The organism is Aurantimonas marianensis, assembly GCF_024195285.1.
In the GTDB taxonomy this organism is placed as follows: Bacteria; Pseudomonadota; Alphaproteobacteria; order Rhizobiales; family Rhizobiaceae; genus Aurantimonas; species Aurantimonas marianensis.
On record NZ_JALHBS010000018.1, the window covers coordinates 1 to 56,136 of the forward strand.

The following is a 56,136-nucleotide window of genomic DNA, read 5'->3' on the forward strand; positions in this document are numbered from 1 at the left end:
GGTGCCGGTCGAGGTCTTCCAGGGCAACCCCAAGCAGTTCGGCAAGCAGCTGCAATATGCCGACCGCCGCAACGCCCCCGTCGTGATCATTCAAGGTGCGGACGAAAAGGCGGCCGGAAAGGTCCAGATCAAGGATCTGATCGAGGGCAAGCGCATCGCCGAAACCATCGCGGACAATGCCGAATGGCGCGAGGCCCGCGCCGGCCAGGAGATGGTCGAGGAAGCCGACATGGTGGACGCCGTCCGCCGCATTCTCGCCCGCCACGCCGAGGAGCGTTCAGGCGGGCGCGCGTCCGGCGCCGGCGGGAGCTGAACCCGTGAGCGACACCGCGCCCGCTCCGTTCCAGACCGCGCTCGGCGCCCTGTTCGCGGCGCGCGGGGCGAACCGCGTCCATGCACCGATCATCCAGCCGGCCGACCCCTATCTCGACACCGCCGGCGAGGCGCTGCGTCGCCGCATCTTCCTGACGCGCGGCGAGGCCGGCGAGCATCTGTGCCTGCGGCCCGATTTCACGATCCCGGTGTGCCTTGCCCATGTCGGCGCCGGCGAGGCGCTGCCGCGCCGCTATTCCTATCTCGGCCTCGTCTTCCGCCAGCGCCCGAGCGGGCCGGGCGAGTTCTTCCAGGCCGGCATCGAGGATCTCGGCGAGGCCAACCGCGCCACCGCCGACGCAAGGGCGCTGGCCGACGCGCTGGCCGGATTGTCCGCTTGCGGCGTCGATCCGGCCGGCCTCGACATCGTCCTCGGCGATCAGGGTCTGTTCGAGGCGTTCCTGAAGGCGCTCGGCCTGCCCGACGGCTGGCAGCGCCGGCTGGTGCGTACCTTCGGCCATGACGGGCTGCTCGACGCGGCTCTGCAATCGCTCGCAACCGGCGGCGCCGGCACGCTGGAGCGGCTCGATCCGGAGCTTGCCGATCTCGCCCGCCGCCGCGAGGAGGGCGCGCTGACACGCACGATCCGGGCGCGCATGGAAGAGGCGGGCCTGCCGCCCCATGCCGGCCGCTCGCCCGGCGAGGTCGCGGTGCGGCTGATCGAAAAGCTCGCCGTCGCCGAAGCGCGGCTCGACGACGCGCCGCTGAACCTCTTGCGGCAGTTCCTTGCGATCGACTGCCCGCTCGGCGAGGCCGGCGACCGGCTGCGCGGTCTGGCGGAATCGGCCGATCTCGATCTCGGCCGCGCGGCACTGTTCTTCGAGACCCGCAATCTGGCGCTGCGCGCCGCCGGCGTCGATCTGGCGTCGGTGCGCTATCGCGCCGCCTTCGGCCGGCCGATCGACTATTATACCGGCCTGGTCTTCGAGGCGCGGTTGAAGGGTTCCGACGAGACGCTGGCCGGCGGCGGGCGCTACGACCGGCTGCTCACGATGCTGGGCGCTTCAGCGCCGATCCCGGCCGTCGGCTTCGCGCTCTGGCTCGACCGCATCGGCGCGGCGACCGGCCAGGCGGGAGGCATGTCATGACCGTGTCGCTGGCGATCCCGTCCAAGGGGCGGTTGAATGAACAGGCGATCGCGGCGCTGGCTGGGGCTGGCATCAGCGTCGCGCCGGCCGAGAACGCCCGCAGCTACCGCACCTTGGTCAGCGGCGCGCCGGGGCTGGAGGTGCTGCTTCTGTCGGCCTCCGAGATCGCGCGCGAGCTGCGCGACGGGGCGATCGACTTCGGCATCACCGGCGAGGATCTGATCCGCGAGACGGTTCCCGAACCCGACAGCGCCGTCGACATCGTCGCGCGGCTCGGCTTCGGCCATGCCGACGTGGTCGTGGCCGTCCCCGATGCCTGGGTCGATGTCGAGACGATGGAGGATCTGAGCGACGTCGCCGGCTCCTACCGCGCCCGGCATGGGCGACGGCTCAGGATCGCCACCAAATACTGGCGGCTGACCCAGAGCTTCTTCACCCGCCTGCATGGCATCCAGAGCTACCGGATCGTCGAGAGCCTGGGCGCCACCGAAGGCGCGCCGGCTGCCGGCTCGGCCGACATCATCGTCGACATCACCTCGACCGGATCGACGCTCACCGCCAACCATCTGAAGATCCTCACCGACGGGGTGATCCTGAAGTCGGAAGCCTGTCTGGTGCGCTCGAACAGGGTGGAACGGGACGCGGAGGACGCGGCGTTGATGGCCGAGCTGGCGGGGCGGTTCGGCTAGAAAGCGGCCCGTTGCCTGAAACGTAAGCGCCGCGTACCGTTCGGCCGGGGAAGACAGGTGCGTCGTTCGATGGAGGTCGAGACGCGCGCCGGGAGGAGAGGAGCGACCGCTTGAATCTGCAACATCTGCTTCGCCGCCGCCGTGAGGATGACCGGCCGGTCAAAGTCGCGCTGATCGGCGCCGGCAAGTTCGGCTCGATGTTCCTGTCGCAGGTGCCGACGATACCGGGGCTCCAAGTCGCGGTCATCGCCGATCTCGACACCGACAGGGCGCGCCAGACCTGCCGGGACGTCGGCTGGGACGAGGCGCGGATCGGCGCAACGCGCTTCGTCGAATCCGGTGTCGATGCCTGTTCGGCCGACGGCGTCGAGGTCGTGATCGAGGCGACGGGGATGCCGGAGGCCGGCGTCACCCACGCGCTGGCGTCAATCGCTGCGGGCAAGCATCTGGTGATGGTCAATGTCGAGACGGACGTTCTCTGCGGTCCGCTGCTGGCCAGGCGCGCCCGCGAGGCCGGTGTGGTCTATTCCATGGCCTATGGCGACCAGCCGGCGCTGGTCGCCGAGATGGTCGACTGGGGGCGCTCGGCCGGATTCACCATTGCCGCGGCCGGCAAGGGCACGAAATATCTGCCGGCCTATCACCAGGTGACGCCCGACGACGTTTGGACCCATTACGGCCTGTCGCCGGAGGAAGCGGCAGCGGCGGGCATGAACCCGCAAATGTTCAACTCCTTTCTCGACGGCACCAAATCGGCGATCGAAATGGCCGCCATCGCCAATGCCTGCGATCTTGCGGTGCCCGAGGACGGGCTCAAATTTCCGCCCTGCGGCGTCGACGATCTCGCCCACATCCTTCGCCCTCGGGAGGTCGGCGGGCAGCTCGACCGCGACGGCATGGTCGAGGTCGTCTCCTCGCTGGAGCGGGACGGCCGCCCCGTCTACCGGGATTTGCGCTGGGGCGTCTATGTCGTCCTGAAGGCGCCGAACGACTACGCCGCGGCCTGTTTCAAGCAATACGGATTGCCGACCGACGCCACCGGTCGCTATGCCGCCATGTACAAGCCGTTTCACCTGATCGGGCTGGAGCTGTCAATCTCGGTGCTCAACGCGGCGCTGCGCGGCGAGGCGACCGGCGTGTCGCAAACCTGGCGCGGCGACGCGGTGGCGGTCGCCAAGCGAGACCTCGCGGCGGGGGACATGCTCGACGGGGAAGGCGGCTTCACGGTCTATGGCAAGGCCATTCCCGCGGCCCGCAGCTTGGCGAACGGTGCGCTGCCGATCGGCCTTGCCCATCGCGTCAAGCTGACCCGGCCGGTCGAAGCGGGCTCGCCGGTGACCTACGCCGACATCGCGGCGCCCACCGGCTCCAGGGCCTATGATCTGCGCCGCGAAATGGAGCAGGCATTCGTGCCGGAGAGCGGAACGTAAGGCGGCCGGGTCACGCGGGGTGGGGCTTATCAGGAGGGCTCTCCGACACCGATGAGAATGCGGTCCGGCTCGATGGGCCGATTGACCCAGATTCGGACTTTGCTCGACAGTGTGCCCGTTGTCAGTCTCAGCAGCGAGGGATGCTCGACCGTCGAGACGCGTACACCACGATTGGGGGTTTTAAGGAAGCCGGTGAATGCTGGCGGCAGCTTCAGATCGAGTTCCGTCGATGGCGCCAGCGTCAACGTCGTCTTGCCGTCGACAAAGGCAAGACATCCGATCGAGATGCAGGATGGGGTCGACAGGATCAGGCGATCCGGAGCGAATTCCGGTCCTGCTCCGTCATCCTCGATGTCCGACAGAAAGAAGAGGGAGTTTGGAGGAGCGAGTTGAATGGAATCCGTCAATGCCGACCTCCTTCCTGCGGTGCCGATATCGTTCCTGGTAGCTATTCCTGTCTGAGGCTGACGCCGATCGACACGAATTCGGAGCATTTGTGGCCGTCTGTCCAGATTATCAGTCGGGTTCGCGCCGCAGGTACGGCAAATGACGTGATCTCGTCGATCTCAACACCCTCGATCCTGATCTTTCCGCTGGGGGTGTCCAGCCAATCGTCAAAGATTTTATGAGGCGAATGCCTGACCTCGTCGCTCTCCCTCGATGGAAGTCGCGCCTTCGGAATGCGGCAGACAACTCACGACGACGCACGTGTCGCTGCGCCAAAATGTACCGATCCCGTCGACGTCCGGGGTTGTCCACTCGCCGCCGTCGTGAATGAAGATGAGGCCGTTCGCGAGGATGTGGCGGAAGAATCGATTGCTCATCGGGTCGGCTATCGCTGATGCAGACAAGGGTGGAGGCTCTATCGTGCCTCATTGGCTGACGCCGATCGACACGAATTCGCTATCCTGATGGCCGTCCGTCCAGATCCGCAGGCGAGTCATGGTGCAGAGAACGGCCAGTTCGCCGATCGTCTCGATATGGACGGCGTCGAGCTTGATCCGCCTTGAGGGCGTGTTCAGCCAGCCGTCGAAGATCTGGTGCTCGGACTGCCGGACATCGGATGGGCCGCCGATTTCGATGATCGTGTCCGCGTCACAGCCGGGGCTGCAACTGACCGCGATGCATGTCGGCGTCGCCCAATGGCGCCCAATTCCATCGATCTCGGGAAGATCATAATTCCCGTCATCGTGGATGAAGATCAGGGAGTTCTGAATGGGATGACGGGCGGTCCAATGGATGATTTCAGTCATGTCGATGCACCCCGACGATAATGATCGAGGAAAGCGACGTTCCGTCCGTCCAGATCCGAACGCGCGTCGACGGCGTCCCTGTCGCGACGACCGCAAGGTCATGATCGTAGACAGATTCGACGGTCACGGATTTCGACGGCGTCTCGATCCGCCCATCGAAGGTTTCGTGCTCGGTTCGCGGAACGTCGGCGGCATCGCCGACGATGATCCGTGTCACGCCGTCGATGTCCGGCAGGCATCCAACCGCGACGCAGGTCTTGCTCGTCCACAGATGTCCGATGCCATCGATCGCCGGCACATCCCAGTCCCCGGTGTTCCGGACGTAGATGAGGGCGTTGTGGATCGGCAGGCTAATGTCGGCGAGGGGGCTCATCGTTTGGTCCTTCCGGAAACAAAACCGCCTTGCTGGCGGCTGCAGCGGATGCACTGTGGAAACAGCCTTTGCGCCCTTCCGCTTGGATTCAGTGCACTTGGCAGTTGATGATCCGGAACAAAATTTCCGCTGCGGGATCCTGGGTCTTTATCACCGCATGTATGGCATCCGCCGCGCCGCCCGATTTTATTGATCCCATCTCTTTCGGCTCGCGTGAAGTTAAAACCTGAATTACGCGCAGGCAATGAATCGGTCGAATAGCGACCCGGAAGCAAAGAGCGGGCTTGCAACTGGCGGAGGTGAACCATTGCGGCCTGCGCTTGCGCCTGTTGAGCCCGGATGGCTCCCTCGACTGTCTCGAAAAGCTGAGCGGGCGGCCTCCATTGCGGCTCGATCTTTTGAATTTCGCGGAAGGCGCGCTGGTAGGCATTCCGCGCGGCTTGATAACGGGTCTGTTGACCAGGAGTCGCTTCCAGAAACCGTGAGCCGATTCGAACCGGCAGCGTACCACTCGGTCCGCGCGCCTGCGCGACGCGTTCGCCGATGCTGGTCCACTGACCGCCGTCGGGATTGCCGGCCGGAACGCGCGGCTGGTTCGGATCGTAGCGGGTCTCGATCCGGAGCGCGAAGCGCGCGGCCGCCAGATGGAGGCGCAAGACCACGAATCCGCGGCGAAGCTCTCCCAGAGAATCCGAGCCGATCCTGTTTGCGTTTCCTTGCTCCATCCGCGCCGTTCCCCGTCTTGTGACAGGTTCAGGCTAAGCGAGCGTGGCGGTGCGGGGATAAATCATGCTGAAAAAAGACGGTGACGACCGTTCTGCACAAGGCGTCCGCTCAGCCGAGATACTTGATGCCGAGGAGGATGAAGGCGGCGAGGAAGACGGTCTCGGCGACGACGAGGAGGACGGCCTCGCGGCCGACGGCGAGGATGCTCTTCAGCGCGGTCTTCATCCCGACGGCGGCGATGCCGAACAAGAGCGCCCAGCCGGAGACGTCGGCGGTAATGTCGGCCGCCTGCCGGGGGATCAGGCCGAAGGAGTTGAGCGCGGCCAGCGCCAGAAAGCCGAGCACGAAGCCGGGGATCAGCGGCGGCCGCTTGCCGGCCTCGGCTTCGCTCTTGTGGGTTGCTCGGAACACCAGCGTGAACACCAGCACCACCGGCGCCAGCATGGTGACGCGGATCAACTTGACCAGGGTGGCGGTTTCGCCAGCTTCGTCGGAGACCGAAAAGCCGGCGCCGACGACCTGGGCGACGTCGTGGATGGTGCCGCCGAGAAACACCCCGATGGCCTGGTCCTTGAGCCCAAAGACCGGGATCAGCAGCGGATAGACGATCATCGCCACGGTGCTGAGCACGGTGACGCTGAGCACGGTGAAGATCAGATTGCGCTCGGAGTACTGGTTCTTCGGCAGAACGGCGGCGATCGCCATCGCGGCCGAGGCGCCGCAGATCGCCACCGAACCGCCGGTCAGCAGCGCCAGCCGCCAGCCGCGGCCGAGCAGCTTCGCCGCGACGAAGCCGAACAGGATGGTGGCGACGACGCCGGCGACCAGCAGCGCGATCAGGCCCGGGCCGAGGCCGATCAACAGGGCGACGGAGATGCGCACCCCGAGGAGCGCGACGCCGATGCGCAGGATCGTCCTGGCGGTGAAGTTGACACCGGCCACGCATTTGCCTTCCTCGGTGAGGAAGTTCAGGGCGATGCCCAGGAGCAGCGCCATCAGCATCGCCGGCGCGCCGTAATGCTCGGACAGGAACTGCGCCGCGACGGCGACCGTCGCCGCCACCAGCACCCCAGGCGCATAGTCCCGCAGCCGGCTCGCAAGCGTCGGCGCGGACTTTTCGGTGGCCTCCGGCGCGGTGTCCTCGCCTGCGGTCATGGCTGCCTTCCCCCTGCAACGCGACTCGGCTCCGTCCCTCTTGCAAAGCCGACCGGACGTTACACAAACCGGCCGCGATAGGAACCCGTTGGCCGCGTGCCTCTATCCCGGCGACGGGCCACGAAGCGACCGGATGACGGCACGGGCGGCCTCGCAAACCGGCGCCTCGGTCTCCTTCAGGATCGCCAGACGGTCGAAGCGGTCGGGGTCGCGGTCGACGGCCTCGCGCAGCGCCTTGCCGAAGGCCATGCGCAGTTCGGTGCCGATATTGAACTTGCAGATCTTCGACTCGCGCGACAAGCGGCTCCGCGTGGCCACCGGAACGCCCGAGCCGCCGTGGATGACCAGCGGCAGGTTCGTGACCACCTCGATGGCACGCAGCGCGTCCATGTCGATCTCGGCGGCCTTTTCCTGTTGCAGATGCACGTTGCCGATGGAAACCGCCATTGCGTCGACGCCGCTCTCGGCGGCGAAGCGCGCGGCCTCGTCCGGCGTGGTTCCGGCCGACGCCTCGCCTTCAGAATAGCCGACGAAGCCGATTTCGCCCTCGATCGAAACGCCGGCGGCGCGCGCAATTTCGGCAATGCGGGCCGTCGCCGCGATGTTCTCGTCGAGCGGCTTGCGAGAGCCGTCGAACATCACCGAGGTGAAGCCGCAGTCGATCGCCTCGCGGCACTCGTCTTCCGTGTAGCCGTGGTCGAGATGCGCCACGACCGGAACGCTGGCCCCCTCGGCCAGCGCCCGGAACATCGCGCCGAGAACCGTGAGCGGCGTATGCGCCCGGCAGCCGGGGCCGGCTTGCAGGATCACAGGCGCGTTTTCGGCCTCGGCCGCTTCCACATAGGCGCGGGCGTCCTCCCAGCCGAGGACGACGAGGCCGCCGACCGCGTAGCCGCCCTCAAGCGCCGGTTGCAGAACTTCGGAAAGCGTCGCCAGCGTCATTTGAACTTCGCGATCATGTCCTTGATGCCGGGAATAGTTTCGAGCTGATCGGCATGGCTCGGCTGGAAATACTGCACCAGGCTGCGCTGGCTGAGGCCGCCGAGGATGGTGAAATAATACATCTCGTAGCCCGGCAGCACCGCACAGGGATGGTAGCCCTTGTCGAGGCAGATCGTCGAGCCGTCGACGATATGGTAGGCGTCGCCCGGCTTGCCGTCCTCGCGCTGGAGCATCTGTACGCCGGTGCCGTGATTGGGGCGGAAGCGGAAATTGTAGGTCTCGTCGTGCCGCGTTTCGTCAGGCAGACGGTCGGTGTCGTGCTTGTGGCTGGGAAAGCCCGACCAGCCGCCCTTGCCGACGGTGTAGAGTTCGGAAACCAGCAACCGGCCGACCTTGTCATGCTGCTTCTGGCCGAGGATGTGCTTGATCTTGCGGTGGGTCTTGGTGTCGTCGGAGCCGTATTGCACCTTGTCCAATTCGTCGGCGCGCACCGCGAAGGGCGACAGCACCTTGTCGTATTTCGCTCCCGCGACGAAGACCTCGGCCGCGTCCGATACGCAGACCATCCGGGCGGTTGCGCCGGTCGGCACGTAGACACCCTCCGGCTCGCCGTCCCAGACATCGACGCCGCGCGTCCCGAGTGCGGCGAAGGCTTCGCCCTCGACACTCACGTCGACCGTGCCGGTGGCGGGCACGATGCAGGTCTCGTAGCCCGGCACGCTATACTCGAAGGCCTGGCCCCTGGTCAGCTTGACGATGTTGAAATAGTTCAGCGGAACCAGCGCGTCGTCGACATCGACGATCGGTTTGTTGCGGTTGTCATAGGGCGCGATATGCATCGGCTGGTCCTTTCAGGAATCGGTCGGGCCGGGATGGTCGGCGAGAAACGCCTCCAGCTCGGCCGTGGTGGGCATGGCGGGCGCGCAGCCGACCCGCGACACGACGATCGCGGCGGAGGCGGAGCCGCGCAGGACGCAGTCGCGCAACTCATGGCCATGGGCGAGCGAGGCGACGAAGCCGCCCATGAAGGCGTCGCCAGCGCCGGTCGGCTTCAGTGCCGTGACCGGGTAGATCCCGGTGCGGAATTCCTCGTCCGGCGTGATGGTGATCGCGCCGTGTTCGCCCATCTTGTAGACGACGATACTGGCGGTACTGCGTGCCAGATCGCGCGCCTTGGCGAGGCCCTTGTCCTTGCCGCCGGCCATAAAGCCGAACTCGTCGTCATTGCCGATGACGATGTCGCAGAGCCGGCCGGCGCGCGAATAGACGTCCGAGGCGATTTCGGGCGACGGCCAGGAATACGGGCGGTAGTCGATGTCGAAGATCAGCGGCAGCCCGGCCTTCCGGGCCAGGTCGAAGGCGTGGAACGCCGCGCCGCGCGACGGCTCGGCGGCGAAGACCGTGCCGGTCGTGATCAGCGCGCCATAGGCTTCGAAGTCCACCGCCGCGACGTCCTCCGTCGTCATCTGAAAATCCGCCGCGCCGTTGCGGTAGATCACCGACTGGTGGTTCTCGACCCGGCTTTCGACGACCGCCAGCGAGTTACGCGCCTCGCCGCCGACCGAGCGGACGTGGCGGGAATCGACCCCGTATTTCGCCAGTTCGTTGAGGCAGAACCGTCCGATCGCGTCGTCGGAAACCGAGATCACCAGCGCTGCACGGCCGCCATGCCGGGCGATCGCAACACCGATATTGGCCGAGGAGCCGCCGAGGCTGGCGACGAATTTTTCCGCCTCCTCGGTCTTCGTGCCCGGCGGGTCGGGATAGAAATCCATGCCCGCCCGCCCGACGATGACGAAGTCGTTTCGCGCGATGCGTGCGAGCTCAACCATCACACGCCCCTGCGCTGACGCGCGCGGCCGGCTTCCTGCTCGACATGCGCGGCCCGGACCCGCTCGTTGTCGGTGACATGGGGCGTGCCGACCTCCCACCAGGCATGGCCCTCGGCGGTCCAGCCGTCATGGGGATCGACTTGCATGACGATGACGGACGTCCGCGCGGCCGCCTTGGCGCGCTCGAACGCTTCCGCCAGTTCGGCCGGATTGGCGACGGTCTCGGCCTCGGCGCCCATGGCGCGGGCGTGCGCCTCGAAATCCACCGCGAACGGTTCGACCGCGATGTTGCAGTCGGCGATGAGGTTGTTGAACGAGGTGTTGCCGGTGTTGTTCTGCAGCTTGTCGATCACCGCGAAGCCACCATTGTCGAGCACCAGGATGATCAGCTTCTTGGCCGTCAGCACCGACGAATAGATGTCGGAGTTCATCAGGAGATACGCCCCGTCGCCGACGAAGACGATGGTGTCGGCCTCCGGCTCGGTCTCCGACTGGGCGATGCGCGCGCCCCAGCCGCCGGCGATCTCGTAGCCCATGCAGGAAAAGCCGAATTCGACATCCACTGTCCCGATGTCGAGGGTGCGCCAGTTCGCCGTTATCTCCGCAGGCAGGCCGCCGGCCGCGGTGACGATCCGGTCGCGCTTGTCGCAGAGATCGTTCACGACGCCGATCGCTTGCGCATAGGAATTCGGCCGGTTGCCGGGCCGCACATTGTCGGCGACATAGGCGTCCCAGGCGTGGCGCTCGGCCTTGGCCGTGTCGGTCCATGTGCCTGGCGCTTTATACTCCGCAAGCGCGGCGTCCAGTGCCGTCAGCGCGCGTTTCGCGTCGCCCACCACCGGCAGCGAGCGGTGTTTGCCGGCGTCATGACGCGCGGCGTTGATGGAGATGAGCCGGGCGCTCTTGTCGAAGGCCGTCCAGGAGCCGGTGGTGAAATCCTGCAGCCGCGTGCCGACGGCGAGGATCACGTCGGCCCTTTCGGCGATCGCGTTGGCGGAACTGGAGCCGGTCACTCCGATCGGGCCGATATTGAGCGGGTGCGCCGCCAGCATGTTGGCGCGCCCGGCGATGGTCTCGACCACGGGGATGGCGTGGGCCTCGGCGAAGGCGGTCAGTTCCGCGACCGCGCGGGAATATTGCACGCCGCCGCCGGCGATGATCACCGGGCGTTTCGCCGATTTCAGCAGCGCGGCGGCGTCGGCGATCTCGTTCGCGTCGGGGGCCTGCCGGCGGATGCGATGCAGCGTCCTTTCGAAGAATTCGACGGGATAGTCATAGGTCCAGCCCTGGACGTCCTGCGGCAGGGCGAAGAAGGCCGGGCCGCAATCGGCCGGATCGAGAATGGTGGCGATGGCGGCGGGGAGCGACTGGATGATCTGCGCCGGATGGGTGATGCGATCCCAATAGCGGCAGACCGCCTTGAAGGCGTCGTTGAGCCCCAGCGAAGGATTGCCGAAATGTTCGAGCTGCTGCAGCACCGGATCGGGCAGGCGGGTGAGGAAGGTATCGCCGCACAGCATCAGCATCGGCAGGCGGTTGGCGTGGGCGAGCGCGGCGGAGGTCAGGAGATTGGCGGTGCCCGGTCCGGCCGAGGCGGTGCAGAACATGAAGCGCCGGCGCAGTTTCTGCTTGGCGTATGCGGCGGCAGCGAAGCCCATGCTCTGCTCGTTCTGGCCGCGATAGACCGGCAATTCGTCGCGGTGGTCGTAGAGCGCCTCGCCGAGGCAGGTGACGTTGCCATGGCCGAAGATGGCGAAGCCACCGCCGCACAGACGTTTCTCGCTGCCGTCGATATCGATGTACTGGTTGGCCAGATAGCGGATGACGGCCTGCGCTGTCGTCAGACGGACCGTTTCGCTTCCTGCGCTCATGCTTTCCTCCGTTGGTGGGCCGGCGTAAATTTTCTTGCAAAGCCGATTGTCGAACGATCGGCCGCCCGCTATTGAGGTTACGGTTTTTGCAACCGGTTGCAAACCTATTTTTACGGCAGGATCACCCTTGACCCCAATTGGCATCGGTATCGTCGGCGGCGGTTATATGGGCAAGGCGCACGCGGTCGCCATGCAGGCGGTCGGCGCGGTGTTCGAGACCGACTTGCGGCCGCGACTGGAGATGGTCTGCGCGACGAGCCGCGAATCGGCGGAGCGTTACCGCGCGGCGTTCGGATTCGATCGCTGCACCGCCGACTGGCGCGAGTTGGTGACCGACCCGGCGGTGGAGGCGGTCGTCATCGCCTCGCCGCAGGAGACCCACCGGGAAATAGCGGAAGCGGCGTTCGCCTTGGGTAAGCCGGTATTCTGCGAAAAGCCGCTCGGCGCGTCACTGGAGGATAGCCGGGCCATGGTCGCGGCGGCCGAAGCCTGCGGCGCGGCGAACATGGTCGGCTTCAACTATATCCGCACGCCGGCCTCGCAATTCGCCCACAAGCTGATCAATGCCGGCGAGATCGGCGACATCACCTGGTTCCGGGGCGAGCACACGGAAGATTTCTATGCCGATCCGCAAGCTCCGGCGACCTGGCGCACGCGCGGAGCGGGCAATGGCACTATGGGCGATCTGGCGCCGCACATGATCAATGGCGCGCTGGTGCTGGCCGGTCCAATCCGCGAGTTGATCGCCGAGGTCGAGACGGTGCACGCCACCCGTCCGGGGGCTGAGGGCGACGAGGCCGTGACCAATGACGATCAGGCGCAACTCATGTGCCGGTTCGAGAACGGCGCGATGGGGCATCTGTTCTTCAGCCGCGTCGCGACCGGCCGCAAGATGGGCTACGCCTATGAGATCACCGGCACCAAGGGCGCGATCCGTTTCGATCAGGAGGACCAGAACGCGATCTGGCTCTATCGCATGGACGGCCCGGAGGAGCGGCGCGGGTTCACGAAGATTCTGACCGGTCCCGCGCATCCTAATTATGCGGGGTTCTGCCAGGGGCCGGGGCACGGCACCGGCTATCAGGACCAGATCATCATCGAGGCCAAGGATTTTCTCACCGCGATCGCGACCGGCGAACCGGTCTTTCCGACCTTTCGGGACGGCATGGACGTCAACCGCGTCGTCGCGGCGGCGATGGCGTCGGCCCAAGCGAAATCCTGGCAGTCGCTCGACAGTTTCTGAGTTTGGCAAAGGCTTATCCGACCATGACCATCCGTATCGGCAACGCCCCCTGTTCCTGGGGCGTCGAATTCGCCAACGATCCGCGCAATCCGGCCTGGGAGACGGTGCTCAGCCAATGCGCCGAGGCCGGCTACAAGGGCATCGAGCTCGGCCCGGTGGGCTTCATGCCGGAGGACCCGGCGATCCTGTCCGACGCGCTGGCGAAAAACGATCTGGAACTGATCGGCGGCGTCGTGTTCCGGGCGTTTCACGACCCCGACCAATGGGACGACGTGCGCGACGGCGCCGTGCGCACCTGCAGGGCGCTTACCGCCCACGGCGCACGCCATCTGGTGCTGATCGACTCGATTTCGCCGCGCCGGGCGCCGACCGCCGGCCGCGCGAGCGAGGCCGCGCAGATGGACGCCGCCGAGTGGAAGGCCTTCGTCGATCGAATCCGCACCGTCGCCAAAATGGGCGCGGAGGAATACGGCCTGACCGTCGGGATGCACGCCCATGCGGCGGGCTTCATCGACTTCGAGCCGGAACTGGAGTGTCTCCTGAACGAGGTGGACGAGGGCATCCTGAAGATCTGCTTCGACACCGGCCATCATTCCTATGCCGGCTTCGACCCTGTGGCCTTCATGCGGCGGCATATCGGCCGCATCTCCTACATGCATTTCAAGGATATCGACCCCAAGGTGAAGGCCGACGCGATCGCCAATCGCACCGGCTTCTACGACGCCTGCGGGCAGGGCATCTTCTGCAATCTCGGCGAGGGCGACGTGGATTTTCCCGCCGTGCGCCAGGTGCTCCTGGATGCCGGCTTCGAAGGCTGGTGCACGGTCGAGCAGGACTGCGACCCGGCGGGGGACCCCTCGCCGGTCGACGACGCGGCGGCCAACCGCGCCTATCTGGAATCCATTGGTTTCAACTGAGGACGGCAACGCCATGAGCAAGCTGAACTGGGGCATGGTCGGCGGCGGCGCGGGCAGTCAGATCGGGCCGGCACACCGGCTGGGGGCGGGGCTCGACGGTGCCTTCGCCTTTGCCGCCGGCGCGCTCGACCATGTGCCCGACGCCGGGCGCGCGTACGCGCAATCGCTCGGCGTCGCGCCCGACCGCGCCTATGGCGACTGGCGGGAGATGCTCGAAGGGGAGCGCGTCCGCGACGACCGGGTCGACCTCGTCACCGTGGCGACGCCCAACGCCACCCATTACGAGATCACCAAGGCCTTCCTCGAGGCCGGCTTTCATGTGCTTTGCGAAAAGCCGATGACGATGACGGTCGAGGAGGGGGAAGAGATCGTTCGGATCGCAAGCGCGACGGGACGGATCTGCGCGGTCAATTACGGCTACACCGGCTATTCGCTGGTGCGGCACATGCGGGCGATGGTGGCGCGCGGCGATCTCGGCCGGGTGCGCCTCGTCGTCGCCGAATTCGCGCACGGCCATCACGCGAACGCGGCGGACGCGGACAATCCGCGCGTGCGCTGGCGCTACGATCCGGCGCAGGCCGGGGTTTCGGCGCAGTTCGCCGATTGCGGCATCCATGCGCTGCACATGGCGAGCTTCGTCACCTGTCAGGAGGTCGCGTCGCTGTCGGCGGATTTCGCCTCCTGCGTCGAAAGCCGGACGCTCGAAGACGACGCCATGGTCAATTTTCGCATGGAGGGCGGCGCGGTCGGGCGGCTGTGGACCTCGTCGGTCGCCATCGGCCGCCAGCACGGGCTGACGTTGCAGGTGTTTGGCGAGGCCGGCGGCCTGCGCTGGACGCAGGAACAGCCCAACCAGCTCTACTGGACCCCGCTCGGCGGCCGCGTGCAGACGATCGAGCGCGGCGAGGCCGGATTGTCGCCGGAGGCCGACCGCGCGTCGCGCGTCACCATCGGCCATGCCGAGGGAATGCCGCTGGCCTTCGCCAATATCTACGCCGATCTGGCGGAGGTCATCAGGGCCGCAAAGGAAGGCCGGGTGCCCGATCCGGCCGCCGACCTCTACCCGCGAGCGGAGGACGGCCTGCGCTCCATGGCGGCCGTCCATGGCGCGGTCGCCTCGGCCGGCCGGCAAGGCGCCTGGGTCGACGCCCGCCCGCCTATGTTTCGGGCGCCCTAGATCACGATGAAATAGGATCGATTCGATCCCATTTCATAAACGTGATAGATTCCAGTGATTTTCGAGCGGGATGTGGACGGAAAACCGGTTCCCACTTTTCCTCATCCCGCTCTAACCGCAGGCGGTCTGAGCGTTCCCCGCTCGACGATCCGGCAGGGAAACAGCCGGGATTCGGGATAGCGATCCGGCTCCTCGAGCATCGCTACGATCAATTCGATCGACGAGGTGATGATCTGGCGGATCGGCTGGTGGATCGTGGTGAGGTTGATGTTCTCCCACCGCGCCATTTCCATGTCGTTGAGGCCGATGATGCCGATGTCGTCGGGCACGGACAGGCCGGCGGACTGGATCGCGCTCAAGGCGCCGATCGACAGGACGTCGTCGCCGCAGAAATAGGCTTCCGCCGGTGCTTCCCGGATCAGCCGCGTCATCTCCTGCCGCCCGGCGTCGAAGGAGTAGGCGGCGGCGTAGCTGTGGCTGACGGCAATGTCGGGGTGGGCCTGCATCGCCGCGATGAAGCCGGCAAAGCGATCCTGGGTCGAGGTGGCGGATTCCGGGCCGCCCATGAAGCCGATCCGACGGTATCCCCGGGCGACCAGCAAATCCGCCGCCATCTTGCCGCAGTAACGGTTGTCGATGCCGACGACATGCACCGCGGGCGCGCTCGAATAGCGGCCGAAGGAATGGACCACTGGCATACCGGCATGACGAAAGGCGTGGGCAAACGCCGGGGGCAGGGTGGACGAAGCGACGATCACGCCATCGACTGAGTATTGCCGCAGCATCCGGACGGAATTCTCCGGATCCGTCTCGTCCGTCAGATTGACGAGCAACGGGCGGAGACCACGATCCTGAAGCCCGCGGGTGAAGAGATCAAAGACCTGCAGGAAGATCGGGTTGTGGAAATTGTTGGAGACCAGCCCGATCAGCTTGGTGCGCCGGGTCGTCAGGCTGCTGGCGAACAAATTGGGGCTGTAGCCCAGTTCCGCCGCCGCCTTGGCGACCTTGCGGCGGGTCTTGACGGACACGGAGGCACCTTCCGTGAAGGCGCGCGAGACGGCCGAGCGTGAGACCCCGGCGCGTTCCGCCACTTCCTTGAGGGTTACTGCCATCCAGCGATTATTTCCGTTGTCGCGGGCGGGATCGTTCGGCCGGCCGGGGACCGGCTCAACACCGCCGCACCGACTCCCGCAAATGTCGATGGACGGGCTCTATATGGAACAGGCTGGCGCGGGTTACCATCATCCGGGCCGCCGGCGCGGGGCCGGGGGCACGCGGTCTTACACCGTCCCGCCCAGCGTTCCTTCCAGTTCGGCCAATTCCTGGCCGCCCGCCATCATGTCCTGCAGCTCTTCGGCCTTGATCTCGCCGCGCTTGGCGGTGCCGAGCGTCTTGCCGCGATTGAGCACGGTGAAGCGATCGCCGACCGCCATGGCGTGGCGGACATTGTGGGTGATGAAGACGACGCCGATCCCCGACTTGCGGACCCGGTCGACCGTCGCTAGGACATTGGAGGTCTGGCGCACGCCGAGCGCCGAGGTCGGCTCGTCGAGGATCAGGACCTCGGCGCCGAACTAGACCGCCCGCGCGATCGCCACGGTCTGGCGTTCGCCGCCGGAGAGCGTTCCGACCGCCTGGGTCGGCTCGCGCAAGTGGATGCCCATCTTCGCCATCTCCTGCATGGTGATGGCGTTGGCCTTGTCGAAGTCGAAGAATTTGAACGGCCCGAGCCGCTTCTCCGGCTCCTGGCCCATCCAGAAATTGCGGGTGACCGACATCAGCGGGATCATCGCCAGATCCTGATAGACGGTGGCGATGCCGGCGGCCATGGCGTCACGCGGGCTAGTGAAATGAACTTCCTTGCCGCCGACGAGGATCTTGCCGGCCGACGGTTTGTGGACGCCCGACATCGTCTTGATGAAGGTCGACTTGCCGGCGCCGTTGTCGCCCAAAAGGCAATGGCATTCGCCCGGCATGATCGACAGCGACACGCCGGCCAGCGCGATAACCGGGCCGAAGTGCTTTTCGATATCGACGAGTTCGATCAAGGGTGTCGTCATGGTCAGCGCTCCCCGGTGATCATGCGGCGGATGTAGGTGTTGAGGATCACGGCGATCAAAAGGATGCCGCCGAGGAAGACCCGGAACAGCGAACTCTCGACGCCGGCGAAGAACAGGCCCTGCTGCACCACGCCGAAGATCAGGGCGCCGAGTGCCGCGCCGACCACGGAGCCGTATCCGCCGGTCAGAAGCGCGCCGCCGATGACCACCGAGATGATCGCCTCGAATTCCTTCAACAGGCCACGGTCGGCGGCTGCCGATCCGAACTCGATCACCTGCAAGGTCGCGAAGACGGTGGCGCAGAAGGCCGAGAACATGAACATCAGGATCTTCACCCGGTTCACCGGCACGCCGACATAGCGTGCCGCCTGGGCGTCGCCGCCGGAGGCGAAGATCCAGTTGCCGAACTTGGTGCGGGTGAGCAGGATATGGCCGAAGAGGATCAGCCCGAGCGCCCAGACGATCAGAATCGGGATGCCTTCGACGATCGGCTGGCCGGCCCGGCTGCCGGCGACGAATTTGCCGACGATGCCGATATCGGCCAGCCAGACGAACAGGCCCTTGAACAGCGTACCGCCGAACAGCCAGCCGATTGGGTCGCCTTCGGTCACGTCCCGGACGCCGCCGATGATGGTCTTGCGGGTCGTGACGACCGCCGCGAAGATCGTAAGGCCGCGCAGGATGTAGAGCGAGGCGAGGGTGACGATGAAGGACGGCAGGCCGGTCTTGACCACCAGATAGCCGTTGAGCGCGCCGATACTGATCGCGCAGGCGAAGGCCACCAGAATACCGAGCCAGAGCGGATAGCCGCCCGTCACCGAGACCAACGCGATGACGATGCCGGAAAAGCCGATCATCGAGCCGACCGAGAGATCGAACTCGCCGGCGATCATCAACAGGCAGGCGCCGACGGCGATGATGGCGAACTGGGCGGAGACGACGCCCCAGTTGACGATGCCTTCGGGGGCGAACATGCCGCTGTCGCCGGCGACGCCGAGGAAGAAGGCGAATACGAGGATGGTGCCGCAAATGGCGCCCAGCTCCGGCCGCATCAGCGCCTTGCGAATGGGCGAGCGCTTGCGAATCCGCTCGTCGACTTCCGGTGCGGTTTGCGCTTGAGGAAACGGTTGATCGGCCATGTCTCTCCTCCCGGCCGCGTCAGCGGTCGAACCGATGGAGCACGGATAGCGTGCGCCCGGTTGTTCCTTCGGTCTGTCGGGGTCGCGGCGCCGGCGTCGGCGCAGCGATGAGGCGTGCGGAGCCGGATGGCGCCGCCTACGCGCGGGTCTACCGGTATTCGCCGGCGAATTCCTCGACCTTCTCCAGTGCGTCCTTGGTCACGAAGCCCGGGCCGGAATTGATGTTGTTGCCGGGCAGGACGCCGTAGCGCTTGTAGTTGGCGAGCACGATCACCGGCAGATAGGCTTGCAGGAAGGGCTGCTGGTCGATGCCCCACTGGATCGTGCCGTCCTTGATCGCCTTGACGATCTCGGTCCCCAGATCGAATGTCCCGAAATAGATCTGGCCGGCCATGCCGTTTTCCTTGACCGCCTCGATGGTCGGATCGGCCGAGGTCGGGCCCAAGGTCAGAATCGCGTCGGTGTCAGGATTGCTCGACAGATAGGCCATGACCTTGTTCTTGATCTCGGCGGGATCCTGACCGGAATCGATCATCGAGTCGCCGAGCTCGACCCCGAGGCCGTCGGCGAAGCCGCGGCAGCGTTCGCCCACGACCGGGTTCGAGACCACATGATTCACGCAAAGGAACGACTCGATGCCGTCCCGCTTGGCCCTTTGACCGGCGGCAAGGCCGGCATCGTATTCGGGCTGGCCGACATACATCAGCGCGCCGAGTTCCGCGGCCTGCTCCGGCGTGCCGGAGTTGATGATGATCACCGGAATGCCCTTGGCGACCGCGTCCTCGATCGGTCCCTTGAGAACGTCGGGATCGGCGAGTGTCGTGATGATGCCGTCGGGGTTTGTCGCCGTGGCCTGTTCGATGATCCGGGCCATGTCGGCGATGTCGCCGGTCGTCGGATTACGGTACTCGACCTCGACGTCCATCTGCTCGCCGGCCAGCGCCAGCGCGTTCTTGATGGTGTTCCACCAGCTGTCGCTGTCGGGCGCATGGCTGACAAGCACGAAGCGCTCGCCTTCCGCCTGCGCGACACCGACCATGGCGGTCGCCGCCAACGAAGCGGCGAAGGTCGCGCCGAGCAATTTCGAGATGAGTTTCTTCACTGTGATCGTCCTCCCATTTCGCGAGCGGAAACGGCCAGCCGGTCCGGATCGCCACGAAAGACAAGCACAGGTCGAGATTTTTTGCAACCGGTTGCAACATTTCTGGCCGAGGCTGGAACGGAACGCCCAGGCGGGGTGGCCTCGCACTGTTTTAAGGGCTGCAAATGGGTCAGCGTCGCCACGTCGATTGAGCGTGATAGCTGCCTGTGCCATAGCAAGGCGCGCCAACGCGCCGGGCGCGCGTCCCATGATCCATGCGATGCCGTGACCGTCACCATGCAAGGACTGACCGATGTCGTTTCGCCCGACGAGCCCTCCGCTTGCCCGCGCCCTAGCGGAGCGCGGCTATGAAGATCCGACGCCCGTCCAGGACGCGGTGCTGGAGGCGGGGGCGGCGGAGCGCGATCTCCTCGTCTCGGCCCAGACCGGATCGGGCAAGACGATCGCCTACGGTCTGGCGATCGCCTCCACGCTGCTCGGCGATGCGGAGCGGCTGGGCGTGGCCGGCGCGCCGCTGGCGCTGATCGTCGCGCCGACGCGCGAGCTGGCGATGCAGGTCACGACCGAACTGACCTGGCTCTACGCCCAGACCGGGGCTGAGATCGTCACCTGCGTGGGCGGCATGGACCCGCGCGCCGAGAAACGAAAGCTGGCCCAGGGTGTCCACATCGTGGTGGGAACGCCTGGCCGCCTGCGCGACCATCTGGAGCGCGGCGCGCTGCGGATCGGCGGGCTCAAGGCCCTGGTCCTGGACGAGGCTGACGAGATGCTCAATCTCGGCTTCCGCGAGGATCTGGAATTTCTGCTCGAGGCGACGCCGCGCGACCGCCGTACCCTGCTGTTCTCGGCAACCCTGCCGAAGACGATCACCGCCATGGCCAAGCGCTATCAGCGCGATGCGGTGCGCATCGAGGCGACGCGTGGCGCCGCCGGCCATGTCGACATCGAATATCGCGCCATCCGGATCGCGCCGAACGAGATGGAGCACGCCATCGTCAACGTGCTGCGGCAGGCGGATTCGCCGAGCGCGATCGTGTTCTGCAACACGCGTGAGGCGGTGCGCCATCTCTCCTCGGGGCTGCTGGAGCGCGGCTTTTCGGCGGTGACGCTGTCCGGCGAACTTGGCCAGAGCGAGCGCAATCAGGCGATGCAGGCGCTGCGTGACGGGCGCGCGCGGGTGTGCGTTGCCACCGATGTGGCGGCGCGCGGCATCGATCTGCCGAGCCTTGGCCTCGTCGTCCACGCGGATCTGCCAAGCGACGCGGAGACGCTGCAGCATCGCAGCGGGCGGACGGGCCGCGCCGGCCGCAAGGGCGTGTCGGTGCTGCTGGTGCCGATTTCGCGGCGGCGCAAGGCCGAGCGGCTGCTGGCCGAAGCCCGCATCCAGGCGACATGGGGCGGGGCGCCCTCCGCCGACGAAATCCACCGGCTGGACGAGCAGCGATTGTTGTCCGATCCGATCCTGACCGAGGAGGCCAGCGAGGACGATCTGGCCGCCGCCCGCAATCTGCTGGCGACACGATCGCCCGAGGAGATCGCGGCGGCGCTGGCGCGGCTCTATCGGTCGCGCCTGCCGTCGCCGGAGGACGTCTTCGATCCCGGCTTCGGCCCGGACCCCAAGGCCGGCAAGGATTATGCCGAGGGCCGGGGAAGGGACCGCGATCGGGGCCGCGGCAAGGAGCGCGCTCGCGGCGGTCCGACCGTGTGGTTCCACATGGATGTCGGCCGGCGCAACAATGCCGACCCGAAATGGATTCTGCCGCTGCTGTGCCGGCGCGGCAAGATCACCCGTGACGAGATCGGCGCGATCAAGATCTTCGACCGCGAGACCAAGGTCGAGATCAGCGAGGGCGTCGCCAAGAAATTCGCCGCCGCGGCTGAAGTGAGCGACGGCGACGACATCACGATCTCGATAGCGGGTTCGCCCGGCGATCAGGGGCCGCGCGGGGACAAGCGGCCGTCGGGCAAGCCGCGCGGCAAGAAACCCTTTCAAGGCAAGCGCCAGGACGGCGCGCCAACCCCGAATAAACCCCAGGGCAAGCCGCGCCGACCGAAACGGGCGAAAGTCTGACTCGCCAACCGATCCCGCGTACCGGCGTCTGACGTCGGTCGGTCATCGCCCTGAAGACGTGAAAAATCTGGCGGAGATGCGCGCAAATCATCGCGCCGATCCGTTGCCGCGAAAGAAACGCAGCGGGAACCGCGAGGCGGATGAGTTCATTCCGGCCGACTGCGCGCCCGCCGGCGACAGCAGGGCGAGCGCGGATCGATCGAAAGGGGAACGATGAACAGCCACAATGTTCGCAAGAGGCTGGATCGGCAAACCGCCCATCTTTGCGTCGATATGCAGAGGATGTTCGCCGAGGAGACCGAGTGGCGCACGCCCTGGATGGATCGAGTCTTGCCGGTCGTCGAATCGATCGTGAAGCATTGCCCCGAACGTACGATTTTCACCCGCTTCATACCGCCGCGGACAGCAGACGAGGCTGAGGGTGCCTGGCGGGGCTATTTTCAGCGTCATCACCGGTTCACCCGGGACGAGATCGATGCCGGGCTTCTAGATCTGGTCCAACCGCTCGCCGCGCTCGTCCCTCCGGCCACCCTGTTCGACAAGTCGGTCTACTCGCCCTTTTACGATGGCCGGCTAGTCAGCCGTCTGAGAGAGCGGGATGTCGAGACCTTGATCATCACGGGTGCGGAAACCGACGTGTGTGTTCTTGCGGCCGTGATGGACGCAATGGACCATGGCTTCCACGTCGTTCTTCCCCGGGACGCGCTGTGCAGCGGCGCCGACGAGACCCATGACGCTCTGATGCGAGTGTATGAGAGCCGGTTCAGCCAGCAGGTCGAGCTCACGACGGCGGTGGAGGTCCTGCGACGCTGGATGATCGATACATGCCGAACCTGAAGGCAGCTCCGTTCGTGCCGATTGCCGCCACTGTTTCGTCCCGAAAACGCCCAAAGTTCAAATGGCTTAATGCATGGCATGCGACATCGCGAAAATATGCTGTGCAAGGAGGTCCGGATGGACAATTTACGTGACAGCATCAAAACCATGGTCGAGGAGGCGCGCGAGCGCATGACCGCGGTGTCCGTCAACACCCTCGTGGCAGAACTTGCCGGCAGGTTTTGCGGTGAGGAGGCGAAGAAACTGATGATCGCGCGCTTGATCATCAGCGAATGCGGCGCGGCCGGCGTACCGATGACCGTCAGTCCGGGCCTGGTTGGCGGAGGTCCTGCGATACTTCCACCGGATCGGCCGCCTTACAGGCAGGGGTTGCCCCGGTCGCAGGAGCGTGGCGTTCTTTGACGGAAGCCGGCAGCTGCTCGTCACGTGAACGACGGCAGCGACAAGACCCAGGTCCGCACGAAGCTCTCATGCATCGCGACACTGATCGGGCTCGCTCGGCTCTCTTGCTGGCCTAGATCGCTCTAACCCGGTCAGGACCAGCTTCTGGATCAGTTGGAGCCGAGGGCTGCGGGACGGGAACCCAGCTGAGTTGATCGACCCGGTGGACGATTCTTTTTGCAGCCTTTCTCGACCTGACAGGCGGGGGACGCGGATCGGCACGCCCGTGCCCGCCGCATAGGGTCTTCGCGAGCCGTACCGAAATCACCCTTTCCTCGGGATGCCGTAGGCCGCGATCGCTGTTATATCGAGCCGGGATCGATCAGTGAATCAGCGGGGAAAATGACGGCTCTCCAGGAAATCGGCGGGGCTCTGGCCGCCTTCGATGTGGTCCATGACTGGCTTTTGGACGGGCTGGCGCCGGTCGCGCCGGTCGATCTGCCGCTTGACGCCGTGCTCGGCGCAATCGCCGCTGAGCCCGAACCGGCGTCGCACGCCTGTCCGTCGTGGGATGAAGCGGCGATCGACGGCTGGGCATTGGCGGCGCGGGATCTGATCGGCGCCTCGTCTTTCGCGCCAGCCGTGCCGGCGGTTCCTCCGGTCCGGGTCGAGGTCGGCGACATCCTGCCGGACGGATGCGACTGCGTTGTCGACCTGCACGGTGTCGATGCGCAAGGACCATTGATCCAGGTCCTCACCGAGGCCATTCCGGGCCAAGGCGTGCGCCGCGCCGGCGAGGATATCGCGGTGGGGCAGTTACCGGCAATTCCCGGCCGAAGAATCTCCGCCTTCGACCTTCTGTGCGCGCGCCGGGGCGGCCTCATGGACTTGCCGGTGCGACGCCCGCTGGTTCGGCTGATCGATCTGGAATCCGCCCATGCCGCGCGCCTGACCGCCGATTTCGCGGCTGCGCGGGCGGGAGCCGCGGGCGCCGTTGTGGCGCGCGTTTCCTGCAAGCGCGACGCGGCCTCCATCGCGAGCAACATATTGGCAGAAGCCGCGGACCTGATCGTCCTCGTCGGGGGCACGGGAGCGGGCCGGAACGACCAAACGGCGGCCGCTATCGCACAGGCGGGCGAACGCTTCGCCCACGGGATCGCGCTGCAACCCGGGCGCACCGCCGCCTTCGGCCGGGTCGGACAAATCCCGGTAATCGCATTGCCGGGGCAGCCGGATCAAGCGCTGGCGGTCTGGCTGACCCTTGTCGAGCCGATCCTGCTCGTGTTGACTGGAGCCAGACCGCGAGACCCGGTATCCCTGCCGCTTGCGCGCAAGATATCGTCGGGAATCGGAGTGACGGACATCGTTTTACTGAAGCAGACTGAACGCGCCTGGACGCCGCTTACGGTCGGTGCCCTGTCGCCGGCGCAACTTGTGTCGGCCGACGCGTGGTGCCTGATTCCCGCGATGAGCGAAGGCCATGCCGCCGGCACGCCCGTTGCGGGATATTCTCTCCACGAGGCGCCATGACGAAGAATTTCGCGATCGCGCCGAACGCCCCGGCCACCGTCCGCGGCGGGGGTGTGGAGCAGGAGCAGTTCCTGTCGATTCTGTCACGCGAAGAGGCATTTCGCCGGTTCGAGGCGGCCGTGTTCCCACGCCCGCCCGCGAGCGAGCAATGCGCGCTCGAGGATGCGCTGGGCCGGGTGCTCGCGGCCGATCTCGTCTCGCCCATCGACGTGCCGCCGTTCGATCGGTCCAATGTCGACGGGTTCGCCGTGCAGTCGAATGATCTGGCGACCCGCGGCCAGGCCAATCCGGCGCGCCTGGCTCTCAATCCCGAGACACTCGCTTGCGGGGTTGCTCCGACATTGTCGGTGTCCAGCGGTACCGCCACGCCGATCTCGACGGGCGGGATGGTTCCGCGCGGGGCCGACGCGATCGTCATGGTCGAGCACACGCAGCCCCTTGAAGACGACGCGGTCGAAGTCCGGCGCGCGGCCTCGGCCGGCCAGTTCATTTCCTATGCGGGCTCGGACATCGCGCGCGGCGAAATGCTCTTGCGTGCCGGGACCGTCATCGGCTCGCGCGAAATCGGCATGGCGGCCGCCTGCGGCCTCGCGCGCCTGCCGGTCGCGCGAAAGGTCAAGGTCGCGGTCCTGTCGACCGGCGACGAACTCGCGCAGCCCGGACAGGCGCTCGGTCCGGCTTCCGTCTACGACACCAACGGCGCGATCATCGCCGCAGCCGTTTTCGAGAATGGCGGCGTGCCGGATTTCCTCGGCGCGTTCCCCGACGACGAGGACAAGCTGGAAGCCGCCATGCGCGCGGCGCTCGCAACTCACGACATGATCATCCTTTCCGGCGGCACCTCGAAGGGCGCCGGCGACGTCAGCCATCGCATCGTCGCTCGGCTGGGCCAGCCGGGGATCGTCGCGCATGGCGTTGCGCTCAAGCCGGGGAAGCCGCTTTGTCTGGCGGTCTGCGAGGCCAAGCCGGTGGTTATCCTGCCGGGGTTCCCGACCTCGGCGATGTTCACCTTTCACGACATGATCGCACCGATCCTTCGCCGTATGGCGGGCCTGCCGCCACGTGCCGAGACACGGGTATCAGTGCGGGTCCCCGTGCGGATCGCTTCGGAACTGGGGCGCACCGAGTTCACGATGGTCTCGCTGGTTCAGGGCGACGACGGGTTGATCGCCTATCCGACCGGCAAGGGGTCCGGCGCCATCACCTCGTTTTCGCAAGCCGACGGGTTCTTGCGCATCGAAGCGCTGGCCGACCATCTGCCGGCCGGGGCGCAAGCCGAGGTCACACTCTTCACACCGCATCTGCGCATCCCCGATCTGGTCATCATCGGCAGCCACTGCACCGGCCTCGACCCGGTCCTGGCGCCGCTGGCCCGCGACGGGCTGACGGTCCGCTCGCTCAGCGTCGGCAGCCTGGGCGGACTCGCGGCGGCCAAACGCGGCGAGTGCGATCTTGCGCCGATCCACCTCTACGATCCGCAAACCGACAGCTACAACGCGCGGTTCCTGGCCGACGGCCTGGAACTGGTTGCCGGCTGGCGGCGCATGCAGGGCATCGCGTTTCGCGCCGGTGATCAACGCTTCGAGGGCGCTGGCGCAAACGAGGCCGTCGCCAACGCACTCGCCGATCCGGATTGCCTGATGGTCAACCGCAATCAGGGCGCGGGCACGCGAATCCTGATCGACCGGCTGTTAGGGCAGCATCGCCCCGGCGGCTACTGGAACCAGCCGCGCTCGCACAACGCGGTGGCCGCCGCGATCGCGCAGGAACGTGCCGACTGGGGCGTGACGATCGAGCCGGTGGCAAAAGCGGCGGGGCTCGGCTTCATCCCGCTCACCGAGGAGTCATACGATTTCGTGCTGGTTTCGGCGCGGAAACAGCGGAGCGCGGTGCAGGCGTTTTTGTCGGCGCTCCACGCGCCGGAAAGCCGCGAGGCGCTGAAACAGGCGGGATTCCGGCCCGCCTGATTGTCAATCGGCGAGACGGGTCGCCAGAGCTTCGGCTTCGCCAAGATCCTCAACCGTATTGGCGTTGAAGAAGGGATCGACGGGCTCGTTCGGCCAGGAGACGGTCGCGAGGCGATAGCGCGCTGTCCACCGGTCGATCTTGCGCATGTCTTCGCCGATGAGGGCGTCACGCAATTCCTCGCGCAAGGCGACCTTCCAAAGACCGATTACCGGATGCGACCAGCCGCCGGAGGCGGCGACCGCCAGATCGGCGTTCTCGGCTTCCCGCGCCTCCTCGAGACGGGCCACCAGATCGCGCGGCAGGAACGGACAATCGCCCGCCACGCTCACGATCCAGGCTGTGCCAGGACGGTTTTCCGCGGTCCAATCGAGCGCCGCCAGAATACCGGCGAGCGGTCCGGGGAAGTCTTCGAGCGTGTCGGCGACCACCTGCAGGCCGAAGGCAGCAAAGCGGGCCGGGTCGCCATTGGCGTTGAGAATGAGTTCGGCGCATTGCGGCGCGAGGCGATCGACGACATGCGACAGGATCGGGCGCCCGCCGATCGCCCGCATCGGCTTGTCGCCGCCGCCCATGCGCCGCGCCAGACCGCCGGCGAGGATGACGCCGATCGGCAATGTCCGATCACTCGTCATGGCCGGCGCCCTTTCGCTTGCTGCGCGACGGCTCGTCCTCGACGGTCGCGATGTCCTGGTCGAAGACGATCCGGTCCGTGCCCGACAGCGCGGCGAAACGCTTGCCTCGCGCCCGGCCAACCAGCGTCAGGCCGACCTGACGCGCCAGCGCCACGCCCCATGCGGTGAAGCCGGAGCGCGAAACCAGGATCGGGATTCCCATCCGCACAGTCTTGATGGTCATTTCCGACGTCAGCCGCCCAGTGGTGTAGAGGATCTTGTCGGCCGCATCGATCTTGTGGCTGAACATCCAGCCGGCGATCTTGTCGACCGCGTTGTGCCGTCCGACATCCTCCATGTAGCAGATCGGCTCGCCCTTCACGCAAAGGACGCAGCCGTGGATCGCCCCGGCTTCCAGATAAAGGGAAGGGGTCGTGTTGATCGTTTTCGTCATCGCGTAGAGCCACGAGGTGCGCAGTTCCGCTGTCGGCAGCTCGATGTCCTCCAGCGCCTCCATCAGGTCGCCGAACGCGGTGCCCTGTGCGCATCCCGATGTCAGGGTCCGCTTTTTCAGCTTCTGCTCGTAATTCGTACCGCGCTCGGTCCTGACGACCACCACTTCGAGGTCCTCGTCATATTCGACGCTGGTGACGACATCGTCCGGTTTCAGCATGTTCTGGTTCAACAGATAGCCGAGCGCCAGATAATCCGGGTAGTCGTTGATCGTCATCATCGTGACGATCTCCTGGGCGTTCAGATAAAGCGTCAGGGCGCGCTCGACGGGGACGCTGAGGTCCACCGCCGCACCGGTCTGGTCGATGCCTCCCACCCGCTCCGTCAGACGTGAATTGCCGGGATCCGGCATGACGACGCGGACGGCCGCCCTGTTCTTCAGTTCCTGCATGGTGCTCCCATCGTGATCTTGTCGCGTGCGTCGCGGCCAGGGCCGGCGCCGGCGCCGGCGCCGGCGCAGAAGATTTCCGGACAAGGGTAGAGTGTCGATCGCTTGTCATATAGTGCCGATCGCAGGACGTCCGGTCATTCCCGGCGACCGGCGACGAATATGGGTTGTGACGATGGCTCAACTTTCGGACGATTGCTTCGCCTTCGGCGGGCCGATGATGACGGTCGCAGAGACGATTGCCCTTATCGCATCGCGGTTGCTGCCGCTTGCGGAAACGGAAACGCTCGCGCTGGGCGACGCCGACGGGCGCATTCTCGCCCGCGACCTGATCGCGCCGATAGCCCTGCCGCCCTTCGCCAACTCCGCCGTCGATGGTTACGCCGTCAGCGGCGCCGATCTTCCCTCGACCGGGGAGCGAGCATTCCAGGTCAGCGGGCGGGTGCAAGCGGGGCCGGGCGCGAATCTTTCCGTCGCCTCCGGGGAGGCCGTCCGGATCTTCACCGGCGCGCCGATGCCGGCCGGCGCCGACACGGTCTTCATGCAGGAAGATGTGCGTCTCGAGGAGACCGGTGCGGTGGTCCTTCCCGCCGGCCTCAAGGCGGGCGCCAACATGCGCCCCGCCGGCGAGGACGTGCGGAGGGGGGCGGTCGTCCTGGATGCCGGCCGGCGCCTGCGGCCGCAGGATATCGCGATGGCCGCCGCGCTGGGCGAGACCCGTCTGGACGTCAGCCGCCGGGTCCGCGTCGCGGTGTTCTCGACCGGCAACGAGATCGTCGCGGCCGGGACGCCGCGCGGGCCGACGCAGCTCTATGATTCCAACCGGTTCATGCTGATGGCGATGCTGGCGCGGCTCGGCTGCCAGATCACCGATCTCGGCATTCTGCCGGACGATCGGGCGGTGATCACGGAAATGCTGCGCGATGCCTCGTCCGCGCAAGATCTCATCCTGACATCGGGCGGCGTGTCGACCGGCGAGGCGGATTTCGTCAAGGACGCCGTGGAAAGCGCCGGATCGCTGGTGTTCTGGCGCGTCGCGATCAAGCCGGGCCGCCCGGTGGCGATGGGCGTCATCGGCGGGACCCCGTTCATCGGATTGCCGGGCAACCCGGTGGCGAGCTTCGTCACTTTCGCACATATCGCCCGACCGGCGATCCTGGCGCTCGCGGGCGCGACGTCGGAACCGCCCGTCACGACGCCGATCCGGGCGGCGTTTTCCTACAAAAAGAAAAAGGGGCGGCGCGAATATGTGCGTGTCAGCCTGAGCCCCGCCACAAATGGCTCGGTGGAAGCCGTGAAGTTTCCGCGCGAGGGGGCGGGCCTCCTGTCGTCGCTGGTCGAAACCGACGGGCTGGTCGAACTTGGCGAGGACGTGACCGCGGTTCAGCCGGGCGATATCGTCGGGTTCATTGCCTATGCGAGCCTCTACTGACAAAGCGATTGACGCCGTCCCGCGCCTCGGCCAATTTGCCGGCCATGTCCGTCACGACCAAACTCGATCTCGTCGGCCTGAAATGCCCGTGGCCGGCTCTGAAGACGCGCAAGGCGCTCGGCAGCATCGCGGCCGGCGATCGTCTCGAAGTCCATTGCAGCGATCCGCTGGCGATGATCGACATCCCGAATCTGATCCGCGAGACCGGCGATAGCGTCGAGATCACCGAGCGGGGCAAAGACCGCGTCGTGTTCCTGATCGAAAAGCGCCAGGAAACGGCGGTATCGGGCTAGAGCGCGGGAAACCGGAGGGGCTGGATGGGGATATCGCGGCCCCGCCTGGCCCGATCCAGCCCAGCCGCCGCGCGGCCCCTACTCGAAGACGATCGACGGCGCGCCGCTCATCTGGCGCTCCTCGCTTACCCGTCTCCATGCCTTGTCGGCGATTTCCCGGTAGATTTTCGCATGCGCGCCGTCCGGATCGGAAACGACGATCGGCGTGCCGCCGTCGGACGTCTCGCGGATGGCCATGTCGAGCGGCACCTCGCCAAGGAACGGCACGCCGATTCGTTCGGCCTCCGTGCGCGCTCCGCCATGGCCGAAAATATCGTGCTGGCTGCCGCAATTCGGGCAGATGAAATAGCTCATATTCTCGACGATGCCGAGGATCGGAACATCGACCTTCCGGAACATGGCGAGGCCCTTGCGCGCGTCGATCAAAGCGAGATCCTGCGGCGTCGAGACGATGACCGCGCCGGCCAGCGGCACGTTCTGGGCCATGGTGAGCTGGGCGTCGCCGGTGCCGGGCGGCATGTCGACGACGAGCACGTCGAGTTCGCCCCATTCGCCCTCGCGCAGCATCTGGGTCAGCGCCGAGATGACCATCGGCCCGCGCCAGATCATCGGCGTTTCCTCGTCGACGAGGAAGCCCATCGACATGACCTTCAGGCCGTAGCCCTCCATCGGCTTGAGGATGCGGCCGGACACGGTCTGCGGCCTGCCGGAAATATGCAGCAGACGGGGCATGGAGGGGCCGTAGATGTCGGCATCCAGTATGCCGACCTTCAACCCGTTCGCCTGAAGGCCGAGGGCCAGATTGACCGCGGTGGTCGACTTGCCGACGCCGCCCTTGCCGGAGGCAACGGCGATGATCGCGCCGATGCCGGGGACGCCGGCCTTTGCCGGCGGGGTTGGTTTGGCGTGAGCGGCATGGGCCGCCATTGGCGGGGGCACGGCGGCGGCCTGGCGGGCGCTCGGTGCCGGCCGCACAGCCGGCGCGGAAGCGCCGCTACGCTCGGCGGTCAGCGCGACGACCGCCTTCTCCACGCCCTCGGCATTCATCGCCGCCTTTTCGGCGGCGGCGCGCAGGGGTTCCAGTTCCTCGGCACGGTCGGCCGGCACCGTCAATGAAAAGAATGCCTTGCCGTCGGCGAGAAAAATATCCGAGACCAGGCCGAGATCGACGATGTTGCCGCTCAGATCAGGCCCTTTGACCCGCTTGAGCTGCTCCAGAATGCTGTCCTTGCTGATTGCCAACTGAACTCTCGCTGTTATGGAAGTCTGGACCGTCACATACGGCAAATGCGGTGCGCGGCCAATCGCGCTTCGTGATTGGAGATAAGGCCGACCGCCGGGACGCGCCAGGAGGAGACAGGAATATGCCGTCGCAGGGAAATGGCACGCAAGGGCAAGCGGCCGAGCCGCTGGAGGCGACCAGCCCGGAGGCGTTCGTCAGGCTGGCCGACCGGTTCATCGATGTCGCCAACCGCGCCAATCGGAAGGTCCCCGCGACGGACATTCACATGGCCTTTCTCTACGCCGCGGCGCGTTATAACGCCCATGTCGGGCGCAATGTCCGCGATGTCGCAGACCACGAGGTGTACGTCGAGGAAATGGCGGGCATCTACAAGGAAATGCTGCGTACCCACCTGGCCGATCCGGACGTGTGAAGGAGGGCCGGCCGGCGTCTCGGAGCCTGAAGTCCTACCCCTCCAGGCGGCTGCGTATAGACACCCGCCTTCGCGGCTGCTCGGCCTCTTCCGGCTCGATCGATTGCCCAGCCGCGAAGGCGGGTTCATCCGCCTCGTGGCTTTCGATGGCGATCTCGACGGGCGTTTCGTGTTCGTCCGGGGAAATGGCGGCGGTCTCGTCGGCTGCCAGCGGTTCGGCTTCCGCCTCGGATACCGCTTCCACCGGCTCCGCTTCGCCGCCAGCAGATTCCGCGACCGCGAGCTCCCGCGACATGCGGCCGGTCGCCTGCTGGGTCTCCTGCTCTTCAAGGCTCAAGAACCCGCGCCCGACCTGCCACAGGGATTTATAGACGTTGTGCGCGGGATTGCGGAAATCCTCGTCATAATCGTTCAGTCCATCGAGATTGGCGAAAACGGGATCTGTTCGCCACAGCTTTCGCAGCGCTTGCTTGCGTAGCAACTCGGGAACACCGCGCTTCAGGAAGATGGAAAAATCGTCGCCTCGAACAAGGGAATCGATGTCGACCGCTTCGGCGGCCATTCGATTCTCCTCGGCTTCCGGATCGGGCGCATCAGCTTCAACGACCGGCCCGCATTCGTCCGGCGCGTTCACCACCGCCGGGTCGGCGTCTTCGAGATCGCGCTTGCGCCGCGACCAGCGCGACAGGAAACCTTCAGGCTTGCCGGCGTCGTCAGCCATCGAATTTGCCTCCAGCGGGCTTTTCGCGGTGCAGGAAGATCGGCTCCTGGCCGAATTTATGGTCGTCCGTGTCGAGCTTGTCGCGCCGCCGCTTCCTGAACACTTCATCCTTGTGATAGCGCTCGACGAAATCCATGATCGCCCCGGCGATTTCCGGCGGCATGGCGACCCGCTCGACAATGTCTTCGGCGCTGTCGTCATAGTCCTGCGCCAGATAGGGCGAGGCCGTCACCGAATGGACGAACCACGGCAAGGGATGGGTGTCGTCCGCCGAGCGCCGCAGGATGACGAAAAGCGCCGGCGTCTGGCTGTTGAAATTATGAACATAGGCCTCGGTGTCCGCGGCGTGGCAGGTCAGATTGTGGACGCCCATGAAGTAGCGCGTCATGGTGTCGTCGCGCAGGAGTTCATCGCCGGCCGAAAAGCTCCCGGAAGCGGGTGTCACACCCACCGGAATCCAGTACTCCTTCGCCCATCTCGAGACCGACCGCCGCTTCTCTGCGAGCACGCCCACCATGATCGTCAACTCCCGGGCCAAGCGGCGTCATCCTTTCGTATCAGACAGGCTCATTTGCCCGCTTCCGCTGATAGAATAACGTGTTAAGGCTCGCTCACAAGGGAGAAGCCATGTCCGCAACGAACAAACGGTTCCTGATCTGCAATTGCGAGAAGTCCATGAAAATGGATGGAAAAGCCATTGCGCGTGCGATCGGCGAGACGGGGCTGACCGTTCATACCAATCTCTGTCGCGGCCAGATCGGCGTCTTCGAAGGCGCGGTGGCGGCCGGGGACGAGATCGTCGTCGCGTGTACCCAGGAAAGCCCGCTCTTTGCCGAAGTCGCGGACGCGGCGGGACGCGAGGTCGCGGCCTTCGTCAATATTCGCGAGACCGCCGGCTGGACGACGGACAAGACGACGACCGCGCCGAAGATGGCCGCGCTGCTCGCCGCTGCTTCCCTGCCGATCAAGCCGGCCCGTCTGCGCACCATCTCCAGCGACGGGCTGTGCCTCGTCATGGGCGAGGGGCAGACGGCCTTCGACGCCGCCGCGATGCTCAATCGGACGCTTTCGGTCACGCTGCTCCTGACGGGAGCCGACGACATTCTGCTGCCGGCCGTTCTCGATTTTCCGGTGTTCCGCGGCAAGGTGTCCATGGCGCATGGTTCGCTGGGGGCCTTCGACGTCGTCGTCGATGGCTATGCGGCCATGCTGCCCTCCTCGCGCGGCGAGCCCCAGTTCGGCCTCGCTCGGGACGGCGCCAGATCGACCTGCAGCGTCCTGTTCGACATGACCGGCGACGCCCCCCTGTTTGCGCGGCCGGCGGGTCGCGACGGCTATTTCCGCGCCGACCCGGGTGACCCCGCAGCCGTCATGCGGGCTGTCTTCGAGGCGAGCGCCTATGAGGGCGAGTTCGAGAAACCGATCTATGTCTCGTACGACGCCGCGATCTGCGCTCACGAGCGGTCGAAGAAGACCGGTTGCACGAAATGCATCGACAATTGTCCGCCGAGTGCGATCACGCCTGCGGGCGACGAGGTGCTGATCGACGCCGATATCTGCGGTGGCTGCGGCAATTGCGCCGCCCATTGCCCGACGGGCGCCGTCTCCTACGATTATCCGGTGCGCGCCCAGCTGGTCGAGCGCGTCCAGACGCTGGCGCAGACCTATCTCGCCGCGGGCGGAAAATCGCCCGTCCTCTTGATTCACGATCGCACCCACGGCGCGCCGCTGATCAATGCCATGGCGCGGCTCGGGCGGGGCCTGCCGGCCAACGTCATCCCGCTCGAACTGCACTCGACTACCGGCATAGGACACGATCTGATGGCCTCGGCGCTGGCCGCCGGGTTCCGCTCGCTGGTGGTGCTGGTGGACCCGCGCAAGACGGGCGAGCTGAACGCGCTGAATGAGGAGGTCGCTCTCCTCGACGCTTTGACCGGCGGCATGGCGCTCGGCGCCAACCGTGTCCTGATCCTCGACGCAAGCGATCCCGACATCGTGGAATCGACGCTCTACGAGTTCGAGCCGGCGCCGGAAATCGCGCGTACCGCTTTCGCGCCGGTGGGCGGCAAGCGCGAGGTGGCGCGGGCCGCCATTGCGATCCTGGCCAAGGCGGGGCAGGCAGAGTCCGACCTCATCCGTCTGCCCGAATCCGCGCCCTATGGCTCGATCAACGTCGACAAGCAACGCTGCACGCTGTGCATGGCCTGCGTCTCGGCCTGTCCCGCCGACGCGCTGCGCGACAATCCGGACAAGCCGCAATTACGGTTCGTGGAAGCGGCCTGCGTCCAGTGCGGCATCTGCGCGGCTACCTGCCCGGAAACCGCGATCTCACTGGAGGCGCGCTACAATTTCGCGCCGACCGTCATGCAGCCTGTGACGCTGAACGAGGACGAGCCGGCCGAATGCATCCGTTGCGGCACGCCCTTCGCGGCGCGCGGCATGCTCGACAAGGTCAAGGAGAAACTCGGCGGCACGCACTGGATGTTCCAGAGCGAGGAGCGTGTCGCGCTGTTGCAGATGTGCGAAAACTGCCGACTCGAAGCCCTTGCCGCCGACGGCGGCGATCCCTTCGCGATCGCCCACCGGTCGCGGATTCGCACGACCGACGATTATCTGGAGGCCGGCAAGCGCGGGCTGTCGATCGACGACTTCTTCAGAGAGGACTGATATCAACCGCAGATCGCTGCGGCCCGGATCGCTCAGTTGCGGTCGTAGCAGAGCGAGCGCGCCTGCGCGCGTGACTGCTCGGCGGCGTCCGCGCCGATCATGCCCTGCGCGACCATCGCGTCGATATCGGCGACTCGCTTGTCGATGCAGGCGGCCACATCGCCCGAAACGGTCAATTCCTCAAGTCGCTCGGCCCGTTCTCCCACGCTTGGCACCCATTCCTCGGTATTCAGCCAGAGGAAGAAGGCGCCGATGGCGAGCAGGATCGCGAGCAGCAGCGCAACGAGCCGCATCCACGGGGTGTTCACGATCGATGTCGATGATGTGGTCATGTCGGTTCCTTGCTCACTGTAGGCCCGGTGTCAGGGGAAGGTTGGTCAACAGGTTTTGTGGCTTCAGTCGAACGCGATTATCGGCCGTCGCCGCCAGACCCAGATAGGCGGGTTTGCCCCGCATCGTCTCGATGAGGCGATCGGGTTCCAGGAACTCCATGCGGTACAGTGCGGCGATGCGGTTGAGACGGTTCTCATCGACTGGCTCCCCCTCATAGAGCCCGTTCAGTATCAGCGTTGATTCCGCGTCGAGGCCGACGTGCCAGGTCCAGCGTTCGTCGGTGATCGACTGCATGGCCTGAACGCGGACCGGCAGCCGCATGAAATGGCCGACCCATCGTTCGACGACGCGGGCCAGCGCGTCCTGTCCCGGCTGGGTGAAGCGGAAATCGAGCGCGAAATTGAACTGATCAGCGCGCTCCCAATAGGCGGCGGCGTTGTCCTCGGTCATCACATCGAGCAAGACCTCGCGCATCGGCGTTCCGGCCTCGGCCAGCAAGGCTCCAAGGCCGCCGAAACCGCCGGATTCCGAATACATCTCGACCATTTCCGCGTCGGCGAGCATGAGCTGGCCATCGCTCGTCGTCGCCTTCTGGTCGCGGAAGAACAACTCGGCGGCGCGCAGCACGAAGGGATCGCGCACATCCGCCAACAGCGAGCACAGGACGAGATGAACCATCTGCCCGATGAAGACCGGCGGCACTTGCGGCGCGCCCGGCTGAAACAACGCCAGATAACCCGCTTCGATCGAGCCGTGCTTCAAGAGATGATCGCGATAGCCAAGCACCAGCCGGTAATTGTCGGCGGCGTCCTTGTCGGCGATCGCGGCGAGTTCGGCGTCGGGAACCGGCGCTGTCGGGGCCTCCATCAGCTTTTCGAACAGGCGATGCTCGTTCTCGCAGCTCTCCTCGATCGGGTGGATTTCCGGTCGCGTGTAATAGGCGCGCAAGAAGTCCGGCGTGACGGCCAGCCAGCCGCTTTCGAGCCTGTGCGTCAAATGCAGGCCGGCGGATTTCCAGATTGCCCGCTGCCCGTTACGGGGAGGGGCGGGTCGAGCGTCCATCAGGCGCCTACTCCCAAGCCTGTGCAAAGAGGGACCAGCACCGGCTGCCCCTCCGCCTGAACAAGCAGGCCGCCGTCCTCATCCATGCCGACCATTGTGCCGGAGCGGGCACCGTTGTCGAAAGGGAGGTCGATATGCTTGTCCAGATCGTTGGCGCGCGCCAACCAGGACTGGTGCGCGTCGCGAAATCCATCATGCATCCAGCCGTCGATCCATGACAGGAAGTGCCGGGCGACAGCCTCGATGATGCTGGTGCGGTCCAGTTCGCCGCAACCTTCCTCGAACAGCGCCGTCACATTCGGGTCAAGGCCGGGTTCGCCGCGCGAACGGGCCGAAATGTCGAGCGCCAGCTCGAACGCGACGACGATGTGGTCCGGAATATCGGAAGCTTCGGCGTTTCCGGAAGAGTGGAAGGCGACCGTGCCGACGATCCCGCCATTGGCCAGAATCGTGCCGGGCCAGCGGAAGGTCAATGCCAGATTGGGCGGGCCGATGGCGCCGAGCGCGTCGCCGAGCGCGACCATCATGACCGGGACCATCTGCGCCGCAACGACGAGAGGCGTCTCCGGTTCGAGAACGAACGCAGCCGTGGCGCGGCCGCGATCCTCGCTCCAGACGACATCTCCGGCTCCATACGAACCGGATGCGACGCCCTTCACCGCGACGGCGAAGGGGTCCGCGTCCAAGGCGACCGCGTGACCGGTGAAGACCGGTGGAAATTCCGGAACGGCCAGCGGCCGGAGCTCGGGCGCCGCGATCATCACGGCAGCTGGATTTCGCCCTCGACCACATGATTGAGCGGGGCGCCCTCGGCGGTCAGGACGATCTTGACCTTCATCGGCCCGGAGCCTGCCTTGCCGGAGCGCACCAGTTCCTCGATTTCCCGCTGCGAGGTCACGCCGACCTGCTTCAGAAATTTTCTCAGCGACATGTTGAAGGCTTCTTCGCTCATCGGTTTTTTTCCTTTTCGCTTTCGTTCTGGACGAGGATGTCCAACAATTCGCCGGCGCGTTCAATCGAAAAGGTGAGCGTGTCCTGCCCGGCGGCAAGGACGATCGCGGCGAGATAGTCGGGCTGGCCACGCACGGCCAGCTCGCCGATGGCGCGGATACGGTCTCCTTCGGCCATGCCGGCCCGATCTTCCGGCGAACCGGGTGAAACGCGAACGACTTCAGCGCCGGGTTCCCCCGTCTCGCCGGGCGCCGGCAGCGGGCGCAGGATGAGGCCCGCCGCGCGGCGGTCGATACGGCCATCTTCGCCGTCATCCAGCACCGCCGCAAGGAGCCGCGCGGAGACGGCGAAGTTGACACCGAGATTTCCGTCCGAGGACTTGGTGAAGATCGCGCTGGCCATTCCGGCGACGTGTCCGTCCGCCGTGATGAGTGGCGCTCCGGACATGCCCGGATTGATTGCCGCGTCGGTCTGGAGGAAGTCCTCGACGCGATTGAAGCCGACGCCGCGCCGGCCGGTCGCCGATATCACGCCGCAGGCCAGGCTGATCCCGAGGCCGAAGGCGTTTCCAAGCACGCAGGCATCGGCGCCCGTGCGTATGTCGGCGGGGAAGGCCAAGGGCGGAAGCGGCTCGGCGATTTGCAGCAGGGCGATATCCGTATCGGCGTCGCGCAGGGTGATGTCGGCGTCGCGGACGGCGCCGGAAGCCAACCGCACGCGCACGGCGTTGGCGCGTCCGAGCACATGGTCGGCCGTCACGATGGTGCGGCCGTCGCGGATCGCGAACCCGGTGCCTTCGGGCTCTTCCTGATCGATCTCATGCTTTGGCAACAGCGGAAGCACAGCGACAACGGATTGCGTCGCGGCGGTCGCGATGGCGGTGCGCCAATTGCCGCCTTTGAGCGCGGCCGTCTCGCCCGTGCCGGCCACCCCGATGGCCAGCGCAAGCACAGCCGCGAGGCCGCGAGCGACGCGCATTACAGCCGCACGTTCTCCGTCGAGTAGGCACGGCTCGCCGGCGTTTCGAGAGGCTCGTCGAGGAGGTATCCGACGCCGAGTGAGACGACGAGCAGGATTACGATGCTCAGGAGGAAGGCTTTCATTGTCGGTCCGACTCCGTCAGTTCGTGGTCTGCCGCTCGCCCGGCAGCGGCGTTTTTCCGTCAGCGGCCGTGGCTTGAAGCAAATAAGCGATCAGCGCGTCCCGCCGTTCGACGCTTTTCAGCCGCTGGACAGGCATCTTGGTTCCCGGCGTCACGATATCCGGTCCGTCGTCGAAGAGCCGCGAAACCGTCTCGGGAGTCCAGACAATATCCGATTCCACCAGAGCCCGGGAATATTTGTAGCCCGGCAGCGTTCCTGCCACACGGCCGAACAGGCCGTACAGCGTCGGTCCGGCGCGGTTGGCGTCGTCCGGCGTCAGCGTGTGGCAGACCGAACATTTGCGCAAGAATTCCATCTCCCCCGGGCCGGCCCGGCTGACGGTTTGAAACCGGCGCGGATAGACCGACTGGATGGGCTCGAGCGGATGGCGCGGCGCGACCTGCCAGCGGATGACGAAATCGTCCAGCCCGCTGCGATAGAGCTGGGTGCCTTCGGGCGTGAACGAAAGCCCCCACACGGGGCCGTAGATATCCCCGTATTCCTCCACGAGATTTCCCGAGTCCATATCGAACACGCGGACATGACCGTTGGCGCTGCCGGTGGCGAACCACCCCGCGCGCGGCGAGGCAGCGATCGACAGGACCGGGTGCTCCTGCGACGCCAGTTCGACGACTTCGCCGGTCGGCAGATCAATGACGCCGGTCACGCCGTTCAGCGTTCCGAAGGCGAGCAGCGAACCGCCGGGAAGAGCGGCCAGCACATTGACGCCCCAGCCATGGGCGTGAAGCAGGCGCGAGGGGCCGGCGATCAGCCCGTCGTCGAGCGGCCACTCGCGCACCGTGCCATCGTAACCGGCGGTGAAGAGCTGCCGGCCGTCCAATGAAAAGGCAACGGCATTGACATTGCCGCGATGGCCTTCGGTGCGGGCGATCTCCCGCCCACCGGCGATATCGAAGATCCGCGCCGTCCCGTCCCAACGCGCCGCGGCCGCGAAACGCCCGTCGAGGCTGACCACGACGTCCTGAACCTTGTCTTTGGTATCCTCGATCAGGGTTTCCAGCCGGTTTTCCCGCAGATCCCAGATCGCCAGCGCGCCGTCATCGGAGACGGAAACCGCCTTTTCGGTGCCGGGAACGAAGACCACGTCATTGACGGCGGCGTTGTGTCCGATCAACCGCGCGACGATCGTGCCCTCCGGGCCCTGCATTCGCCAACGAATGATCGAATAGTCGAAGGATGCGGTCAGCGCCTCGGAGCCATCATCGGACAGGGCGATCGCCATGACGGGGCCGCCATGGCCGACCAGGCGCTCAGGCCATTCCTGCTCGCCCGAAGCGGACTGCGCCGGCGCGGACAGGGCAAGGAGCGCTGCCAATGTCACCCGCCGGAGCGTCCGGTCCATATCGCCTGCTTTCCGACTGTTATTCCGCGGGCTCGGGATTGGCCGCGACCGGGGGCATGGCGTCCTTCTCGCGAAGCTCATCGACCCAAAGCGAGTGGTGTTCCCTGGCCCAGTTAAGATCGACCTTGCCACTGCCGACCGCGCCGAAGGCCCCCTCCATGCCGATCGTGCCGATGTAGATATGGCCAAAGATCACGCAGACCATGAAGACCGCCATCACGGCGTGCCAGACGGTGTTGAACTGTTGCTCCAGAATCGCCGAATAAGGCGGCTGCGGCAGCCCCAGCAGCGCCGGGATATCAAGACCGATCGAGGCGAGACCGGTGAAGGTGTCGCCGAAGAAAGTGTGCTCGAAGGGAAACAGCAGGGCCCATCCCGAGACGGCGAGCGAAAGCCCACCGAGCATGACCAGCCAGAAAATGATCTTCTGACCCGCGTTGAATTTATTTGCCGGGGGATGCACGCCTTTGGACAACAAGCCGCCGGCATGGGCGAGCCACACCAGATCGTGCCGGCTGGGCAGGTTGTGGACGATCCAGGTGACGAACGCGATACCCAGGCCCAGCATGAAGGCGAAGGCCACGTAGTTATGGGACAGCTTCAGGAACTCGGAGATCGGCCCGAACGCCTCCTTGCCGATCACCGGCATGACGACGCTGCGTCCGAACGAGACATTGAGGCCGCTGATCGCCAGAATGATGAAGGACAGCGCCATCAGCCAATGGCCGGTGCGCTCGATGGTGGAGAACCGCTTGATCTTGACGCCGGCCAAGCCGTGTTCGACGCGGATCCGTCCACGAATGGCGAAAAACAGGGCCAGCAGGATCAAGGTGCCGATCATGGCGAGGCCGAGATAATCGAACATCGGTCCATTGCGCAGCAACCGCCAGGACTCGCCCTCCGACTGGACCAGCACGGCAGCCTTCTTGTCGGGAATCGAAACATTGCCCGAGACCCCTTCGCGGACTGCCCGCCAGATTTCCGCGTCCGACGTGGTTCCCAGCGCATCTCCCGGCACCGCACCGCCGGTCGGCGATCCGGTTGTCGAGACAGCGCTCTCGGGCGGACGGACCGAACTCTGCGCGGTCCCGGCGCTGGTCGCCGCCAACGTCATCAAGAATGCCACGGCAATGACGGGTGCGATCGACGTCAATGAACGTCCGGATACAAGCCGGGTCAGCCAAGCGCGGAGCATCCTCAAGCGGGGCATTTGCTCTTCTCCTGAGCGGATCGAAAACACCGGATCCAGCGTCAATTGCCGGACAAGAAGGCAACGGTCTCGCCTTGCCGTTCGGAAAAAAGGGCGGGCAGCCGGAGCCGCCCGCCGATCGGATGCGATGACCGGCTCAGCCGCCGGTCTTCTGGCCGTAGGCAGTGCCCCAACCCCACGCGCCGGACCCGAAGCCGCGCGCCACGACCCGTTCGCGGTAGATCGCCGAGACGGTGTCGCCATCGCCGGCCAAAAGCGCCTTGGTCGAGCACATTTCCGCGCAGAGCGGAAGCTTGCCCTCGGCAAGGCGGTTGCGACCATATTTCTGGAACTCGATCGCCGAATTGTCCTCTTCCGGACCGCCCGCGCAGAAGGTGCACTTGTCCATCTTGCCGCGTGAACCGAAATTCGACGCCTGCGGATATTGCGGCGCGCCGAACGGGCAGGCGTAGAAGCAGTATCCGCAGCCGATGCACAGATCCTTGGAGTGCAGCACCACGCCGTCATCCGTCGTGTAGAAGCAGTCGACCGGGCAGACCGCCGCACACGGCGCGTCCGAACAATGCATGCAGGCGACCGAGATCGAGCGCTCGCCCGGCTTGCCGTCATTGATGGTGACGACACGCCGGCGATTGACGCCCCACGGCACTTCATTCTCGTTCTTGCAAGCGGTCACGCAGGCATTGCACTCGATGCAGCGCTCGGCATCGCAGAGGAATTTCATTCTCGCCATCGTCTTATTCCTCCCTCTAGGCCCGCTCGATCCGACACAGCGTCGTCTTGGTTTCCTGCATCTGGGTCACCGAGTCGTAGCCGTAGGTCTGCGCGGTATTACAGGCTTCACCGAGAACGTAGGGGTCTGCCCCTTCCGGATATTTCGAGCGAAGATCGTTGCCCTGGAAATAACCGCCAAAGTGGAACGGGGTGAACACGACCCCCCGGCCCACACGCTCGGTGATCATCGCCATGATGCGGATCTTGCCGCCTTCCGGACTGTGCAGCCAGACCGTGTCGCGATCCCGAAGGCCAAGATCGTTGGCGTCCGAAGGGTTGATCTCGACGAACATGTCCTGCTGTAGCTCGGCAAGCCAGGGGTTCGACCGCGTTTCGTCGCCGCCGCCCTCGTACTCGACCAGCCGCCCCGACGTCATGATCATCGGGAAGTCCTTGGAGAAATCGTTCTTCTGGATCGACGCATAGGCTGTCGGCACGCGCCAGAAGGTCTTGTCCTCATAGGTCGGATAGTCGGTGACCAGATCGCGTCGCGGCGTGTAGAGCGGCTCGCGATGGATCGGGACGGGATCGGGGAAGGTCCAGACCACCGCCCGCGCCTTGGCGTTACCATAAGGCGCGCAGCCATGGGCGATGGCGACACGCTGGATACCGCCGGAAAGGTCGGTCTTCCAGTTCACGCCGCCGACCTTCTCGTCGTAGTCGGACGGAATCTCGCCCGTGTGCGAGGTCTCCCCGACCTCGTTGTCCCTGGAGGGACGCTGATCGGCGAAACCGGCAACGTAGTCGATGTACCGGCGCTCGTAAGGCGTCAGGTCCTTATCCCAGCCCAGTTCCTTGAGCATCGCGAAGGTGAACTCCGGGTAGCCGTCCTCGATCTCCGAACCGACCGGCCATGACCCTTCGGCGAGAAGATTGTCGCCGTCGCGCTCGACGCCAAAGCGGGCACGGAAACCCATGCCGCCCTGCGCCACCGGGATCGAGGTGTCGTAGAGATTGGCCGAGCCGCTGTGCTTCATCTCCGGCGTACCCCAGCACGGCCATGGCATGCCGTAGAACTCGCCATCATGCGGGCCGCCAACGGCGCGCAGGGTGGTCTTGTCGAAGGTCTGCTGGTTTTCCATGTGCGACTTCATGCGCTCCGGCGACTGGCCGGTATAGCCGATGGTCCACATGCCGCGATTGAACTCGCGGGTGATGTCCTCGACGACGGGTTCGCCGTCCTTGACCTCGTTGTTGCGGAACATGCGGTCGGCGAAGCCGAACTTTTCCGCGAACTTGTACATGATGGTGTGGTCGGGCAGCGACTCGAACAGCGGCTCGACGACCTTATCGCGCCATTGCAGCGAGCGGTTCGATGCGGTGACCGAACCGACGGTCTCGAACTGCGTGGAGGCGGGCAGCAGGTAGACACCGTCGGTGCGATCCTGCAGCACGGCGGTCATGGTCGGATAGGGATCGATGACGACCAGAAGGTCGAGCATGCCCATCGCCTTCTGCATTTCCGGCAAGCGGGTCTGCGAGTTCGGGGCATGGCCCCAGAACACCATGACCTTGGTGTTATCCGGCTGGTGCAGGTTCTCCTTGGCTTCCAGGACGCCGTCGATCCAGCGGGACACGGGAATGCCGGTCTCGTTGATCATCATGCGGTCCTTGCCGTCGGCACCCGCGCCCGGCATGACCGCGAAGCGGCCCTTCAGCCAGTCCAGCTCCTCTTCCCAGACGCGGGCCCAATGTGCCCAGGAGCCATCGCTGAGCCCGTAATAGCCGGGTAGCGTGTCGGCGAGAACGCCCAGATCCGTCGCGCCCTGCACATTGTCATGGCCGCGGAAGATGTTGGTGCCGCCGCCGGCCGTGCCCATGTTGCCAAGAGCCAGCTGGAGGATGCAGTAGGCGCGGGTGTTGTTGTTGCCGTTGGTGTGCTGGGTTCCGCCCATGCACCAGATCAGCGTGGCGGGGCGGTTTTCCGCCATCGTGCGGGCGACGCGGTTCAACTGCGATCCCGGTACGCCGGTGACCTTCTCGACTTCCTCGGGCGTCCATTTCGCCACCTCGGCGCGAATCTGGTCCATGCCCCAGACGCGGCTCTGGATGAACTGCTTGTCCTCCCAGCCATTCTCGAAGATGTGATAAAGAATGCCCCAGATCAGCGCCACGTCGGTGCCCGGCCGGAAGCGGACGAACTCGTCGGCATGCGCGGCGGTGCGGGTGAAGCGCGGATCGAGAACGATCAGCGGCGCGTTGTTTTCCTCCTTGGCCTTCAACAGATGCAGCAGCGAGACCGGATGGGCTTCGGCCGGGTTGCCACCGATCAGGAAAATCGCCCTGGAGTTGTGGATGTCGTTGTAGGAGTTGGTCATCGCGCCGTAGCCCCAGGTGTTGGCAACACCCGCGACCGTGGTCGAATGACAGATGCGCGCCTGATGGTCGATGTTGTTCGAACCCCAATAGGCGGCAAATTTGCGAATCAGATAGGATTGCTCGTTGGAATGCTTGGCCGAGCCCAGCCAATAGACCGAGTCGGGCCCGCTCGATTCGCGTACCGCGAGCATCTTGTCGCCGATCTCGTTGATGGCCTCGTCCCAGCTGACGCGCTGCCATTTCCCGCCGACGAGCTTCATCGGATATTTCAGCCGGCGTTCGCCATGGGCATGCTCGCGCACCGACGCGCCCTTGGCGCAATGCGCACCCAGATTGAACGGAGAATCGAAACCCGGCTCCTGGCCGATCCAGACGCCGTTGGAAACCTCCGCAATGACGGTGCAGCCGACCGAGCAATGGGTGCAAACCGACTTCTTGATCTCGATGTTGCCGTTGGCCGCGTCAGCCGCGGCTTCGGCCCGACGCACCATTCCGCCGGTCAGCGACGAAATCGCCGCCGCGCCGCCAATGGCCAGCCCCGATCGTTTTAGGAACGTGCGGCGATCGACCGCCCGGTTTCCGAATTCCGACAGCGCAGATGACACCCGGGGAGTTCTCGCTGTCCCAACAGCCTTCTTCCTGAGCATGGTTGTCTCCGTTTCCTCCGTCGCAGTCGCCTGCAAACTGGCCTGTTAAGGGTTCGCGTCAGAAGCGCGCGGTCTGATAAAACGTCTTCACATGATCGGTTTCCCGATAGCCGTCCGCCGCGGTTGTCGCCTCCGCGATCTCGGCTTCGGCCTGCCCGCCGGTCACGAGGGCCGCGCCGGTCGCGACCGTTCCCAAGCCGGCGAATTTCAGGAAAGCGCGGCGATCCGTCCTGGAGTCTTTTGCCTTGTCGCTCATCGGTATCTCCTTCGTCGCGAGACGTGTTTCCTAATGTTCCAAACCGTCCCCAGCCTCGCCATTCGGCCCGCCGGCGTCGGTCACATGTCGAAGCCGGCTTCCTCGATTTCCAAAAAGTGCCTGCCGATCGCGCCGACCGGCCGGTACAACCGCGCCGATGGCGCCTTTTCCAGATCGGCGAAAAAATGTCCGGCCCAGGAGCCGATATGCTTCTTGAAGAACGCTTTTTGCGTCTGGAGCGGCTGGCGCGGTCCGAACGAGCCGTCGATCAGTCCGGCCATCATGTCCATCAAGGCACCGATGTGATCCTCGGGCTCCTTGGCGCCTGGCGAACGCGCGATGCCAAGCGGCGCCATGTCGTCGCGCAGACGCGCCAGCGGCTTCTCGTTCAGGAAGCCGGTCAGATAGTAGGAGCCGAAGGGGACCAACTCGCCCCGCCCTACGCCGATGAAAAGATCGTGATATTCTTCGCGCGCCTCAACTAAAGTCAGCGCACGCGCCGTCGCCGCCAAATCGCCGATCGCGGTGCCCAAATCCGTATGGTCCCCAGAAAGGGTGCCCAGCGTATCCAGCAATTCACGATCGGGCGACAGCGCCAGGAGGCGGGCCAGCAAGCGGTATAGATTGACGCGCAATTGTTCCGGTTCTGGCAGCCCACGCGAAATGGCGACGTTTTCCTGTGACAACCGGATTCTCCCTCGCGCAACTAAACCAGCAAATCCCGGATTCGGCAACGCAATTTGCATAAGACTAAAGACGAATAAGCGCCGCTTCCAGACGCCGGGATCCGGCTTCTCCGGCGGTAGCCAGGCCTCCCATCCGGCAAGCGGGTGGACTTGAGGTAGGATGCTTGCCATAAATCCTGCAAAACATCCGGAATAATTCGGCAGAACGTAAAAAATGCAGGATTTTACAGATAACTTTGGTCAGGCCGTCGGTTTGATCCTTCAAGGCGATTGGGAGCTTTGGGGGATCGTTCTGCTGTCGCTGCGGGTCTCGCTGACCGCGGTGGCGATCGCCGCGCTGTTCGGTATGCCGCTCGGCGCGGCGCTGGCCATAGGCCGCTTTCCCGGCCGGCGCTTCGCGGTGCTCTTGATGAACGCGCTCATGGGCCTGCCGCCGGTGGTGGTCGGTCTCGTGGTCTATCTGATGTTGTCGAGCAGCGGTCCGCTTGGCGTGCTGCAACTGCTGTACACGCCGACCGCGATGATCATCGCGCAATTCGTGCTGGTGACGCCGATCATCGCGGCGTTGACGCGGCAGGCCATGGAAGATCTGCATGCGGAATACGCCGAGCAGCTCTGTTCACTGGGGGTTTCGCGCGCAGCCTCCATCCCGACGCTGCTCTGGGACGGACGGGCCAGCTTGATGACCGCTTTCCTCGCCGGCTTCGGACGGGCGATCGCGGAAGTCGGCGCCGTCATCATCGTCGGCGGCAACATCAATCATGTCACGCGGGTCATGACGACGACCATCGCCCTCGAGACATCGAAGGGGAACCTGGCACTGGCGCTGGCGCTCGGGGCCATCCTGATCCTGATCGCCGTCGCTGTGAACGCCGCGGTCGCACTGCTCGACAGCACCACGAAGGGGATGGCCCATGCCGATCGCTTCGACTCCTAGCGCGGCGATCCCCCAACCGCGCGACGGCGGGTTGGATATGCCATCGCGTGTGCTCGACGGGGCCACTGCGACGATCCTGCCGATCCATGCGCAAGGGCTTGCGCTTCGCGCGGCCGGGACGGATCTGGTCCGTCTCGATGCCTTGACGCTGGCGGGGCGCGGGCCGACCATGGTGATGGGACCGAACGGTGCCGGCAAGAGCCTGCTGCTCAGGCTGCTGCATGGACTGATCGATCCGACGGAAGGGCGGGTGCTATATGGCGGCCAGCCGATGTGCGCGCGCATACGCCGCCGTCAGGCAATGGTGTTCCAGCGGCCTGTCGTCCTGCGCCGCTCTGTCGCCGCCAATATCGGGTTTGCGCTTCAGGCCCACGGGGTTTGCCGCCAAGAGCGTGCGGACCGCATCCGCTCGCTGCTCGAGATCGGGGATCTCGCGAGCAAGGCCAGGCAGCCGGCGCGAACCCTGTCAGGCGGCGAGCAGCAGAGGCTGGCGCTGCTGCGGGCCATCTCGACCGATCCGGATATCCTGTTTCTCGACGAGCCGACATCGAGCCTCGATCCCACAGCGACACACAGGATCGAAGCCATGATCCTCCAGGCAGCGGAGCAGGGGGTGAAAGTTGTCATGGTGACGCACGACATCGGCCAGGCCCGCCGGCTCGGCGCCGAAATCGTCTTCCTTCATCGCGGGCGGGTCGTGGAGCAGACTTCGGCGGCCTCGTTTTTCAAACAACCGAGCACGCAAGCGGCGCGGGCATTTCTCGCCGGCGCCCTTCTGCTTTGAGCAATACCAGCAAGCACCAGTGGAGAACGTCATGTTCAAACGCGCCTGTCTCGCCCTGACCATCGCTTTGGCCGCGACCGCGGGTTTCGGCTCGACGAGCGCGTTGGCACAGGACAAATTCATCATCGTCCAGTCGACGACATCGACCCAGAATTCCGGCCTGCTGGACGCGATCCTGCCGGCGTTCGAGAAGGAGTCCGGCATCGCGGTGCGTGTCGTTGCCGTCGGTACGGGCCAGGCGATCAAGAACGCCGAAAACGGTGACGGGGATGTTCTTCTTGTCCATGCCAAACCGGCGGAGGAAAAATTCGTCGCCGATGGCGGCGGCGTCGAGCGCTTCGACATCATGTACAATGATTTCGTCATCGTCGGGCCGCCGAGCGATCCGGCCGGCGTCAAGGGCATGACCGACGCCGTCGCGGCCATGCGGAAGATCGCCGAAGCCAAGGCACCGTTCGCCTCGCGAGGCGACGATTCCGGCACCCACAAGGCCGAACAGCGCTTGTGGACGCAAGCGGGCGTCGATGCCGGCGCCGCCTCCGGCGACTGGTACCGCGAAACCGGCTCGGGCATGGGCGCGACGCTCAACACCGGGGTCGGCATGGGCGCCTATGTCCTGACCGATCGCGCCACCTGGATATCGTTCGGCAACAAGGGCGATTTCGCGGTGGCCGTCGAGGGCGACCCCAGGCTTTTCAACCAATACGGGGTGATCCTCGTCAATCCGAAGAAGCATCCGGGCGTCAAGGCCGCTGAGGGACAGGCATTCATCGACTGGCTGACCGGCGAGAAGGGGCAGGCCGCCATCGCCAACTACAAGGTTGACGGTCAGCAGCTGTTCTTTCCTAACGCCAAGTGACGATCGTTTCTCCGACTCTCCGCGCAACCTCCACTCGGGTTAAGGGGTGGGCGCGTTGTAGTGAACGGTCCCGGTCCCGCTGACGTCATAGCCGGCCATCTCACGGGCGCGGTCGGCGAATTCGCCGGAGGCCATAAACCGCAGCAGTCGCTGAAACGGCGGATCGAAATAGGCTTTGCGCCAGACCAGCAAGTCCGTGCGGTCTTCCGCCAGAGGGATGAATCCCAGCCGATATTGCTTGGCCATCGCGGCGAGGCCGAACGCCGCGTCCGCCTTGCCGTCGAGCACGAGGCGGGCCACGTCGTCCTCGGTCTTCGCCGGCGCTTGCGGACCGGCGAGCGCCGAGACATCGACGCCGGCTTCCCGCGCCAGCATATCGAACAGGCGCTGGCCGCCGGCGCCCGGCTGACGGCGAGCGAAGCGAAGCGGCGTGAGATCGGCGATCGCGGCGATCCGCCGGGGATTGCCCGATTCGACGATCAGGCCGCATCGACGCCGCGCGAATTCGATCAGCACCACGGGCGCTTCGCCGAGGGTTTTGCGGACCGTGTCGACATTCCAGCCGTCGGGTTCCCTGATATGGGTGGCGCAGGCCGCCGCATCCGCGCGGCCAAGCCGCGCGATTCCGTCCAGGCTGCCATCGAAAAAGGCGGCCAAGCCGCTGCCGGACTGGCGCAGCGCCCATTCCAGAAGAGGATCGTGGCTGCCGGCCAGGATCAACGGCAGTTGGCGGCTGGCCACGACAGGACCAGAGCGCGAAGCCGCCATCCATGCCGCCACCTCATCCGTCGGGAACAACAGCTTTCCGACCACGCGGACGCACGGCACCTCGCCACTCGCGGCGAGGTCGTAAACCTTGCGCTCCTTGATGCGTAACAGATCGGCGAGTTCGCGGGTCGTCAGATAGGGGGACGTCGATTCGGACATGGCCGCATTTAGCCGCGTCGGGCGGTGGCGGCAAACCGCGGCGCGAAGGATGGCGCGCCGGCAAAAGCGGGCTCGCGGAGTTGACGGCGCCGAGCCCACGCTTACACGTTCCTGACGGCACATCGCCCCGAGAGCGGAAAACTGTCTGGAATCGCTTCGATCATGACGCAGCGCCTGTTCGGCATCACCGGCTGGAAGAACTCCGGCAAGACGACGTTGACCGAGCGTCTCGTCACCGAGCTGACCCATCGCGGCTATCGCGTTTCGACGGTCAAGCACGCGCATCATGCCTTCGATATCGATACGCCGGGCACCGATTCCTTCCGTCATCGTAGCGCTGGCGCGAGCGAGGTGGCGATCGTTTCATCGACGCGCTGGGCGTTGATGCACGAGCTGCGCGGCGAGAGCGAACCGACGCTCCACGCGATCATCGCGCGGCTCGAGCCGTGCGATATCGTCCTCGTGGAAGGGTTCAAGGCCGCGCCGCATCCCAAGATCGAATGCCGCCGGACGGCATCGAAGGAGCGCACGCCGATGCTTGGAACCATTCCGGCGATTGCCGCCATCGCCGCCGATCACGCGGTGGAGGAGGCCGCCGTGCCCGTTTTCGATCTCGACGACGTCGCCGCGATCGCGTCGTTTATCATCGGCCAGGCAGACCTGGCCTGAGGGAGCATGATCTGCTCGGCGAGTCAGGGAAACTCGGGGGAATTTGCCCGCAGACGTCGGAACATCCGCGTTCTGCGCGCGCGGCTCACATCTGCAACGCTGGCAGCCGCCGCAAACGCGTATCGCGACGCTGGCGAGAGCGATCACGCCCGGCAAAGGGCACGGCACGCGGACGGCGAATCGGATGCCGTGGGTTCGATTCCTGATAGCGTGAGAACGATTGACCGTGATCAAGGGCGGCGACGGAATTCGCCGACAAAGATGATGCCGGTCGCGTAACCGGAGAATTGAAAGGTTGTCACCCGCATGAGTCTTCCAATGTCTACCCAGGCAATCCGGGACATCGCCGTCCAGGTCGACGGTTCGCACGGCGATGCGGCGAAGATGAGCCACGCCGATATGATCGCGGCGATGTTCGACGCGCATATCGTGGCTCTCCTGACGAATTATCTGCAAACCGGCCCCATTCCAATGGGCCCGGGCCGTGCGTGGCTCAGGTCCGAGTTGCACAAGCGAGGCGTACAATTGGGTGATGCGGCTGAAACGCATGCTCGCGAGCGTCTTGCGACTTCGCGAATGTCGACCGAGCTGAGGCGGATCGATTACGACGATCAGGAACTCGGCTCGCGGGTCGGACCGCTGGCCCGCGCCGTCGACCTGGTGGTCGTCGGGCGTCCGCATGGCGACGGCGGCCAATGGCCGGAGATGTTCGAGGCGGTGATCTTCGATGCCGGAGCGCCGGCCTATGTCGTTCCGCCGGACGCCGTGAACGCGAGGAAGCCGGACACCATCCTCATCGCCTGGAAGGACGCGGTCGAGTGTTCCCATGCCATCAAGGCGGCCCTCCCGTTCCTCCAGCGGGCGAAGCAGGTGTATCTGGTTTCCGTCGCGGAGACCTCGTCGGACGAGGAACGGCATCGGGAGCCGGCGGCGGATATGGCCCGACATCTGGCACGGCACGGTATCGCCGTCGAGATACGGCATCTGCCGCGATGGGAAGATGCGGCCGCGGGTCTTTTGAACGAGGCTTCGAGCCTCGGCGCGGAACTGATCGTCGTCGGCGCATACGGCCGCACGCGGCTCCGCCAGATGCTGTTCGGCGGCGTCACCCGCGAACTTTTGACGCGTAGCCCCATCCCGCTGCTGATGGCGCATTGAAGCCTCGGCCATTTGCCTTCCGCGCAACGACCCCCGGTGACGCGCAATGCCCGCCCAAAGCCAGGACGAAACGATCGCCTTCCTGAAGTCCGCGGCCTTCGACGATGGCGATGCTTCGACTGTCGAGACGGTGGTCACGCATATTTCCACGATCCTTCTCTCGGGCGAGCGGGCGATCAAGCTGAAACGGCCGGCGCATCTGCCCTATGTCGATTTCTCGACGCCCGAGCGCCGGCTCACGAGCTGTGAACAGGAACTCGTGCTCAACCGGCGCACCGCGCCGGAGCTCTACCGCGCCGTGCGCCAGGTGACGCGCGAGCCGGATGGCGGTCTCGCCATCGATGGCAGCGGGCCGCTCGTCGACGCTTATGTCGACATGCGCCGTTTCGACGAGGATTGCCTGCTGGATCGCATGGCGATGGAAGGCACGCTCACGGTGCCGCTGATGGCGCGGCTCGCCCACCGGATCGCGGTTTTCCACGCCGGCATCGCGCCCGATCGCAGCGTCACCGGCTCGGCTCAGGTGGCCCTCGTCCTCGATATCAACGAGCGCGCGCTGGCGACCACCGACGTATTTCCAGCGGCGGCGGTCGACGAGTTCAATCGCCGGTTCCGCGACGGTCTTACCCGCCTGGCGCCGCTCCTCGACGCGCGCGGCGCGGCGGGCAAAATCCGCCGCTGTCATGGCGATCTGCACCTGCGCAACATCTGCGTCTTCGACGGCGAGCCGACGCTGTTCGATTGCCTCGAATTCGACGAGGCCATGGCCACGACCGACATCCTCTACGATCTGGCTTTCCTGCTGATGGATCTCTGGCACCGGGGGCTGGAGGAACTCGCGAACCTCGTCCTCAACCGCTATCTGGACGAAAGCGACGAGACGGACGGCCTGCCGCTGCTGGCGTTCCTGATGGCGCTGCGTGCCGCGGTTCGCGCCCATGTCACCGCGACGCGGGTCGCCGAGGCCGGCCCCGATGCGCCGACACTGAGAGCCGAGGCGCATGATTATTTCGCCCTCGCGCTCGATCTCCTGCGGCCGCGCCCCGGTCGCCTGGTGGCGGTCGGAGGACTGTCGGGGTCCGGCAAGTCGACCGTCGCGGCGGCGATCGCGCCGCGGATCGGCCCGCCGCCGGGCGCCCGAATCCTCGCCAGCGACCGGATACGAAAGCACCTGTTCGGCGTTGCCGCCGAAACCCCGCTGCCGGCCGAGTGCTACCGGCCGCAGGTCTCCGAAACAGTCTACGCGCGTCTGGCCGAACAAGCCGGCGCGATCCTGCCGCTCGGGCACGGGGTCGTCGCCGACGCGGTGTTCGATCGGGCGCCCGATCGGGAACGGATCGCCGGCATGGGCGAGGGCGGCTCGACACCCTTCCTGGGTCTGTGGCTCGAAGCCCCGCCCGAGCGGCTCGTCGAGCGCGTCGCGGCCCGTCGCGACGATCCCTCCGATGCCACGCCGGAAGTGGTCCGGGATCAGCTGAGCCGATCGCGCGCGCCGGCCGATTGGATGCACCTGTCGAGCGTGGCCGAGATCGGGGCGGTGGCAGAAGCGGCGCGCCGCATCGTCGATGGCACGACGGACGACCCCGCCGGCGAACGGGAGGATGATCGACGCAAGGGCTAACCGGCGAGGAATGGCTTCCGGGGCGCCGCGCCACCGGGTCGACCGGGTTGATGCAGGTCAACAGGTCGGCACTCGGGCTTGGCTAGAAGCCCGCATCATGATCGATGAACAGGAAGGAGGGGCGGTGGCACCAACCCCAGGCGAGCGTTTGGCCTCCGATGTCGCCGCAGCGCACTTAAGCGATCGCAAGGAAGTGGATATCGACCCGGACGATCGCGATGCCGACGCGCTGCCGGCGGCCCTCGAGGAAGCGTCGCCGGGACGGCCCGCCTTCGCGTTCAACGCCAAGACCGTCCACCGGATACTGTTGCTGGTCGCCTTGGCGGGTCTGATCGCCGGCTCCGCCCTGGCGATTTCCGGCCGTCCCGCCACCGCAAATCTTGCCTGGGCGGCCGCGACCATTCCGGTCGTGCTAGGTCTGGCGATCTCTATTGCCGTCGATCTGTGGTCGGGCCGCATGGGCGTCGATGCGATCGCCTTCGTCTCGATGTCGGCGGCCCTGGCGCTGGGCCAGCCACTCGCGGGCATCGTTGTCGCGATCATGTATGCCGGCGGCAACGTGCTGGAGCATTACGCGGTCGGCCGGGCCGAGCGCGATCTGAAGCTGCTCACGGACCGGGCGCCCAGGACCGCCCATCGTCTGCTCGAAGGTCGAGTCGAAGCCGTCGCCGTGGCCGAAGTCGAACCGGGCAACCGGCTGCTGCTGCGCGCCGGCGACATCGTGCCGGTGGACGGGCTCCTAGCGGACGTCTCGACCCTGATCGACGAAGCGGCGGTGACCGGCGAGCCGCTGCCTGTGCGCCGCGGTCCCGGCGAAACCGTGCGCAGCGGTACCGTGAACGCCGGCGAAACCGTCACCATGATCGCGGCGGCGCGCGCCTCGGACAGCACCTATGCGGGCATCGTGCGCATGGTGAGTTCGGCTCAGGCGGCGAAGGTGCCGTTCGTGCGCATGGCCGACCGCTTTGCCCTGGTGCTCCTGCCGGTGACGCTGGGCGTGGCCGGGCTCGCCTGGTATGTCTCTGGCGATCCTGTACGCGCACTGGCCGTGCTTGTGGTGGCGACGCCGTGTCCGCTGATCCTGGCGGCACCGGTCGCCTTCATTTCCGGCGTGTCGCGCGCGGCCCGGCGCGGCATCCTCGTCAAGGGCGGCGGCGCGTTGGAGGCGCTGGCGCGGGTGCGCGTGGCGATCTTCGACAAGACGGGCACCTTGACAGTCGGCGGCGCGCGCCTTGTCGGTATCGAGACGGCGCCCGGTGAAGACGCCGACGACATTCTGCGTCTCGTCGCCTCGCTCGAGCAGGCGTCGCACCATGTTCTTGCCGCAACGCTGATAGCGGCGGCGCACGCGCGAAGCCTGCCCTTGTCGGTGCCGCACGACGTCGGCGAAATCCGCGGCTCCGGTCTGGAAGGCATCGTGGAAGGCAAGCGGGTCGCGGCGGGCTCCCAAGCCCTGATCGCCGGTGAGACGCAACTGGCGGATTGGGCCGCGCGCGCGATCCGGCGCGCGCGCTGGCGCTCGGCGCTGACCATCTTCGTAGCCATCGACGGGCGGCTCGCCGCCGCGATCCTGCTTGGCGACGAGGTGCGGACCGAGACCGCCGGCGCGCTGCGCTGGCTTCGCGCTCTTGGCATTTCCCGGCTGATGATGGTGACCGGCGATCACACCGCCGCCGCCGAGGCCGTGGCCGAGGGGCTGGATCTCGACGAGACCAAGGCGAATTGCACGCCCCGGCAGAAGATCGAAGTGGTGCGTGAGGAGGCTATCCGCCATCCCGGAATGATGATCGGCGACGGTATCAACGATGCGCCGGCCCTGGCCGCGGCTACCGTCGGCATTGCCATGGGCGCACGGGGGGCCAGCGCTTCCTCGGAGGCAGCCGACGTCGTCATTCTGGTCGAAAATCTCAATCGCGTCCCGGAAAGTATCGCGATTGCGCGGCGCACCCGCCAGATCGCGCTGCAAAGCATTGTCGCGGGGCTGGCGCTTTCCGGTGTCGCGATGGTCTTCGCCGCGGCCGGACTGCTTCCACCGGTCGCGGGGGCGCTGACGCAGGAGGCCATCGATGTCGCGGTGATCATCAACGCGTTGCGCGCGCTCGGATCCGGCTCCCGGCGGCGGACCGTCGCAATGCCGGCCTCGACGGCGCGGACGATCGCAGCCGAGCACACGGCCATCCATCAGACACTGGATCGCCTGCAGACACTCTCCGACTCTCTCGATGTCGCGGCGAACGGCGAAGCGCCGGGCCTGGTGAGTCAGGCGTCCGAGATGATCGATCGGGAAATCCTCGACCATGAACGCCACGACGACCGTGTCCTGTATCCGGGCCTGCTCGGGGACCACGAGTATGGCGCGCTGATCACGGCGCTGGGCTATGCCCACAGCGAGATATTCAAGCTGGCGCGGGTCCTGCGACAGATCGCGGCGGATCTGGCGGCGAGCGAGCCCGACCGGTTGCAGGTCCGGGACGCCCAGCGCGTGATCGACACGATCGTTCTGCTGGTCCGGCTGCACACCCGCCAGGAGGACGCCATCTGCGAACAGGATTAGCCGCGTTCGCTCCGCCCCGGGCTCGTCCGATCCGCTTGCCGGCGGTCGGCCGGGCCATTTGGTTCCGCTACCCGGTCGCGGAGCGCCTGCTTCATCAGCTTGCCGTTGACGTTGCGCGGCAGGGGCTCGCTGGTGAAGGTGAAGAAGTCCGGCACCTTGTAGTCGGACAGGCGTTCGCAGCAGAAGGCTTTGAGCGCTGCCTCGTCGAGGGTTGGGTCTGACCGGTGGACGAAGGCGTGGACCTTTTCGCCGAGTACCGGATCGGGGCGGGGCACCACGGCGGCCTCCGCGACGCCTGGATGGAACGACAGGACGTTCTCGACTTCGGCGCTGTAGACCTTGTAGCCGCCGCGATTGATCATGTCCTTGAGGCGGTCGTGGATGTAGAGCAATCCGTTTTCATCGAAACGGCCGACATCGCCGGATTTCCAGAAGCCGGCGTGAAAACTCTCGGCGGTCTTGTCGGACAGGCTCCAATAGCCGGGAACGACCATGGGCCCGCCGATCCAGCCCTCGCCGGATTCGCCGGCGGCGACCTCGCGTCCCGCCGCGTCCATGACACGGATATCGGCGCAGGGCGCGGGCGCGCCCACACTGGCGGGAGCAGCGGCCTGGCCGCCGGGCGGCATGATCGTGGCCGGCGACGTCGTCTCGGTCGAGCCATAGGCCTGTATGAGATCGAGATTCGGCAAGAGCTTGGCGAGCCGTTCGATGGTGGCGACCGGCATCGGCGCTCCGCCGAAGGAGCCGATGCGCCATGCGCCGAGATCATGCTTGGCGAAGTCGGCTCGCAGAAGGCACAGATTGTACATGGCCGGCACCAGCATCGTCACCGTCATCCGCTCTTGCGTGGCGAGAGCGAGAAACTCGTCGGCGTCGAACTTTTCCATCACGACGATGGCGGCGCCGGCGGCGAGCGGGGCGTAGATGCCGACGATCAGACCGGTGACGTGGCTGGCGGGCACCGCCATGACGAGGCGGTCGTCGGCGGTCAGGCGGAAGCAGTGAGCATAATGCAGGCAGGAATGGACGATGTTGAGATGCGTCAGCATCGCGCCCTTGGGTGTACCGGTCGTGCCGGACGTGTAGAGGATGACGGCGACGTCTTCCTCGCGAAGATCCGGCGGGGTAGTCGTGGGCGCAGCGGCGAGAAGATCCTCGAAGCTCGATCCCGCCGGCCCGTCGATCGCCGCGCGCGCCACGGTGTCGGGCAATATCTCGGCCTTTTCGGCGTCGCAGATGGTGAGACCGGCGCCGCAGTCGCCGAGAATGAATTCGATTTCCCGCGCACTCGCCCTGACGCTCAAGGGCACCGCGATGGCGCCGGCGCGCACGATGCCGGTCAGCGCCACGACGAACTGCCAGCGGTTGCGCGCCAGGAGGCCGACCCGGTCGCCCTTCGAGACGCCGCGCGACATCAGCCCACCGGCCACGGCATCGCTCATGCC

General features: G+C 65.9%; 54 protein-coding genes and 1 pseudogene (1 of these 55 only partly in view). 23 read left to right on the top strand and 32 right to left on the bottom strand.

Annotation, left to right across the window (positions count from 1 at the left end):
* From MJ956_RS03025 to MJ956_RS03040, 4 genes are all read left to right on the top strand, one after another.
* Nucleotides 1–313, top strand: a 313-nt coding sequence (locus MJ956_RS03025) for a His/Gly/Thr/Pro-type tRNA ligase C-terminal domain-containing protein (RefSeq protein WP_253963004.1), incomplete at its 5' end; no start/stop codon positions are given.
* Nucleotides 314–317: 4 nt separating this feature from the next.
* Entirely contained in the window at nt 318–1,460 is a 1,143-nt protein-coding gene (locus tag MJ956_RS03030; RefSeq protein WP_253963005.1) for an ATP phosphoribosyltransferase regulatory subunit, read from the top strand.
* Nucleotides 1,457–2,149, top strand: coding sequence for an ATP phosphoribosyltransferase (gene hisG / locus MJ956_RS03035; protein ID WP_253963006.1), 693 nt, complete (start codon nt 1,457–1,459; stop codon nt 2,147–2,149). The genes MJ956_RS03030 and hisG overlap by 4 nt, the downstream gene beginning before the upstream one ends.
* Nucleotides 2,150–2,259: 110 nt before the next feature.
* Complete coding sequence (locus MJ956_RS03040; RefSeq protein WP_253963007.1) at nt 2,260–3,579, top strand: NAD(P)H-dependent oxidoreductase; 1,320 nt, start codon at nt 2,260–2,262, stop codon at nt 3,577–3,579.
* Nucleotides 3,580–3,608: 29 nt separating this feature from the next.
* Here the strand turns inward: MJ956_RS03040 and MJ956_RS03045 are convergent, their stop codons facing one another.
* The 9 genes from MJ956_RS03045 to iolD all read right to left on the bottom strand — a co-directional run bounded on the left by MJ956_RS03045 (nt 3,609) and on the right by iolD (nt 11,731).
* Entirely contained in the window at nt 3,609–3,986 is a 378-nt protein-coding gene (locus MJ956_RS03045) for a hypothetical protein (RefSeq protein WP_253963008.1), read from the bottom strand.
* A gap of 465 nt (nt 3,987–4,451) precedes the next feature.
* The gene (locus MJ956_RS03050; protein ID WP_253963009.1) at nt 4,452–4,832 is read right to left on the bottom strand and encodes a hypothetical protein; all 381 of its coding nucleotides are present in this window, start codon (nt 4,830–4,832) and stop codon (nt 4,452–4,454) included.
* The gene (locus MJ956_RS03055; RefSeq protein ID WP_253963010.1) at nt 4,825–5,205 is read right to left on the bottom strand and encodes a hypothetical protein; all 381 of its coding nucleotides are present in this window, start codon (nt 5,203–5,205) and stop codon (nt 4,825–4,827) included. The genes MJ956_RS03050 and MJ956_RS03055 overlap by 8 nt, the downstream gene beginning before the upstream one ends.
* Nucleotides 5,202–5,930 (bottom strand): hypothetical protein, encoded by a 729-nt coding sequence (locus MJ956_RS03060; RefSeq protein ID WP_253963011.1) that lies wholly within the window; start codon nt 5,928–5,930, stop codon nt 5,202–5,204. The genes MJ956_RS03055 and MJ956_RS03060 overlap by 4 nt, the downstream gene beginning before the upstream one ends.
* A 109-nt stretch (nt 5,931–6,039) precedes the next feature.
* On the bottom strand, nt 6,040–7,086 hold the full coding sequence (locus MJ956_RS03065; protein WP_253963012.1) for a YeiH family protein: 1,047 nt from the start codon (nt 7,084–7,086) through the stop codon (nt 6,040–6,042).
* Between the two features lie 102 nt (nt 7,087–7,188).
* Entirely contained in the window at nt 7,189–8,028 is an 840-nt protein-coding gene (locus MJ956_RS03070; protein WP_253963013.1) for a class II fructose-bisphosphate aldolase, read from the bottom strand.
* Complete coding sequence (locus tag MJ956_RS03075; RefSeq protein ID WP_253963014.1) at nt 8,025–8,867, bottom strand: 5-deoxy-glucuronate isomerase; 843 nt, start codon at nt 8,865–8,867, stop codon at nt 8,025–8,027. The genes MJ956_RS03070 and MJ956_RS03075 overlap by 4 nt, the downstream gene beginning before the upstream one ends.
* Nucleotides 8,868–8,879: 12 nt before the next feature.
* Nucleotides 8,880–9,860, bottom strand: coding sequence for a 5-dehydro-2-deoxygluconokinase (gene iolC / locus MJ956_RS03080; RefSeq protein WP_253963015.1), 981 nt, complete (start codon nt 9,858–9,860; stop codon nt 8,880–8,882).
* Nucleotides 9,860–11,731, bottom strand: coding sequence for a 3D-(3,5/4)-trihydroxycyclohexane-1,2-dione acylhydrolase (decyclizing) (gene iolD, locus MJ956_RS03085; RefSeq protein ID WP_253963016.1), 1,872 nt, complete (start codon nt 11,729–11,731; stop codon nt 9,860–9,862). Before iolD ends, iolC begins: the two co-directional genes overlap by 1 nt.
* 127 nt (nt 11,732–11,858) lie before the next feature.
* Between iolD and MJ956_RS03090 the strand changes: the two genes are divergently transcribed.
* From MJ956_RS03090 to MJ956_RS03100, 3 genes are read left to right on the top strand one after another with little or no spacing between them, the layout of a single operon-like run.
* Nucleotides 11,859–12,974, top strand: a complete 1,116-nt coding sequence (locus tag MJ956_RS03090) for a Gfo/Idh/MocA family protein (protein WP_253963017.1) — start codon at nt 11,859–11,861, stop codon at nt 12,972–12,974.
* 23 nt (nt 12,975–12,997) lie between these two features.
* Nucleotides 12,998–13,891, top strand: a complete 894-nt coding sequence (locus MJ956_RS03095; protein WP_253963018.1) for a TIM barrel protein — start codon at nt 12,998–13,000, stop codon at nt 13,889–13,891.
* 13 nt (nt 13,892–13,904) lie between these two features.
* Nucleotides 13,905–15,068 carry a Gfo/Idh/MocA family protein gene (locus MJ956_RS03100; RefSeq protein WP_253963019.1) on the top strand — a complete coding sequence of 388 codons (1,164 nt, stop codon included), beginning with the start codon at nt 13,905–13,907 and terminating at the stop codon, nt 15,066–15,068.
* 101 nt (nt 15,069–15,169) lie between these two features.
* Here the strand turns inward: MJ956_RS03100 and MJ956_RS03105 are convergent, their stop codons facing one another.
* From MJ956_RS03105 to MJ956_RS03120, 4 genes and pseudogenes are all read right to left on the bottom strand, one after another.
* On the bottom strand, nt 15,170–16,180 hold the full coding sequence (locus MJ956_RS03105) for a LacI family DNA-binding transcriptional regulator (protein WP_253963020.1): 1,011 nt from the start codon (nt 16,178–16,180) through the stop codon (nt 15,170–15,172).
* Nucleotides 16,181–16,348: 168 nt separating this feature from the next.
* Nucleotides 16,349–17,128: pseudogene (locus MJ956_RS03110) on the bottom strand (ATP-binding cassette domain-containing protein).
* A gap of 2 nt (nt 17,129–17,130) precedes the next feature.
* Nucleotides 17,131–18,267: an ABC transporter permease gene (locus tag MJ956_RS03115; protein WP_253963021.1), complete on the bottom strand. Its 1,137-nt coding sequence runs from the start codon at nt 18,265–18,267 to the stop codon at nt 17,131–17,133.
* Nucleotides 18,268–18,415: 148 nt separating this feature from the next.
* Entirely contained in the window at nt 18,416–19,306 is an 891-nt protein-coding gene (locus MJ956_RS03120) for a sugar ABC transporter substrate-binding protein (protein ID WP_253963054.1), read from the bottom strand.
* Between the two features lie 355 nt (nt 19,307–19,661).
* On the opposite strand from MJ956_RS03120, the gene MJ956_RS03125 reads away from it, so the two are divergent.
* The 5 genes from MJ956_RS03125 to MJ956_RS03145 all read left to right on the top strand — a co-directional run bounded on the left by MJ956_RS03125 (nt 19,662) and on the right by MJ956_RS03145 (nt 26,155).
* Nucleotides 19,662–21,440 (top strand): DEAD/DEAH box helicase, encoded by a 1,779-nt coding sequence (locus tag MJ956_RS03125; protein ID WP_253963022.1) that lies wholly within the window; start codon nt 19,662–19,664, stop codon nt 21,438–21,440.
* Between the two features lie 213 nt (nt 21,441–21,653).
* On the top strand, nt 21,654–22,277 hold the full coding sequence (locus MJ956_RS03130; RefSeq protein WP_253963023.1) for a cysteine hydrolase family protein: 624 nt from the start codon (nt 21,654–21,656) through the stop codon (nt 22,275–22,277).
* 78 nt (nt 22,278–22,355) lie between these two features.
* Entirely contained in the window at nt 22,356–22,679 is a 324-nt protein-coding gene (locus tag MJ956_RS03135; RefSeq protein ID WP_253963024.1) for a hypothetical protein, read from the top strand.
* A gap of 381 nt (nt 22,680–23,060) precedes the next feature.
* Nucleotides 23,061–24,188, top strand: coding sequence for a molybdopterin-binding protein (locus MJ956_RS03140; RefSeq protein WP_253963025.1), 1,128 nt, complete (start codon nt 23,061–23,063; stop codon nt 24,186–24,188).
* Nucleotides 24,185–26,155 carry a molybdopterin biosynthesis protein gene (locus MJ956_RS03145; RefSeq protein ID WP_253963026.1) on the top strand — a complete coding sequence of 657 codons (1,971 nt, stop codon included), beginning with the start codon at nt 24,185–24,187 and terminating at the stop codon, nt 26,153–26,155. Before MJ956_RS03140 ends, MJ956_RS03145 begins: the two co-directional genes overlap by 4 nt.
* 3 nt (nt 26,156–26,158) lie before the next feature.
* On the opposite strand, the gene mobA is transcribed toward MJ956_RS03145, so the two are convergent.
* Nucleotides 26,159–26,788: a molybdenum cofactor guanylyltransferase MobA gene (gene mobA / locus MJ956_RS03150; protein WP_253963027.1), complete on the bottom strand. Its 630-nt coding sequence runs from the start codon at nt 26,786–26,788 to the stop codon at nt 26,159–26,161.
* Nucleotides 26,778–27,671, bottom strand: coding sequence for a formate dehydrogenase accessory sulfurtransferase FdhD (locus MJ956_RS03155; RefSeq protein ID WP_253963028.1), 894 nt, complete (start codon nt 27,669–27,671; stop codon nt 26,778–26,780). Before MJ956_RS03155 ends, mobA begins: the two co-directional genes overlap by 11 nt.
* Before the next feature lie 172 nt (nt 27,672–27,843).
* Between MJ956_RS03155 and MJ956_RS03160 the strand changes: the two genes are divergently transcribed.
* The gene (locus tag MJ956_RS03160; RefSeq protein WP_253963029.1) at nt 27,844–29,100 is read left to right on the top strand and encodes a molybdopterin molybdotransferase MoeA; all 1,257 of its coding nucleotides are present in this window, start codon (nt 27,844–27,846) and stop codon (nt 29,098–29,100) included.
* A 44-nt stretch (nt 29,101–29,144) separates the two neighbouring features.
* On the top strand, nt 29,145–29,393 hold the full coding sequence (locus MJ956_RS03165; protein WP_253963030.1) for a sulfurtransferase TusA family protein: 249 nt from the start codon (nt 29,145–29,147) through the stop codon (nt 29,391–29,393).
* 78 nt (nt 29,394–29,471) lie between these two features.
* Here MJ956_RS03165 and apbC read toward each other — a convergent pair whose 3' ends face one another.
* Complete coding sequence (gene apbC, locus MJ956_RS03170; protein WP_253963031.1) at nt 29,472–30,635, bottom strand: iron-sulfur cluster carrier protein ApbC; 1,164 nt, start codon at nt 30,633–30,635, stop codon at nt 29,472–29,474.
* Nucleotides 30,636–30,757: 122 nt separating this feature from the next.
* Here apbC and MJ956_RS03175 point away from each other — a divergent pair, with 122 nt between their 5' ends.
* The gene (locus MJ956_RS03175; RefSeq protein ID WP_253963032.1) at nt 30,758–31,048 is read left to right on the top strand and encodes a DUF3144 domain-containing protein; all 291 of its coding nucleotides are present in this window, start codon (nt 30,758–30,760) and stop codon (nt 31,046–31,048) included.
* Between the two features lie 34 nt (nt 31,049–31,082).
* Here MJ956_RS03175 and MJ956_RS03180 read toward each other — a convergent pair whose 3' ends face one another.
* Nucleotides 31,083–31,769, bottom strand: a complete 687-nt coding sequence (locus MJ956_RS03180; RefSeq protein ID WP_253963033.1) for a DUF3306 domain-containing protein — start codon at nt 31,767–31,769, stop codon at nt 31,083–31,085.
* Complete coding sequence (locus tag MJ956_RS03185; RefSeq protein WP_253963034.1) at nt 31,762–32,307, bottom strand: DUF3305 domain-containing protein; 546 nt, start codon at nt 32,305–32,307, stop codon at nt 31,762–31,764. The genes MJ956_RS03180 and MJ956_RS03185 overlap by 8 nt, the downstream gene beginning before the upstream one ends.
* A gap of 89 nt (nt 32,308–32,396) precedes the next feature.
* Here MJ956_RS03185 and MJ956_RS03190 point away from each other — a divergent pair, with 89 nt between their 5' ends.
* The gene (locus tag MJ956_RS03190; RefSeq protein WP_253963035.1) at nt 32,397–34,436 is read left to right on the top strand and encodes a 4Fe-4S binding protein; all 2,040 of its coding nucleotides are present in this window, start codon (nt 32,397–32,399) and stop codon (nt 34,434–34,436) included.
* Nucleotides 34,437–34,468: 32 nt separating this feature from the next.
* Here the strand turns inward: MJ956_RS03190 and MJ956_RS03195 are convergent, their stop codons facing one another.
* The 12 genes from MJ956_RS03195 to MJ956_RS03245 all read right to left on the bottom strand — a co-directional run bounded on the left by MJ956_RS03195 (nt 34,469) and on the right by MJ956_RS03245 (nt 45,350).
* Entirely contained in the window at nt 34,469–34,768 is a 300-nt protein-coding gene (locus tag MJ956_RS03195; protein ID WP_253963036.1) for a hypothetical protein, read from the bottom strand.
* A 13-nt stretch (nt 34,769–34,781) separates the two neighbouring features.
* Nucleotides 34,782–35,831: a DUF6352 family protein gene (locus MJ956_RS03200; protein WP_253963037.1), complete on the bottom strand. Its 1,050-nt coding sequence runs from the start codon at nt 35,829–35,831 to the stop codon at nt 34,782–34,784.
* Entirely contained in the window at nt 35,831–36,592 is a 762-nt protein-coding gene (locus MJ956_RS03205) for a biotin/lipoate--protein ligase family protein (protein ID WP_253963038.1), read from the bottom strand. Before MJ956_RS03205 ends, MJ956_RS03200 begins: the two co-directional genes overlap by 1 nt.
* Nucleotides 36,592–36,783: a DUF6494 family protein gene (locus MJ956_RS03210; RefSeq protein WP_206452896.1), complete on the bottom strand. Its 192-nt coding sequence runs from the start codon at nt 36,781–36,783 to the stop codon at nt 36,592–36,594. Before MJ956_RS03210 ends, MJ956_RS03205 begins: the two co-directional genes overlap by 1 nt.
* On the bottom strand, nt 36,780–37,760 hold the full coding sequence (locus MJ956_RS03215; protein WP_253963039.1) for a S1C family serine protease: 981 nt from the start codon (nt 37,758–37,760) through the stop codon (nt 36,780–36,782). The genes MJ956_RS03210 and MJ956_RS03215 overlap by 4 nt, the downstream gene beginning before the upstream one ends.
* Nucleotides 37,760–37,885, bottom strand: a complete 126-nt coding sequence (locus tag MJ956_RS18735; RefSeq protein ID WP_256477715.1) for a hypothetical protein — start codon at nt 37,883–37,885, stop codon at nt 37,760–37,762. Before MJ956_RS18735 ends, MJ956_RS03215 begins: the two co-directional genes overlap by 1 nt.
* 16 nt (nt 37,886–37,901) lie before the next feature.
* A complete protein-coding gene (locus MJ956_RS03220) occupies nt 37,902–39,287 on the bottom strand; it encodes a cytochrome C (protein ID WP_253963040.1) in 1,386 nt (461 codons plus the stop codon).
* A 19-nt stretch (nt 39,288–39,306) separates the two neighbouring features.
* Nucleotides 39,307–40,401, bottom strand: a complete 1,095-nt coding sequence (locus tag MJ956_RS03225) for a formate dehydrogenase subunit gamma (protein WP_253963041.1) — start codon at nt 40,399–40,401, stop codon at nt 39,307–39,309.
* A gap of 232 nt (nt 40,402–40,633) precedes the next feature.
* The gene (gene fdh3B / locus MJ956_RS03230; RefSeq protein ID WP_253963042.1) at nt 40,634–41,230 is read right to left on the bottom strand and encodes a formate dehydrogenase FDH3 subunit beta; all 597 of its coding nucleotides are present in this window, start codon (nt 41,228–41,230) and stop codon (nt 40,634–40,636) included.
* Between the two features lie 16 nt (nt 41,231–41,246).
* The gene (locus MJ956_RS03235; RefSeq protein ID WP_253963043.1) at nt 41,247–44,237 is read right to left on the bottom strand and encodes a formate dehydrogenase subunit alpha; all 2,991 of its coding nucleotides are present in this window, start codon (nt 44,235–44,237) and stop codon (nt 41,247–41,249) included.
* A gap of 58 nt (nt 44,238–44,295) precedes the next feature.
* The gene (locus MJ956_RS03240; RefSeq protein ID WP_253963044.1) at nt 44,296–44,493 is read right to left on the bottom strand and encodes a twin-arginine translocation signal domain-containing protein; all 198 of its coding nucleotides are present in this window, start codon (nt 44,491–44,493) and stop codon (nt 44,296–44,298) included.
* Nucleotides 44,494–44,573: 80 nt separating this feature from the next.
* Entirely contained in the window at nt 44,574–45,350 is a 777-nt protein-coding gene (locus MJ956_RS03245) for a TorD/DmsD family molecular chaperone (RefSeq protein ID WP_253963045.1), read from the bottom strand.
* A 43-nt stretch (nt 45,351–45,393) separates the two neighbouring features.
* Between MJ956_RS03245 and MJ956_RS03250 the strand changes: the two genes are divergently transcribed.
* Genes MJ956_RS03250 through MJ956_RS03260 form a run of 3 tightly spaced genes read left to right on the top strand, consistent with a single transcriptional unit; the run spans nt 45,394 to nt 47,759 of the window.
* Entirely contained in the window at nt 45,394–46,116 is a 723-nt protein-coding gene (locus MJ956_RS03250; protein ID WP_253963046.1) for an ABC transporter permease, read from the top strand.
* Between the two features lie 37 nt (nt 46,117–46,153).
* Entirely contained in the window at nt 46,154–46,900 is a 747-nt protein-coding gene (locus MJ956_RS03255; protein ID WP_253963047.1) for an ATP-binding cassette domain-containing protein, read from the top strand.
* Nucleotides 46,901–46,931: 31 nt separating this feature from the next.
* Nucleotides 46,932–47,759, top strand: coding sequence for an ABC transporter substrate-binding protein (locus MJ956_RS03260; protein ID WP_253963048.1), 828 nt, complete (start codon nt 46,932–46,934; stop codon nt 47,757–47,759).
* 39 nt (nt 47,760–47,798) lie between these two features.
* Here MJ956_RS03260 and MJ956_RS03265 read toward each other — a convergent pair whose 3' ends face one another.
* Nucleotides 47,799–48,686 (bottom strand): helix-turn-helix transcriptional regulator, encoded by an 888-nt coding sequence (locus MJ956_RS03265; RefSeq protein ID WP_253963049.1) that lies wholly within the window; start codon nt 48,684–48,686, stop codon nt 47,799–47,801.
* A 162-nt stretch (nt 48,687–48,848) separates the two neighbouring features.
* Between MJ956_RS03265 and mobB the strand changes: the two genes are divergently transcribed.
* The 4 genes from mobB (at nt 48,849) to MJ956_RS03285 (ending at nt 54,688) form a co-directional block, all read left to right on the top strand.
* Nucleotides 48,849–49,355, top strand: a complete 507-nt coding sequence (gene mobB / locus MJ956_RS03270) for a molybdopterin-guanine dinucleotide biosynthesis protein B (protein ID WP_253963050.1) — start codon at nt 48,849–48,851, stop codon at nt 49,353–49,355.
* A 318-nt stretch (nt 49,356–49,673) separates the two neighbouring features.
* Nucleotides 49,674–50,513 (top strand): universal stress protein, encoded by an 840-nt coding sequence (locus tag MJ956_RS03275; protein ID WP_253963051.1) that lies wholly within the window; start codon nt 49,674–49,676, stop codon nt 50,511–50,513.
* Between the two features lie 46 nt (nt 50,514–50,559).
* Nucleotides 50,560–52,134 carry a bifunctional aminoglycoside phosphotransferase/ATP-binding protein gene (locus MJ956_RS03280; protein WP_253963052.1) on the top strand — a complete coding sequence of 525 codons (1,575 nt, stop codon included), beginning with the start codon at nt 50,560–50,562 and terminating at the stop codon, nt 52,132–52,134.
* A 457-nt stretch (nt 52,135–52,591) separates the two neighbouring features.
* A complete protein-coding gene (locus MJ956_RS03285; protein ID WP_253963055.1) occupies nt 52,592–54,688 on the top strand; it encodes a heavy metal translocating P-type ATPase in 2,097 nt (698 codons plus the stop codon).
* Here MJ956_RS03285 and MJ956_RS03290 read toward each other — a convergent pair.
* Nucleotides 54,685–56,136 carry the 3' portion of a class I adenylate-forming enzyme family protein gene (locus tag MJ956_RS03290; RefSeq protein ID WP_253963053.1) on the bottom strand. Its footprint extends 195 nt past the window's final position, so the window shows 1,452 of its 1,647 coding nt (coding positions 196–1,647); its start codon lies off the right edge, out of view; it ends in the stop codon at nt 54,685–54,687. The two genes, MJ956_RS03285 and MJ956_RS03290, sit on opposite strands and share 4 nt — an antisense overlap.

Excerpts from the sequence above, each read along its gene's own strand:
- hisG (WP_253963006.1), top strand. The coding sequence starts at position 1,457 with ATGACCGTGTCGCTGGCGATCCCGTCCAAGGGGCGGTTGAATGAACAG.
- MJ956_RS03050 (WP_253963009.1), bottom strand. The coding sequence starts at position 4,832 with ATGACTGAAATCATCCATTGGACCGCCCGTCATCCCATTCAGAACTCC.
- MJ956_RS03055 (WP_253963010.1), bottom strand. The coding sequence starts at position 5,205 with ATGAGCCCCCTCGCCGACATTAGCCTGCCGATCCACAACGCCCTCATC.
- MJ956_RS03060 (WP_253963011.1), bottom strand. The coding sequence starts at position 5,930 with ATGGAGCAAGGAAACGCAAACAGGATCGGCTCGGATTCTCTGGGAGAG.
- MJ956_RS03065 (WP_253963012.1), bottom strand. The coding sequence starts at position 7,086 with ATGACCGCAGGCGAGGACACCGCGCCGGAGGCCACCGAAAAGTCCGCG.
- MJ956_RS03070 (WP_253963013.1), bottom strand. The coding sequence starts at position 8,028 with ATGACGCTGGCGACGCTTTCCGAAGTTCTGCAACCGGCGCTTGAGGGC.
- MJ956_RS03075 (WP_253963014.1), bottom strand. The coding sequence starts at position 8,867 with ATGCATATCGCGCCCTATGACAACCGCAACAAACCGATCGTCGATGTC.
- iolC (WP_253963015.1), bottom strand. The coding sequence starts at position 9,860 with ATGGTTGAGCTCGCACGCATCGCGCGAAACGACTTCGTCATCGTCGGG.
- iolD (WP_253963016.1), bottom strand. The coding sequence starts at position 11,731 with ATGAGCGCAGGAAGCGAAACGGTCCGTCTGACGACAGCGCAGGCCGTC.
- MJ956_RS03095 (WP_253963018.1), top strand. The coding sequence starts at position 12,998 with ATGACCATCCGTATCGGCAACGCCCCCTGTTCCTGGGGCGTCGAATTC.
- MJ956_RS03100 (WP_253963019.1), top strand. The coding sequence starts at position 13,905 with ATGAGCAAGCTGAACTGGGGCATGGTCGGCGGCGGCGCGGGCAGTCAG.
- MJ956_RS03105 (WP_253963020.1), bottom strand. The coding sequence starts at position 16,180 with ATGGCAGTAACCCTCAAGGAAGTGGCGGAACGCGCCGGGGTCTCACGC.
- MJ956_RS03115 (WP_253963021.1), bottom strand. The coding sequence starts at position 18,267 with ATGGCCGATCAACCGTTTCCTCAAGCGCAAACCGCACCGGAAGTCGAC.
- MJ956_RS03120 (WP_253963054.1), bottom strand. The coding sequence starts at position 19,306 with ATGGTCGGTGTCGCGCAGGCGGAAGGCGAGCGCTTCGTGCTTGTCAGC.
- MJ956_RS03125 (WP_253963022.1), top strand. The coding sequence starts at position 19,662 with ATGTCGTTTCGCCCGACGAGCCCTCCGCTTGCCCGCGCCCTAGCGGAG.
- MJ956_RS03130 (WP_253963023.1), top strand. The coding sequence starts at position 21,654 with ATGAACAGCCACAATGTTCGCAAGAGGCTGGATCGGCAAACCGCCCAT.
- MJ956_RS03135 (WP_253963024.1), top strand. The coding sequence starts at position 22,356 with ATGCGACATCGCGAAAATATGCTGTGCAAGGAGGTCCGGATGGACAAT.
- MJ956_RS03140 (WP_253963025.1), top strand. The coding sequence starts at position 23,061 with ATGACGGCTCTCCAGGAAATCGGCGGGGCTCTGGCCGCCTTCGATGTG.
- MJ956_RS03145 (WP_253963026.1), top strand. The coding sequence starts at position 24,185 with ATGACGAAGAATTTCGCGATCGCGCCGAACGCCCCGGCCACCGTCCGC.
- mobA (WP_253963027.1), bottom strand. The coding sequence starts at position 26,788 with ATGACGAGTGATCGGACATTGCCGATCGGCGTCATCCTCGCCGGCGGT.
- MJ956_RS03155 (WP_253963028.1), bottom strand. The coding sequence starts at position 27,671 with ATGCAGGAACTGAAGAACAGGGCGGCCGTCCGCGTCGTCATGCCGGAT.
- MJ956_RS03160 (WP_253963029.1), top strand. The coding sequence starts at position 27,844 with ATGGCTCAACTTTCGGACGATTGCTTCGCCTTCGGCGGGCCGATGATG.
- MJ956_RS03165 (WP_253963030.1), top strand. The coding sequence starts at position 29,145 with ATGTCCGTCACGACCAAACTCGATCTCGTCGGCCTGAAATGCCCGTGG.
- MJ956_RS03175 (WP_253963032.1), top strand. The coding sequence starts at position 30,758 with ATGCCGTCGCAGGGAAATGGCACGCAAGGGCAAGCGGCCGAGCCGCTG.
- MJ956_RS03180 (WP_253963033.1), bottom strand. The coding sequence starts at position 31,769 with ATGGCTGACGACGCCGGCAAGCCTGAAGGTTTCCTGTCGCGCTGGTCG.
- MJ956_RS03190 (WP_253963035.1), top strand. The coding sequence starts at position 32,397 with ATGTCCGCAACGAACAAACGGTTCCTGATCTGCAATTGCGAGAAGTCC.
- MJ956_RS03195 (WP_253963036.1), bottom strand. The coding sequence starts at position 34,768 with ATGACCACATCATCGACATCGATCGTGAACACCCCGTGGATGCGGCTC.
- MJ956_RS03200 (WP_253963037.1), bottom strand. The coding sequence starts at position 35,831 with ATGGACGCTCGACCCGCCCCTCCCCGTAACGGGCAGCGGGCAATCTGG.
- MJ956_RS03205 (WP_253963038.1), bottom strand. The coding sequence starts at position 36,592 with ATGATCGCGGCGCCCGAGCTCCGGCCGCTGGCCGTTCCGGAATTTCCA.
- MJ956_RS03210 (WP_206452896.1), bottom strand. The coding sequence starts at position 36,783 with ATGAGCGAAGAAGCCTTCAACATGTCGCTGAGAAAATTTCTGAAGCAG.
- MJ956_RS03215 (WP_253963039.1), bottom strand. The coding sequence starts at position 37,760 with ATGCGCGTCGCTCGCGGCCTCGCGGCTGTGCTTGCGCTGGCCATCGGG.
- MJ956_RS18735 (WP_256477715.1), bottom strand. The coding sequence starts at position 37,885 with ATGAAAGCCTTCCTCCTGAGCATCGTAATCCTGCTCGTCGTCTCACTC.
- MJ956_RS03220 (WP_253963040.1), bottom strand. The coding sequence starts at position 39,287 with ATGGACCGGACGCTCCGGCGGGTGACATTGGCAGCGCTCCTTGCCCTG.
- MJ956_RS03225 (WP_253963041.1), bottom strand. The coding sequence starts at position 40,401 with ATGACGTTGGCGGCGACCAGCGCCGGGACCGCGCAGAGTTCGGTCCGT.
- fdh3B (WP_253963042.1), bottom strand. The coding sequence starts at position 41,230 with ATGGCGAGAATGAAATTCCTCTGCGATGCCGAGCGCTGCATCGAGTGC.
- MJ956_RS03235 (WP_253963043.1), bottom strand. The coding sequence starts at position 44,237 with ATGCTCAGGAAGAAGGCTGTTGGGACAGCGAGAACTCCCCGGGTGTCA.
- MJ956_RS03240 (WP_253963044.1), bottom strand. The coding sequence starts at position 44,493 with ATGAGCGACAAGGCAAAAGACTCCAGGACGGATCGCCGCGCTTTCCTG.
- MJ956_RS03245 (WP_253963045.1), bottom strand. The coding sequence starts at position 45,350 with ATGGCAAGCATCCTACCTCAAGTCCACCCGCTTGCCGGATGGGAGGCC.
- MJ956_RS03250 (WP_253963046.1), top strand. The coding sequence starts at position 45,394 with ATGCAGGATTTTACAGATAACTTTGGTCAGGCCGTCGGTTTGATCCTT.
- MJ956_RS03255 (WP_253963047.1), top strand. The coding sequence starts at position 46,154 with ATGCCATCGCGTGTGCTCGACGGGGCCACTGCGACGATCCTGCCGATC.
- MJ956_RS03260 (WP_253963048.1), top strand. The coding sequence starts at position 46,932 with ATGTTCAAACGCGCCTGTCTCGCCCTGACCATCGCTTTGGCCGCGACC.
- MJ956_RS03265 (WP_253963049.1), bottom strand. The coding sequence starts at position 48,686 with ATGTCCGAATCGACGTCCCCCTATCTGACGACCCGCGAACTCGCCGAT.
- mobB (WP_253963050.1), top strand. The coding sequence starts at position 48,849 with ATGACGCAGCGCCTGTTCGGCATCACCGGCTGGAAGAACTCCGGCAAG.
- MJ956_RS03275 (WP_253963051.1), top strand. The coding sequence starts at position 49,674 with ATGTCTACCCAGGCAATCCGGGACATCGCCGTCCAGGTCGACGGTTCG.
- MJ956_RS03280 (WP_253963052.1), top strand. The coding sequence starts at position 50,560 with ATGCCCGCCCAAAGCCAGGACGAAACGATCGCCTTCCTGAAGTCCGCG.
- MJ956_RS03285 (WP_253963055.1), top strand. The coding sequence starts at position 52,592 with ATGGGCGTCGATGCGATCGCCTTCGTCTCGATGTCGGCGGCCCTGGCG.